At 68.1% G+C, this 53073-nt stretch carries 61 protein-coding genes, 3 tRNA genes, 1 other RNA gene and 1 pseudogene (1 of these 66 only partly in view); 32 read left to right on the top strand and 34 right to left on the bottom strand.

The features are described 5' to 3' along the window. The 6 genes from KBY65_RS09515 to KBY65_RS09490 form a co-directional block, all read right to left on the bottom strand. Positions 1-38 carry the start of a hypothetical protein gene (locus tag KBY65_RS09515; RefSeq protein WP_255001435.1) on the bottom strand. Its footprint begins 205 nt before the window's first position, so 38 of the gene's 243 nt are visible here — the first part of the coding sequence; the start codon lies at positions 36-38; its stop codon lies beyond the left edge, outside the window. Positions 39-87: 49 nt separating this feature from the next. Continuing rightward, positions 88-1149 carry an adenosylcobinamide-phosphate synthase CbiB gene (cbiB, locus tag KBY65_RS09510; RefSeq protein ID WP_255001434.1) on the bottom strand — a complete coding sequence of 354 codons (1062 nt, stop codon included), beginning with the start codon at positions 1147-1149 and terminating at the stop codon, positions 88-90. A gap of 20 nt (positions 1150-1169) precedes the next feature. Then, positions 1170-2165, bottom strand: a complete 996-nt coding sequence (ilvC, locus tag KBY65_RS09505) for a ketol-acid reductoisomerase (RefSeq protein WP_255001433.1) — start codon at positions 2163-2165, stop codon at positions 1170-1172. Positions 2166-2215: 50 nt separating this feature from the next. Further along, entirely contained in the window at positions 2216-2818 is a 603-nt protein-coding gene (locus tag KBY65_RS09500) for an ATP-dependent Clp protease proteolytic subunit (protein ID WP_255001431.1), read from the bottom strand. A 72-nt stretch (positions 2819-2890) separates the two neighbouring features. Next, positions 2891-3574 (bottom strand): ATP-dependent Clp protease proteolytic subunit, encoded by a 684-nt coding sequence (locus KBY65_RS09495; RefSeq protein ID WP_094559672.1) that lies wholly within the window; start codon positions 3572-3574, stop codon positions 2891-2893. Between the two features lie 30 nt (positions 3575-3604). After that, complete coding sequence (locus KBY65_RS09490) at positions 3605-4798, bottom strand: PIN/TRAM domain-containing protein (protein ID WP_094559673.1); 1194 nt, start codon at positions 4796-4798, stop codon at positions 3605-3607. A gap of 90 nt (positions 4799-4888) precedes the next feature. Between KBY65_RS09490 and KBY65_RS09485 the strand changes: the two are divergent. Further along, positions 4889-6103, top strand: a pseudogene (locus KBY65_RS09485) (coproporphyrinogen-III oxidase family protein); the annotation flags it as partial. On the opposite strand, the gene panB reads toward KBY65_RS09485, so the two are convergent. Then, positions 6045-6884 carry a 3-methyl-2-oxobutanoate hydroxymethyltransferase gene (gene panB, locus KBY65_RS09480; protein WP_315860069.1) on the bottom strand — a complete coding sequence of 280 codons (840 nt, stop codon included), beginning with the start codon at positions 6882-6884 and terminating at the stop codon, positions 6045-6047. The pseudogene KBY65_RS09485 and the gene panB overlap by 59 nt on opposite strands. A 45-nt stretch (positions 6885-6929) precedes the next feature. On the opposite strand from panB, the gene ffs reads away from it, so the two are divergent. Then, an RNA gene (gene ffs, locus KBY65_RS09475) (signal recognition particle sRNA small type) lies at positions 6930-7026 on the top strand. 71 nt (positions 7027-7097) lie between these two features. Here ffs and ftsZ read toward each other — a convergent pair. The 5 genes from ftsZ to miaB form a co-directional block, all read right to left on the bottom strand. After that, complete coding sequence (gene ftsZ / locus KBY65_RS09470; protein WP_369802014.1) at positions 7098-8258, bottom strand: cell division protein FtsZ; 1161 nt, start codon at positions 8256-8258, stop codon at positions 7098-7100. 123 nt (positions 8259-8381) lie between these two features. Continuing rightward, the gene (locus KBY65_RS09465) at positions 8382-9194 is read right to left on the bottom strand and encodes a cell division protein FtsQ/DivIB (RefSeq protein ID WP_094559816.1); all 813 of its coding nucleotides are present in this window, start codon (positions 9192-9194) and stop codon (positions 8382-8384) included. 34 nt (positions 9195-9228) lie between these two features. Beyond that, positions 9229-9639, bottom strand: coding sequence for a hypothetical protein (locus tag KBY65_RS09460; protein ID WP_094559674.1), 411 nt, complete (start codon positions 9637-9639; stop codon positions 9229-9231). Further along, entirely contained in the window at positions 9636-10763 is a 1128-nt protein-coding gene (locus KBY65_RS09455; RefSeq protein WP_254987568.1) for a D-alanine--D-alanine ligase family protein, read from the bottom strand. The genes KBY65_RS09460 and KBY65_RS09455 overlap by 4 nt, the downstream gene beginning before the upstream one ends. 32 nt (positions 10764-10795) lie before the next feature. Next, complete coding sequence (gene miaB, locus KBY65_RS09450; protein ID WP_233128479.1) at positions 10796-12178, bottom strand: tRNA (N6-isopentenyl adenosine(37)-C2)-methylthiotransferase MiaB; 1383 nt, start codon at positions 12176-12178, stop codon at positions 10796-10798. A 160-nt stretch (positions 12179-12338) separates the two neighbouring features. Here miaB and KBY65_RS09445 point away from each other — a divergent pair, with 160 nt between their 5' ends. Both KBY65_RS09445 and KBY65_RS09440 read left to right on the top strand, forming a co-directional pair. After that, the gene (locus tag KBY65_RS09445) at positions 12339-13427 is read left to right on the top strand and encodes a dipeptide epimerase (protein WP_255001429.1); all 1089 of its coding nucleotides are present in this window, start codon (positions 12339-12341) and stop codon (positions 13425-13427) included. After that, positions 13421-14572, top strand: a complete 1152-nt coding sequence (locus KBY65_RS09440; protein ID WP_255001428.1) for a DUF1611 domain-containing protein — start codon at positions 13421-13423, stop codon at positions 14570-14572. Before KBY65_RS09445 ends, KBY65_RS09440 begins: the two co-directional genes overlap by 7 nt. Here the strand turns inward: KBY65_RS09440 and KBY65_RS09435 are convergent. Beyond that, positions 14554-14626, bottom strand: a tRNA-His gene (locus tag KBY65_RS09435). The genes KBY65_RS09440 and KBY65_RS09435 overlap by 19 nt on opposite strands. 62 nt (positions 14627-14688) lie before the next feature. On the opposite strand from KBY65_RS09435, the gene KBY65_RS09430 reads away from it, so the two are divergent. From KBY65_RS09430 to KBY65_RS09420, 3 genes are read left to right on the top strand one after another with little or no spacing between them, the layout of a single operon-like run. Further along, positions 14689-15144 carry a DUF4359 domain-containing protein gene (locus KBY65_RS09430; protein WP_094559678.1) on the top strand — a complete coding sequence of 152 codons (456 nt, stop codon included), beginning with the start codon at positions 14689-14691 and terminating at the stop codon, positions 15142-15144. Beyond that, a complete protein-coding gene (locus tag KBY65_RS09425) occupies positions 15144-16436 on the top strand; it encodes an amidohydrolase family protein (protein ID WP_255001427.1) in 1293 nt (430 codons plus the stop codon). The genes KBY65_RS09430 and KBY65_RS09425 overlap by 1 nt, the downstream gene beginning before the upstream one ends. Further along, positions 16427-17803, top strand: a complete 1377-nt coding sequence (locus KBY65_RS09420; RefSeq protein ID WP_255001423.1) for an FAD-binding oxidoreductase — start codon at positions 16427-16429, stop codon at positions 17801-17803. The genes KBY65_RS09425 and KBY65_RS09420 overlap by 10 nt, the downstream gene beginning before the upstream one ends. Here KBY65_RS09420 and KBY65_RS09415 read toward each other — a convergent pair. From KBY65_RS09415 to murA, 5 genes are all read right to left on the bottom strand, one after another. Then, positions 17787-18236 carry a pentapeptide repeat-containing protein gene (locus KBY65_RS09415; RefSeq protein ID WP_255001468.1) on the bottom strand — a complete coding sequence of 150 codons (450 nt, stop codon included), beginning with the start codon at positions 18234-18236 and terminating at the stop codon, positions 17787-17789. The genes KBY65_RS09420 and KBY65_RS09415 overlap by 17 nt on opposite strands. A 122-nt stretch (positions 18237-18358) precedes the next feature. Then, positions 18359-19645: a bifunctional folylpolyglutamate synthase/dihydrofolate synthase gene (locus KBY65_RS09410; protein ID WP_255001422.1), complete on the bottom strand. Its 1287-nt coding sequence runs from the start codon at positions 19643-19645 to the stop codon at positions 18359-18361. Then, the gene (locus KBY65_RS09405; protein ID WP_255001420.1) at positions 19635-20882 is read right to left on the bottom strand and encodes an aspartate aminotransferase family protein; all 1248 of its coding nucleotides are present in this window, start codon (positions 20880-20882) and stop codon (positions 19635-19637) included. The genes KBY65_RS09410 and KBY65_RS09405 overlap by 11 nt, the downstream gene beginning before the upstream one ends. Further along, positions 20858-20939 (bottom strand) — tRNA-Leu (locus KBY65_RS09400). Before KBY65_RS09400 ends, KBY65_RS09405 begins: the two co-directional genes overlap by 25 nt. A gap of 12 nt (positions 20940-20951) precedes the next feature. After that, positions 20952-22289, bottom strand: coding sequence for a UDP-N-acetylglucosamine 1-carboxyvinyltransferase (murA, locus tag KBY65_RS09395; protein WP_254987554.1), 1338 nt, complete (start codon positions 22287-22289; stop codon positions 20952-20954). A gap of 141 nt (positions 22290-22430) precedes the next feature. Between murA and KBY65_RS09390 the strand changes: the two genes are divergently transcribed. From KBY65_RS09390 to KBY65_RS09360, 7 genes are all read left to right on the top strand, one after another. After that, positions 22431-22514, top strand: a tRNA-Leu gene (locus tag KBY65_RS09390). A gap of 7 nt (positions 22515-22521) precedes the next feature. Beyond that, the gene (locus KBY65_RS09385; protein WP_094559683.1) at positions 22522-22770 is read left to right on the top strand and encodes a hypothetical protein; all 249 of its coding nucleotides are present in this window, start codon (positions 22522-22524) and stop codon (positions 22768-22770) included. A gap of 1 nt (position 22771) precedes the next feature. Continuing rightward, positions 22772-23605, top strand: a complete 834-nt coding sequence (locus tag KBY65_RS09380) for a TrmH family RNA methyltransferase (RefSeq protein WP_255001419.1) — start codon at positions 22772-22774, stop codon at positions 23603-23605. 38 nt (positions 23606-23643) lie between these two features. Then, complete coding sequence (gene lpdA / locus KBY65_RS09375) at positions 23644-25134, top strand: dihydrolipoyl dehydrogenase (RefSeq protein ID WP_255001418.1); 1491 nt, start codon at positions 23644-23646, stop codon at positions 25132-25134. A gap of 1 nt (position 25135) precedes the next feature. Continuing rightward, a complete protein-coding gene (gene trpC / locus KBY65_RS09370) occupies positions 25136-26020 on the top strand; it encodes an indole-3-glycerol phosphate synthase TrpC (protein WP_255001417.1) in 885 nt (294 codons plus the stop codon). Positions 26021-26024: 4 nt separating this feature from the next. Beyond that, positions 26025-26429: a HEPN domain-containing protein gene (locus tag KBY65_RS09365; RefSeq protein ID WP_255001416.1), complete on the top strand. Its 405-nt coding sequence runs from the start codon at positions 26025-26027 to the stop codon at positions 26427-26429. A 10-nt stretch (positions 26430-26439) separates the two neighbouring features. Next, on the top strand, positions 26440-26778 hold the full coding sequence (locus tag KBY65_RS09360; protein ID WP_255001415.1) for a nucleotidyltransferase domain-containing protein: 339 nt from the start codon (positions 26440-26442) through the stop codon (positions 26776-26778). A 63-nt stretch (positions 26779-26841) separates the two neighbouring features. On the opposite strand, the gene rpsD is transcribed toward KBY65_RS09360, so the two are convergent. Further along, entirely contained in the window at positions 26842-27450 is a 609-nt protein-coding gene (gene rpsD / locus KBY65_RS09355; protein WP_094559687.1) for a 30S ribosomal protein S4, read from the bottom strand. Between the two features lie 187 nt (positions 27451-27637). Here rpsD and yidD point away from each other — a divergent pair, with 187 nt between their 5' ends. The 4 genes from yidD to aqpZ all read left to right on the top strand — a co-directional run bounded on the left by yidD (position 27638) and on the right by aqpZ (position 30575). Then, entirely contained in the window at positions 27638-27862 is a 225-nt protein-coding gene (gene yidD / locus KBY65_RS09350) for a membrane protein insertion efficiency factor YidD (RefSeq protein ID WP_369802016.1), read from the top strand. Next, entirely contained in the window at positions 27862-28134 is a 273-nt protein-coding gene (locus tag KBY65_RS09345; protein ID WP_254994739.1) for a glutaredoxin family protein, read from the top strand. Before yidD ends, KBY65_RS09345 begins: the two co-directional genes overlap by 1 nt. Before the next feature lie 27 nt (positions 28135-28161). Continuing rightward, positions 28162-29667 carry a UDP-N-acetylmuramoyl-L-alanyl-D-glutamate--2,6-diaminopimelate ligase gene (locus KBY65_RS09340; RefSeq protein WP_255001414.1) on the top strand — a complete coding sequence of 502 codons (1506 nt, stop codon included), beginning with the start codon at positions 28162-28164 and terminating at the stop codon, positions 29665-29667. Between the two features lie 167 nt (positions 29668-29834). Continuing rightward, entirely contained in the window at positions 29835-30575 is a 741-nt protein-coding gene (gene aqpZ, locus KBY65_RS09335; RefSeq protein ID WP_094559690.1) for an aquaporin Z, read from the top strand. A 98-nt stretch (positions 30576-30673) separates the two neighbouring features. Here aqpZ and KBY65_RS09330 read toward each other — a convergent pair whose 3' ends face one another. The 11 genes from KBY65_RS09330 to sppA form a co-directional block, all read right to left on the bottom strand. Further along, positions 30674-31816: an aminotransferase class V-fold PLP-dependent enzyme gene (locus KBY65_RS09330; RefSeq protein ID WP_255001466.1), complete on the bottom strand. Its 1143-nt coding sequence runs from the start codon at positions 31814-31816 to the stop codon at positions 30674-30676. A gap of 60 nt (positions 31817-31876) precedes the next feature. After that, on the bottom strand, positions 31877-32056 hold the full coding sequence (locus KBY65_RS09325; protein WP_094559691.1) for a hypothetical protein: 180 nt from the start codon (positions 32054-32056) through the stop codon (positions 31877-31879). A 90-nt stretch (positions 32057-32146) separates the two neighbouring features. Next, a complete protein-coding gene (locus KBY65_RS09320; RefSeq protein WP_094559692.1) occupies positions 32147-33646 on the bottom strand; it encodes an AAA family ATPase in 1500 nt (499 codons plus the stop codon). Positions 33647-33656: 10 nt separating this feature from the next. After that, positions 33657-34163 carry a YceD family protein gene (locus KBY65_RS09315; protein WP_255001413.1) on the bottom strand — a complete coding sequence of 169 codons (507 nt, stop codon included), beginning with the start codon at positions 34161-34163 and terminating at the stop codon, positions 33657-33659. Between the two features lie 20 nt (positions 34164-34183). Next, the gene (yidC, locus tag KBY65_RS09310) at positions 34184-35311 is read right to left on the bottom strand and encodes a membrane protein insertase YidC (protein WP_094559693.1); all 1128 of its coding nucleotides are present in this window, start codon (positions 35309-35311) and stop codon (positions 34184-34186) included. Positions 35312-35367: 56 nt separating this feature from the next. Next, the gene (locus KBY65_RS09305; protein WP_094559694.1) at positions 35368-35775 is read right to left on the bottom strand and encodes a PH domain-containing protein; all 408 of its coding nucleotides are present in this window, start codon (positions 35773-35775) and stop codon (positions 35368-35370) included. After that, positions 35772-36155 carry a ribonuclease P protein component gene (rnpA, locus tag KBY65_RS09300; RefSeq protein ID WP_094559695.1) on the bottom strand — a complete coding sequence of 128 codons (384 nt, stop codon included), beginning with the start codon at positions 36153-36155 and terminating at the stop codon, positions 35772-35774. Before rnpA ends, KBY65_RS09305 begins: the two co-directional genes overlap by 4 nt. Positions 36156-36160: 5 nt before the next feature. Further along, positions 36161-36298, bottom strand: a complete 138-nt coding sequence (rpmH, locus tag KBY65_RS09295; protein ID WP_015108935.1) for a 50S ribosomal protein L34 — start codon at positions 36296-36298, stop codon at positions 36161-36163. 89 nt (positions 36299-36387) lie between these two features. Continuing rightward, positions 36388-36966, bottom strand: coding sequence for a DUF2808 domain-containing protein (locus KBY65_RS09290; protein WP_409996018.1), 579 nt, complete (start codon positions 36964-36966; stop codon positions 36388-36390). An 85-nt stretch (positions 36967-37051) separates the two neighbouring features. After that, the gene (aroH, locus tag KBY65_RS09285; protein ID WP_255001412.1) at positions 37052-37429 is read right to left on the bottom strand and encodes a chorismate mutase; all 378 of its coding nucleotides are present in this window, start codon (positions 37427-37429) and stop codon (positions 37052-37054) included. After that, a complete protein-coding gene (gene sppA, locus KBY65_RS09280; protein ID WP_094559697.1) occupies positions 37426-38238 on the bottom strand; it encodes a signal peptide peptidase SppA in 813 nt (270 codons plus the stop codon). Before sppA ends, aroH begins: the two co-directional genes overlap by 4 nt. Before the next feature lie 59 nt (positions 38239-38297). Between sppA and KBY65_RS09275 the strand changes: the two genes are divergently transcribed. The 4 genes from KBY65_RS09275 to KBY65_RS09260 all read left to right on the top strand — a co-directional run bounded on the left by KBY65_RS09275 (position 38298) and on the right by KBY65_RS09260 (position 41094). After that, positions 38298-39233, top strand: a complete 936-nt coding sequence (locus tag KBY65_RS09275; protein WP_094559698.1) for a DMT family transporter — start codon at positions 38298-38300, stop codon at positions 39231-39233. Then, complete coding sequence (locus KBY65_RS09270; RefSeq protein WP_255001411.1) at positions 39233-40309, top strand: glycosyltransferase; 1077 nt, start codon at positions 39233-39235, stop codon at positions 40307-40309. Before KBY65_RS09275 ends, KBY65_RS09270 begins: the two co-directional genes overlap by 1 nt. A 110-nt stretch (positions 40310-40419) precedes the next feature. Next, entirely contained in the window at positions 40420-40686 is a 267-nt protein-coding gene (locus KBY65_RS09265; protein ID WP_255001410.1) for a type II toxin-antitoxin system Phd/YefM family antitoxin, read from the top strand. A gap of 9 nt (positions 40687-40695) precedes the next feature. Then, positions 40696-41094 carry a type II toxin-antitoxin system VapC family toxin gene (locus KBY65_RS09260; RefSeq protein ID WP_255001409.1) on the top strand — a complete coding sequence of 133 codons (399 nt, stop codon included), beginning with the start codon at positions 40696-40698 and terminating at the stop codon, positions 41092-41094. Positions 41095-41175: 81 nt separating this feature from the next. On the opposite strand, the gene KBY65_RS09255 is transcribed toward KBY65_RS09260, so the two are convergent. After that, complete coding sequence (locus tag KBY65_RS09255) at positions 41176-41355, bottom strand: hypothetical protein (RefSeq protein WP_255001408.1); 180 nt, start codon at positions 41353-41355, stop codon at positions 41176-41178. A 27-nt stretch (positions 41356-41382) separates the two neighbouring features. On the opposite strand from KBY65_RS09255, the gene KBY65_RS09250 reads away from it, so the two are divergent. Together KBY65_RS09250 and KBY65_RS09245 are read left to right on the top strand one after the other, a co-directional pair. After that, on the top strand, positions 41383-41694 hold the full coding sequence (locus KBY65_RS09250; protein ID WP_255001406.1) for a nucleotidyltransferase family protein: 312 nt from the start codon (positions 41383-41385) through the stop codon (positions 41692-41694). Continuing rightward, positions 41684-41923 (top strand): DUF86 domain-containing protein, encoded by a 240-nt coding sequence (locus KBY65_RS09245; protein ID WP_255001405.1) that lies wholly within the window; start codon positions 41684-41686, stop codon positions 41921-41923. The genes KBY65_RS09250 and KBY65_RS09245 overlap by 11 nt, the downstream gene beginning before the upstream one ends. Before the next feature lie 309 nt (positions 41924-42232). Here the strand turns inward: KBY65_RS09245 and KBY65_RS09240 are convergent, their stop codons facing one another. Further along, complete coding sequence (locus KBY65_RS09240; RefSeq protein ID WP_255001404.1) at positions 42233-42508, bottom strand: hypothetical protein; 276 nt, start codon at positions 42506-42508, stop codon at positions 42233-42235. Here KBY65_RS09240 and KBY65_RS09235 point away from each other — a divergent pair. Beyond that, a complete protein-coding gene (locus tag KBY65_RS09235) occupies positions 42507-42629 on the top strand; it encodes a hypothetical protein (RefSeq protein ID WP_255001403.1) in 123 nt (40 codons plus the stop codon). The genes KBY65_RS09240 and KBY65_RS09235 overlap by 2 nt on opposite strands. 159 nt (positions 42630-42788) lie before the next feature. Here KBY65_RS09235 and KBY65_RS09230 read toward each other — a convergent pair whose 3' ends face one another. Beyond that, the gene (locus KBY65_RS09230; RefSeq protein WP_255001401.1) at positions 42789-42977 is read right to left on the bottom strand and encodes a hypothetical protein; all 189 of its coding nucleotides are present in this window, start codon (positions 42975-42977) and stop codon (positions 42789-42791) included. Positions 42978-42981: 4 nt separating this feature from the next. On the opposite strand from KBY65_RS09230, the gene KBY65_RS09225 reads away from it, so the two are divergent. The 7 genes from KBY65_RS09225 (at position 42982) to KBY65_RS09195 (ending at position 50860) form a co-directional block, all read left to right on the top strand. Then, positions 42982-43191 carry a hypothetical protein gene (locus tag KBY65_RS09225; protein WP_255001400.1) on the top strand — a complete coding sequence of 70 codons (210 nt, stop codon included), beginning with the start codon at positions 42982-42984 and terminating at the stop codon, positions 43189-43191. Positions 43192-43304: 113 nt separating this feature from the next. Next, the gene (locus tag KBY65_RS13945) at positions 43305-43781 is read left to right on the top strand and encodes a helix-turn-helix domain-containing protein (RefSeq protein ID WP_255001399.1); all 477 of its coding nucleotides are present in this window, start codon (positions 43305-43307) and stop codon (positions 43779-43781) included. A 56-nt stretch (positions 43782-43837) separates the two neighbouring features. Beyond that, on the top strand, positions 43838-45619 hold the full coding sequence (locus KBY65_RS09215) for an ArnT family glycosyltransferase (protein WP_255001398.1): 1782 nt from the start codon (positions 43838-43840) through the stop codon (positions 45617-45619). Between the two features lie 59 nt (positions 45620-45678). After that, positions 45679-46302 carry a hypothetical protein gene (locus KBY65_RS09210; protein WP_255001397.1) on the top strand — a complete coding sequence of 208 codons (624 nt, stop codon included), beginning with the start codon at positions 45679-45681 and terminating at the stop codon, positions 46300-46302. A gap of 84 nt (positions 46303-46386) precedes the next feature. Beyond that, positions 46387-49389 (top strand): peptidase domain-containing ABC transporter, encoded by a 3003-nt coding sequence (locus KBY65_RS09205; RefSeq protein ID WP_255001396.1) that lies wholly within the window; start codon positions 46387-46389, stop codon positions 49387-49389. Beyond that, the gene (locus KBY65_RS09200; protein WP_255001395.1) at positions 49386-50540 is read left to right on the top strand and encodes an HlyD family efflux transporter periplasmic adaptor subunit; all 1155 of its coding nucleotides are present in this window, start codon (positions 49386-49388) and stop codon (positions 50538-50540) included. Before KBY65_RS09205 ends, KBY65_RS09200 begins: the two co-directional genes overlap by 4 nt. 32 nt (positions 50541-50572) lie before the next feature. Then, a complete protein-coding gene (locus tag KBY65_RS09195; protein ID WP_255001394.1) occupies positions 50573-50860 on the top strand; it encodes a hypothetical protein in 288 nt (95 codons plus the stop codon). 3 nt (positions 50861-50863) lie between these two features. Here KBY65_RS09195 and KBY65_RS09190 read toward each other — a convergent pair. After that, on the bottom strand, positions 50864-53073 hold a 2210-nt coding region (locus tag KBY65_RS09190), incomplete at its 5' end, for a hypothetical protein (protein WP_255001393.1).

The raw sequence follows: 53073 nt of genomic DNA, 5'->3' as shown, positions 1-53073 counted from the left end.
TCTCGCAGAGCGTCTTCGAGCAGGTCGCGAATTGGCATGGGCCCAGGAACGTTCCCGCAGCTTCGGTAGCTCCTGGTGTTGGGGCAATCAGCTGAGAGTTTTCGTGATGAACGACACCGTGGCCGCCAGGGTTCCGGCGGTGGCGAGCCACAGCGTTCCCAACCGACGGTTCAGCGCCAGGATGCGCTGCACCGCAGCTGCATCGGCTGGTGGCAGGCCCTTGGCCAGCAGAGGTTTGCTGCGGATCTGGCCGCCGTAGCGGTTGCTGCCGCCCAGCTGCACCCCCGCCACGTGGGCATAGGCCGCCTGGGAGACACCGGCATTGGGGGAGGGGTCGGCGGCCCCCTCCCGTAGGGCTGCTGTCAGCAGCGCCCCGCAGCGGCCAGGGTGCCCCGCCGCCACCGGCAGGCTCAGGGCCACCAACCGGCAGGGCAGCCACACCAGCAGGTCGTCGAGCCGGGCGCCGGCGGTGCCCAGCCAGCGCAAGCGGCCGCGGCGGTAGCCCAGCATCGAATCCAGGGTGCTGGCCGCCTTGAAGGCCCAGGCCAGGGCCAGCGGACCCGGCAGGGCGGGGTTCAGGCTCCACAGCGCTGCTCCCACCAGCATCCAGAACAGCGGCGCAAACAGACCATCCACCGCATTTTCGCTGGCGGTTTCAGCGGCGGCCCGCAGGATCTCGGCCCGATCCAGCCCGTTGGTGTCGCGACCCACGATCCACGCCAGCGCCTGTCGGGTGGCCATCAAGCTCTCGGGGCCCCTCGTGTTCAACGCTTCGGGATTCTGTACAGCCCGTACGGAATCCGGTGGGAGCATGTTCAGCACCTGTTGCACCGCCTGCTCCAGGCTGCGCCCGGCCAGGGCGCTGGCCAGGGCGATCGTTAAGGCGGCGAGGCTGAGGCCAGAGGCCACCGGGCCGCGCGTCGCCAGCTGCCGCACCAGTTGCTCGAGTCCCCAGCCCGCCAGGCCGCTGCCGCCCACCAGCAGCAGCGTGATCAGAGCGCCGGCGAGGCGCAGCTTCCTGGGGGCATCACCCGCCCAGGCCTCAGCCAGCCGGCGCAGGGCCGTGATCCACAAGCCCATCACCACCACTGGGTGGAGGCACCAACGCGGGTCCCCCACCAGGCGATCGAGGCCGCAGGCGGCCAGCACCAGCAGCCAGGGCCAGGGGCTCAGGCCGCCTTCAGCCAGCTGAACATCGAGCGCAGGCCCTTGCCCACCTGCTCGATCGGGTGCTGGGCATCGCGCTCACGGATTTTGGCCATCTCCGGCTTGCCGGCATCGCACTCGGCCACGAAGTTGCGGGCGAAGGTGCCGTCCTGGATGTCGGCCAGGATGCGCTTCATCTCGGCCTTGGTGTCGGCGGTGATCAGGCGCGGGCCGCTCACGTAATCGCCGTACTCGGCGGTGTTGGAGATCGAATCGCGCATGGCGGTGAGGCCGCCCTTCACCATCAGGTCCACGATCAGCTTCACTTCGTGCAGGCACTCGAAGTAGGCCAGCTCGGGCTGATAGCCGGCTTCCACCAGGGTTTCGAAGCCAGCCTTCACCAGCTCAGACAGACCGCCACACAGCACGGCCTGCTCCCCGAACAGGTCGGTTTCGGTTTCTTCCTTGAAGTTGGTTTCGAGGATGCCGGCGCGGGTGCCGCCGATGCCCTTGGCATAGGCCATGGCCAGCTCACGGGCCTTGCCGCTGGCGTCCTGATGGATGGCGAACAGCGCCGGCACACCCATGCCGTTCTGGTATTCCCAGCGCACGGTGTGGCCAGGGCCCTTGGGGGCGATCATCACCACGTCCACATCGGCTGGGGGCTTGATCAGCTCGAAGCGGATGTTGAAGCCGTGGGCGAAGCTGAGCACCTTGCCGGCGCTCAGGTGTGGCGCGATTTCCTTGTCGTAAACAGCCTTCTGGAACTCATCGGGCAGCAACACCATGATCCAGTCGGCCTTGGCGCAAGCATCGGCCACGCTCAGCACTTCGAGGCCGTCGGCCTTGGCTTTGTCAGCCGAGCGGCTGCCTTCGTAGAGGCCCACCACCACGTTGACGCCGCTGTCCTTCAGGTTGAGGGCGTGGGCGTGGCCCTGGCTGCCATAGCCAATGACGGCCACCGTCTTGCCGTTCAGCAGCGCAAGGTCGGCGTCGGTGTCGTAGTAGAGCTTGGCCATCGAGGCTTCGGGTCTGGGCAGGGCAAGGCCCGAGCTTACGCAAGCGCCTTTCAGGCCTCGCTGGGGTGGGCGATCACCCGGTCGATCAGGCCGTAGTCCTTGGCTTCGGCGGCGCTGAGGAAGTAGTCGCGGTCCGCGTCCTTCTCGATCTTCTCGAAGCTCTGACCGGTCATGTCGGCCATGCTGTGGTTAAGCATGTCCTTGAGGCGCAGGATCTCCTTCGCCTCGATCTCGATGTCGCTGGCCTGGCGCTGGCTGGTGCCGCCCAGGGGCTGGTGGATCATGATCCGGCTGTGGGGCAGGGCCAACCGCTTGCCCTTGGTGCCGGCGCCCAGCAGAAAGGCGCCCATCGAGGCGGCCAGGCCCACGCAGATCGTCACCACGTCACTCTTGACGTACTGCATCGTGTCGTAGATCGCCAGGCCGGCGGTCACCGAGCCCCCCGGGGAGTTGATGTAGAGGTAGATCGGCTTGGAGTTGTCCTCCGAGTCCAGGTAGAGCATCTGGGCCACCAGGGCATTGGCAACGGCGTCGTTCACCTCCGAGCCCAGAAACAGGATTCGCTCCACTCCCAGACGGGTGTAGATGTCAACCCAGCGCTCGTACTGGCTGCCGGGGAGGCGGTAGGGAACGCTGGGGGTGCCGATGGGCATGGGTTTGGTTGGGGTGGTCGGTGAATCGCGGGTTTGGAGTGCCTGGAGTGTGGCGGGCTGCCAGACGGGGGTTCAGCCCAGGCCGGCGGCCGTGGGTGGCGCGGTGGGCAGGTCTTTCTGGCTGGTGAGCACCCGGTCGATCAGGCCATACTCCATGGCCTCTTCGGCGGTGAAGTAGGTCATCCGGTCGGAATCGCGCGACAGCTGCTCCACCGACTTGCCGGTGTTGGCCGACAGCATCCCCAGCAGGGTGCGCTTGTTGTGCAACACCTCCTGGGCCCGGATCTGGATATCGGTGGCCTGGCCGCGGGCGCCGCTGCGGGGCTGGTGCAGCACGATCGAGGCGTGGGGCAGGGCGGCCCGGTGCCCCTTGGTGCCGGCGCTGAGGATCATCGCGGCGGTGCCCATCGCCTGGCCGATGCAGATGGTGTGCACCGGCGGCTTCACATAGCGGAGGGTGTCTGCGATGGCGAAGGCTTCGGTTTCAAAGCCAACGGCGTCGCCGGTGTACCAGCTGGTGCCGGTGGAGTTGATGTAGAAGAAGATCGGCTTCTCGGGGTTGTCAAACTCCAGATAGAGCAGCTGGGCAATGATCAGCTCGGTCACGTCGATGCCCATCTGGCGTTTGGCATCGTCGTCGCTGAATAGGGGCAAGCCCAAGTACACGATCCGTTCTTTCAGCAGCAGGCTCGGCAGATCGGGCGGCGGGGTGCGCATGACCGCGGAATCGCCGTAGTAGGGGGCTGACACCGACATGCGCGGTTAATGGAAACACGTTTGTGGAGCCTAGCGGGGGCCATCGGTCTCCGGATTCGTCTGGGCCGAATTGGTCTTGCTGCGCTCGGCGTTGCGCTCGGAATTGCGCTCAGAGCGGGGTTTGCGCTTCGGGGCCGGATCGGGGCTGGAGGCCGGCGCCAAAGGTTCACTGCGGGCAAACACGATGCGTCCGGTGGGGTTTTGCAGGGCACCGGTGATCACCACCGGCAGCCGTTCGCCGATGCGGCCCCGGGCCCCTTCTACCACCACCATCGTGCCGTCGTCGAGGTAGCCCACGCCCTGGTCGGCCTCCTTGCCATCGCGGGCGATCTTGAGCAGCAACTCGTCGCCGGGCTGCACCTCTGGCCGCAGGGCGATCACCAGCTCGCTGAGGTTGAGCACCCGCAGCGCCTTCACCTCCGCCACCTTGGCCAGGTTGTAGTCGGCGGTGAGCAAGGTGCCGCCGGTATCGGCGGTGAGCAGCAGCAGCTTGTCGTCGACGCCGTTGCCCTCGTAGCGGGTGCTGTTCACCACCAGCCGCCGGCCGTATTGCTCGCGCAGCTCGCTGAGCAGCTTGAGACCGCGGCGCCCGCGGCCACGCTTCTCGGCGTTGCCTGAATCCGCCAGGGCCTGCAGCTCATCGATTACGCTCTGAGCCACGATCACCTGGCCCTCCAGCAGCCCCGAGGCAAGCAGACCGCGGATGCGGCCGTCGATGATCACGCTGGTGTCGAGGATCTTGGCGCTGGCGGGCTGCAGCACCCCATCGGCCACCAGCATGGCTTCGGTGTTGGTGGGGTTGAACAGACGCAGCAGGGTGCGGCCATGCACCTCGGCGAGGTTGTAGCCCGACACCCCGAAAAACACATTGCTGAGCACTGCCGCCAGCGGTTTGACGAACACCACCTCCCAGGGAAGCGGCAGCAGCAGGATCGGGGCCAGCAGCAGGTTGGCCACCAGCAGGCCCAGGATCAGGCCGACGGCGCGGCTGATCAGCAGGTCGGTGGGCATGGTGCGCACCTGGGCCATCAGCTTGCGGCGCAGCTGACCGAAGAAAAAGCCCGCCAGCAGCCCGAAAAAGGCTCCGAACCCGCCCAGCACCGTGCGCAGCCCCTCGGGGTTGTCCACCTGCAGCAGAAGGGGCGCTGGCAGCAGGTCGACCCCCAGCCAGCCAGCGGCGGCCCCGGAGATCACAAACAGGATCAGGATGAGGGAGTCCACCATTCCCGTCTTGCGTGGCTGCCCATCCGTTCAAGGTTGCAGCATGCCTGATTTCCGCGCCATTGGCCTGAAGGGGTTCCCGCACTTGTTGTTGTGACTGCCCAAATCTCTGGCCCGCTTTGGCCGCCCCGCAGTGCCTACCTGCACATCCCCTTCTGCCACCGCCGCTGCTTCTACTGCGATTTCCCGGTGGTGCCCCTGGGTGACCGGGCCGGCGGCGAGCCGGGGGCGCCGGGTTCGGCGTCCATCGAGGCCTATCTCCAGTTGCTGCACCAGGAGATTGGCCTGGCTCCGCCGGGGCCGCCCCTGAGCACGGTGTATTTCGGTGGCGGCACCCCCTCGCTGCTCACCCCGGCCCAGGTGGGGGGCTTGATGGGGGCGTTGCGGCGGCGTTTTGGCCTGGCTCCCGCCGCCGAGATCACCCTGGAGCTCGATCCGGCCAGCTTCGATCAGGCGCGGCTTGCGGGCTACCTGCAGGCCGGGGTGAATCGGGTGAGCCTGGGCGGCCAGAGCTTCGACGACGCCGTGCTGGCGAGTCTGGGGCGCCGCCACAGCGGCGCCGACCTGCGGCAGGCTGCGGCTTGGTTGGCCGAGGCCCAGCGCTGCGGCGCCCTGGCGAGCTGGAGCCTGGATCTGATCCAGGGGCTGCCGGGTCAGGCGTCTTCCGCAGCGGCCCTGGCGGCCTGGCGCCAGCAGCTGGGTGAGGCGATCGCCCTGGCGCCGCCCCATCTCTCGGCCTACGACCTCACCCTGGAGCCCGGCACCGTGTTTGCGCGGCGCCACGAGCGCGGTCAGCTGGAGCTGCCCGATGCCGATCTGGGCGCCGACCTGATGGAGCTCACATGGACCGAGCTCAGCGCCGCCGGCTATGGCCACTACGAAATCTCCAACTACGCCCTGCCCGGCCACGCCTCCCGCCACAACCGCGTCTACTGGAGCGGTGCCGGTTGGTGGGGCTTCGGCATGGGGGCGACCTCGGCGCCCTGGGGCGAGCGGCTGGCTCGGCCCCGCACCCGCGAGGGCTATGCCGCCTGGCTGGCCCAGCCGCAGCCGCAGAGCGGGGCGGGTATGCCCATTGATGAGCGGCTGCTGGTGGGTTTGCGCCGCCGGGAGGGGGTGCATCTGCCCCAGCTGCTGGGCGAAGCCGGCTGTGCCCAGCTGCGTGAGCGGCTCGAGCCGTGGTGGCGCCAGGGGCTGCTGCGGATTGAGGGCCCCCGCTGGCGGCTCAGTGATCCGGCCGGCCTGGCCCTCAGCAATGGGGTGCTGCGGGAGTTGCTGGCCTGGTGGCAGGAGCAGTTGGAGGCTCCTGGGCTGGATGGCGCTGGGCGGCAATCCAGCGCCGCAGCGCTTCCACCCCCAGGGTCCGGCCCTGCAGCAGCGGTGGGCTGAAGGGTGGTTGCTGGCTGGTGAGCCCCAGCAGATCGGCCGTGACACGCACCTGGCCGTCGCAGCCCTCGCCGGCGCCGATGCCGATCACCGGCAGATCCAGCGTCTGCTGCAGGGATGCCCCCAGATCGGCCGGCACGTGCTCCAGCACCAGGGCGAAGCAGCCGGCCTCCTGCAGGGCGAGGGCCTGGCGCCGCAGCCGCTCCTGGCTGGGCGCATCGTTGCCCTGGCGGCGGTAGCCCAGGCGGTGCACCGACTGGGGCGTCAGGCCGATGTGGCCCATCACCGGGATGCCGCTGCGCACCAGCCTGTCGATCACGGCCAGGGTTTCCGGTTCGGCGCCTTCGAGCTTCACGGCGGCAGCGGGGGTTTCCTTCAGCACCCGCCCGGCGGCGGCCACGGCCTCATCGGCGCTGCATTGGTAGCTGAGGAAGGGGAGATCGCAGATCAACAGCGGCTCCTGCCCGGGGGAACAGCTGCTGGCCAGGCCGCGCGCCGTGGCCCGGGTGTGGTGCAGCATCTCCTCGAGGGTCACCGGCAGGGTGGTGGCGTGGCCCAGCACCGTCATCGCCAGGGAGTCACCCACCAACACCGCATCGGCGCCGGCCTCGGCCACCAGCGCTCCGGAGAGGGCATCCCAGGCGGTGAGCACCGTGATCGGCAGCCCGGCCTGCTTGCGACTCGCCAGATTTGCGGGGCGCAGGGGCACGGACGTCGGTGCGGAGGATGCCATTGCTAGCATCCAATCGACTCGGACCCATGCGGCTCCGACGCCCAAATCTGGTCAGGACCGGAAGGGAGCAGCCACACGGGATGCTCAGGGCAGGCGTGGACTCCGGGTCACCACTTTCAGGGGGTCGCCACCTTCAGGTCAGACCCCAGGGCGTTTTCAGGACCAAATTGCCAGGGTCAGGGCTTATGAATTGGCCTGACCCTGGCGATTGAGCAGGAACGGCGGAATCTTGGCGCCACGCTCTTCCTGATTGCCTCTGAACAGGTTGGTGCCAGCAAAGCCCACCGTGGTGCGCTCGCGGCGGTATGGAGCGCCGCTTTCGAAGCCGGTGGCGATCACGGTCACGTGGATCTCACCCTCGAGGCGCTCGTCCACGACGGCCCCCACAATGATGTTGGCATCGGGATCCACCACCTCGTAGATCACCTCCGAGGCGGTGGTCATGTCCTCGAGGGTCATGTCTTTGCCACCGCTGATGTTGATCACGCAACCCTTGGCGCCGTCGATCCGGGCCGACTCCAGCAGGGGGCTGCTCATCGCCGCCTGGGCCGCCTCGCTGGCCCGGGAGCGACCGGAGCCCACGCCGATGCCCAGCAGGGCGGTGCCGGCATCGGCCATCACCGAGCGCACGTCAGCGAAGTCGACATTCACCAGGCCAGGCTTGGTGATGATGTCGCTGATGCCCTTGACGCCCATGCGCAGCACGTCGTCGGCGGCGCGGAAGGCCTCATTGAGGGGAGCCCCGGCAATGGCATCCCGCAGGCGGTCGTTGGGGATGACGATCAGGGTGTCAACGCTTTCGGCCAGGCGGGCAATGCCCTCCTCGGCCTGACGCAGCCGCTTGCGACCTTCGAACCCGAAGGGCTTGGTGACGATGCCCACGGTGAGGGCACCCACCTCTTTGGCCACCTCCGCCAGGATCGGCGCAGCGCCGGTGCCGGTGCCGCCGCCCATGCCCGCCGCGATGAACACCAGATCTGCGCCCTGCAGCGATTCCTGCAGTTCAGCCCGGGATTCTTCAGCCGCCTTCTGGCCGATCACGGGGTTGCCGCCGGCCCCCAGGCCGCGGGTGAGTTTCTGGCCCAGTTGGATGCGCTTCTGGGAGGCCGACTGCAGCAGGGCCTGGGCATCGGTGTTGAGCACCCGATAACCCACACCCTGGAGATCGGAGGCGATCATCCGGTTGACCGCGTTGCTACCACCACCACCAACCCCGATCACTTCGATGCGTGCCGACTGGCTGGGCACAATTCCGCCTGCGGTCGAACTGCCAAGCAACCCCTCGCTCCCGGGCTGGACACCGTTGGATTGGGGGGACCCGAATTGGGGGGAGCTGTGGGTCATAGCGGCATTGGGGGCGGCGGCAGTGCTGTACATCTGCCGCTGCATTATGTCGGCCTTTGGCACCTTGGATTCAGGGAGTCTCCCACCTTTGCGGGTTTCCTGGCATGGCCGTTGCCGGAATGCTCATCCGGGGGGTTTGGCTGGCTGGGCGGGCAAGGGCAGCCCCAGTTCCGGCTGTTCCGGATCGCTGAGGTCGATCGATTGAAGCCGCCGGCCCTTGATTCGCGCTGGCAATTCCTGTTGCAGGTGGCCGAGCACCTCGAGACGCCGCCCCAGTTGGGCGTCGGCTGGCCCCAGCCGCACCTGGCCGAGGCTGGTGCTCTCCAGCCAGAGGCTGCCGCCGGGCTCAAAGCGGATCTGGTGCAGGTCGGCTCCGAGCCGGTCGCGTTGCTCCAGCACCTGGGCCAGGGCGGGGCGGTAGCGCGGCTGCCAGCCCACCACCGTCAGGCCTGCGCTGGCCTTGGCGGCAACGCCCTGCCCCTGGCGGTTGCTCATCCAGTGGCCGAATCGGTCAACAAAGCCCTGCTCGAGGCCCGTGCTGGTGCGCCGCTGGGCCCGGGCCACCGCCTGGCGATCAACCAGTTCGATCCGCAGCCGCGGCGGCGCCATCAGCCGGCTCACCTGCACCTGCTCCACCGGCAGGGCGCCGGCGATGGCCTCGGCGATGCGTTTGGGCTGCAGGGCCAGCAGCGGCTGGGGAAAGCTGAGTTGGGCTGCCTGCACCACCTGGTCTGGCCCCACCTGCGCGCTGCCCACCACCTCCACCTGGCTGGGGCCGGTCAACACCCAACCCTGACGCAGCAGGCCGTAGCCCAGGCCGCCCGCCAGGCTGAGCAGCACCACCAGCCGCCAGAGGTTGCGCAGCCGCTCGCGCTGCCGTTGCTGGCGCAGTTGGCGGCGGCGTTCCGACCCGGGCGGCGCAGGGTTGCCCTTCACCACCGCAGGCTCACCCGTCGACCTGGAGCGGGGCTCACAGTTCGCAGCGGGAGCGGGACATCAGCTCGGCGATCCAGCGCCGGGCCCGCTCCGCATCGGCGAAGGGCAGATCCTTCTGCTCGCTTCCGCCCACCAGCCGCAGCCGGCAGGCCCCCTGGCTTTCCTCGGTCAGCGGCGCCTCGCCGGAGCCCAGCGACAGCAGTTCGACCAGCTCGAGCTGCTTGATCACGAAGGAGCCCTCCTCCTTCAGTTGACCAGCCTCGAAGGTGCACCAGGTGAGCACCCCATCCACCAGCCGGGCGGCGCCACAGCTGTCGAGCTTGGCCAGCTCGGAGCCTTCGGCCCACTCGCGGAACAGCCGCTGCCGCCGCCGCTCCAGCCAGCCCAGGGCGGTGAGCAGTACAAACACCAGTAGCAGTGGAAGCCACAGCAGTCCGTGCGTCATGCCAAGGGGCCTCCCAGAGGTGTTGCCTGGTGCCATTCTCGGGCCCCTTCCAGCAACTCGCCCACCAATTGCGGCAAGGGCACACCGCTGGCGGCCCAGAGCATCGGGTACATGCTCTGGCTGGTGAAGCCGGGCAAGGTGTTGATTTCGTTGAGCCACAGCGTGCCACTGGGCTCGCCGGGGTTGGCTTCATTGGCGCTGGTTTCGCCGTAGAAGAAATCGACGCGCGACAGACCCATCGCCCCCACCGCCTCACAGGCCTGAATGGCCATGGCCCGGGCGCGCGCGGCGATCCGCTCGGGCACCACGGCGGGGATCACGGTGTGGCTTTTGCCCTCGCTGTATTTGGTGTCGTAGTCGTACCAGTCGGCGTCGAAGCAGATTTCGCCCAGCACCGAGGCCTGCAGGGGCTGGTGGCCACCGCCGCGCACGGCGCACTCCAGCTCCCGGGCCGTGACGCCCTGCTCCACCACCAGGCGCGGATCGAGGGCGGCGGCCGTGCGCAGCCCGGCCAGCAGGCTGGCCCGGTCGGTGGCCTTGCTGATGCCCACTGAGGAGCCCAGGTTGGCGGGTTTCACAAAGCAGGGATAGCCGAGATCAGCTTCGAGCTTCGCAACCAGGCCGTCGGGATCCTGGGCAAGCTGGCTGGCACTGACGCAGGCATAGGGCACCTGGGGCAGCCCGGCGGCGGCAAAGGCGGCTTTCATCGCTTGCTTGTCCATGCCCACGGCCGAGCCGAGAACCCCTGAGCCCACGTAGGGCACCTGCATCAACGTGAACAGGCCCTGGATCGTGCCGTCTTCGCCATTGGGGCCATGCAGCACCGGCAGCCACACCGCCACCTCCAGGGCGCCGGCGGGAAAACCGCGGAATCCAGGCTCAGGCAGGGGTTGGGGCAGCTGGTCGGGGGGTGCGGGCACGCCCTGGGCCAGCACGGCCTCGGCCACATCAGGGCCCCACCAGCGGCCTTCGGGATCGATGTAGAAGCAGCGCAGGGCATAGCGCGCGGCGTTGTCGGGATGGCGCACGGCGGCGGCCACGGTGGCCGCTGAGCGGATCGAAACGGCGTGTTCGCCGGAAGCCCCCCCAAAGATCAGGCCAACGGCAAGGGGGGTGGGTGTCATGCCGTCTGCAGGGTGAGCCAGGGGCCCAAAACTCAGGCCAGTTTGCCGCTGAGGGAGAAGGCCCGCACGTCTTCGATTTGCACCGTCACCAGCTCGCCGGGGGCGATGGTGCGGCCATCGGAGCGCTGGGCCGGGAAGAAGGTGAGGCGGTTGGTGCGGGTGCGGCCCATCATCTGCTCGGGATTCTTGGGGTTGGTGCCCTCCACCAGGATCTGCTCGCGGCGGCCGGCGTAGCGGGCGCTGCGTTCCCGGGCGGTGCGCTCCACCAGGGCATTGAGCTCCTGCAGCCGCTCCACCTTCACCGCCTCGCTGAGCTGGTTGGGCCAGACGGCGGCGGGGGTGTTGGGCCGCGGCGAGTAGGCGGCAGTGTTCACCGCATCGAAGCCGATCTCCTCGATCAGATCGAGGGTGCGGCGGTATTGGGCGTCGGTTTCGCCCGGGAAGGCCACGATCACATCGGCGCTGATCGCGGCATCGGGCATGCGCTCGCGGATGCGCTCGACAATGCGGCGGTAGCGGTCCACCGTGTAGCCGCGGGCCATGGCCTTGAGCACGTCGTCATCGCCGCTCTGGAAGGGCACGTGGAAGTGCTCGCACAGCTTGGGCAGGTCGGCGCAGGCGTCGATCAGCCGCTCGGTGAAATAGCGCGGATGGCTGGTGGCGAAGCGGATCCGCTCGATGCCCGCCACGTCGTGCACGTGGTGGAGCAAGTCGGTGAGGGTGTGGGCGCGCCGGCCTTCGGCGGTGATGCCGGGCAGGTCGCGGCCGTAGGCATCGATGTTCTGGCCCAGCAGGGTGATCTCCTTGAACCCCCGTGCGGCCAGCCCCTCCATCTCCAGCTTGATCGCCTCAGGCAGACGCGATTGCTCCTGGCCCCGCACCGACGGCACCACGCAATAGGTGCAGCGCTCGTTGCAGCCGTAGATCACGTTCACCCAACCGCAGATCGTGCTGTCGCGGCGGGCGGTGGTGATGTCTTCGAGGATGTGGTGCTCGCCTGTGGCCACCACCTGTTGGCCCTGCTCCACCTGGGCCAGCAGCACATCGAGGCGGTTGGCGTGCTGGGGCCCCATCACCAGATCCAGCTCGGGCACGCGCCGCAGCAGCGATTCGCCCTCCTGCTGGGCCACGCAGCCGGCCACCACCAGGGTGAGGTGGGGGTTGGTGCGCTTGCGCTGGGCCTGGCGACCCAGATAGCTGTACACCTTCTGTTCGGCGTTGTCGCGGATCGTGCAGGTGTTGTAGAGAACGAGATCAGCCTCCAGCTCGGCTGGAGCCTCGCGGTAGCCCATGGATTCGAGGATCCCGGCCATGCGCTCGGAATCCGCCTTGTTCATCTGGCAGCCGAAGGTGGTGATCCAGTAGCTGCCGCGGGTGCTGAGCGTGGTGGCCGTCATCCGATCAGTTTCGGCCATCGGGTTCCGCACTTGGGTTGCTGGTGGTAGGTCGTGGGCAAGGGCTGGGGAATGGCGCTGGCTGGTGTTCCGAAATCTGTACGGGTTGTACGGATTTCAGGAGGCATGTCAGACGCGTGCCGTCCTGGTTGTGCCAGCTTGATGGCAGCGCTCCATCCCCATGCGCCTGAGCCTGCGCCGGTTTCTGCTCACCAAGGCTGTGCCCCTGGCCATCAGCCGCGGCACCACAGCGGCTGTGGAGCACCTGCTGGTGAGCCTCGAGCACGACGGGCTCACAGGCATCGGTGAGACCGGCGGCTTCGACACCGGCCATCGCCACTACGCCACCGACGCCGTTGCGGCGGAGCTCGAAGCCCTGGCCCCCCAGCTGGGAGCCCTGGCGCCGGAGCCGCTCCAGGCCCTGGGACCACTGCTGGCTGGCCTCAGCCCGCCGGCGCGCTGCGGCCTCGATCTGGCCCTGCACGACTGGTGGGGTCAACGGCTGGGGCAACCGCTGTGGCGGCTCTGGGGCCTGGATCCGGGAGCCCGTGTCGCCACCAGCGTGACCCTCGGCTTAGGCCCCCCCGAGGCTGTGCTGGCGCGGCTCGAGCGCTGGTGGCTGCAGCTTCCCGCCACCCGCATCAAGCTCAAGCTCGGCAGCCCCGAGGGGGTGGCCCACGACCTGGTGCTGCTGGAGGCCGTGGCTGCTGCCCTCGAGCAGCGGCGCCAGAGCACCGGCGTGGCCTGCGAGCTGCAGGTGGATGCCAACGGCGGTTGGGATCTGGGCACGGCCCGGGCCATGCTCGTGCCCCTCGAGCGCGCTGGGGTGGTGCTGCTGGAGCAGCCCCTGGCGCCGCTGCTGGATGCGGAGCGCGACACGGCTGGCTTCGAGGCCCTGGAGCTCGACTGTCCGATGCCCTTGGTGGCGGATGAGAGCTGTTGGGACCTGGCCGATCTGGTGCGGCTGGCCCCCTACGTGGACGGCATCAACATCAAACTGCTCAAAAGTGGAGGTCTCTCCGAGGCTTTGCTGATGGCCCAGGCGGCCCGGCGGCTGGGGCTGGGGGTGATGGTCGGCTGCTACTCCGACGCCGCCCTGCTCAATGGCGCCGCCGCCCAGCTGCTGCCCCTAGTGACCTGGCCCGATCTCGACAGCCACCTCAACCTGCTGGACGACCCCTTTTCCGGGTTGGCGCTTCGCGGCGACGTGTTGGTGCCGCCCCCCGGCCTCGGCCTGGGCATTGGCCTCCGAGGCGATCAGGCATGTTGAGCGCCAGCGCCCCGGTCGTGCTGCTGCAGCACGGCGGCCTCGACGACCTCTCCGGCAAGACCGGCCTGGCGATGCTGCGCTACCGCTCCGGACCGATCGTGGCGGTGATCGATCCGGCCTTCGCTGGCGCCTCGCTGGAGGCGATCACGGGCATCGACCGGGCCGTGCCGGTGGTGGCCGACATGGCGGCGGCCCTGGCCTACGGGCCCGAGGTGGCGGTGGTGGGGCTGGCCCCCTCCGGTGGCCGCTTGCCCGCCGCCATGCGCGCCGATCTGCTGGCGGGGCTCCAGGCCGGGCTGCACCTGGCCAGTGGCCTGCACAGCCGGTTGGGGGATGATCCGGCCCTGGCGGCGGCCTGCACCCGCCCCGGCCAGTGGATCTGGGACCTGCGCCAGGAGCCCGAGGCGCTGGAGGTGGCCACGGCGCGGGCGGCGGCTCTTCCTTGCCGGCGGCTGCTGGCGGTGGGATCCGACATGGCCGTGGGCAAGATGAGCGCCTGCCTGGAGCTGCAGGCCGAGGCTCGGCACCGGGGCCTCGATGCCCGCTTTGTGGGCACCGGCCAGGCGGGGATCCTGATCGCCGGATGCGGAGTGGCCCTCGATGCGGTGCGGGTGGATTACGCCGCCGGGGCCGTGGAGGCGGCGGTGCTTCAGGTGGCCGCCGGGGCCGGGCCCGAGGCCCTGGTGCTGGTGGAGGGGCAGGGGTCGCTCTGCCACCCGGGCTCCACCGCCACCCTGCCGCTGCTGCGCGGCAGCCAGCCCACCGACCTGCTGTTGGTGCACCGCGCCGGCCAGCGCTTCGTGCGCAGCCGGCCTGGGGCGGCGCCGGTGGCGATTCCACCGCTGTCGGAGCTGATCGCGGCGCTGGAGGCCCTGGCGGCCTTGGGCCGGCCCGATGGCCTGCGGCCCCGGGTGCGGGCCGTGGCGCTCAACACCGCCCGGCTCAGCAGCGCAGAAGCCGATGCCGCTCTCGTGGCCACGGCCGCCGAGACGGGTTTGCCCTGCGCCGATCCGGTGAGGCAGGGGGCGGGTCTGCTGCTGCAGGCCCTCTTGCCGCAGGGCGCGTTGCAGCAGGGCGGCACAAAAAAGCCGCCTCCACCAGAAGCGGAGACGGCTAGGGCATCAAGGGCGAGCGAGGGGACTTGAACCCCCGAATGGCGGCGCCACAAGCCGCTGCCTTAACCACTTGGCGACGCCCGCCGTGATTGCCAACAATGTACCAAGCCACCGACAGGGATTGGTGCCAACGTGGGAGCCCTTGAATGACGTCCCGTTTGCCCGGCCGTTCAGATCACTTCGCCTGTCCCCCCTGGGCATTCGGCCTGATCCTGGCGGCCCTGGCCGGGGCCGGGCTGGCCATCACCAATCCCTCCGCCGCCGATTTCCAGGCCTATGCCGCCGAGCGGTTGGTCGATGAAATCAGCGAGGAGGTTTGCACTGATGGCGGTCTACCGCTGCTGATGCGGCTAGCGATTCAGAACTGTGAGGAGCTGGTGCTGGCCCAGCGGACGCCCTTGGCGGCGCTGGTGGCAGGCCATACCCGCCGCCACAATCTCGGGGTGTTGAGCCTGTATCGCAGTGACATCGGTGGCCACAAGTTGTTGGGTTGGCGGGTGCCGCGCTTTCGCTCCACCGTGGTTGGGGTGGCGGGACAGTTTGTGCTGATCGGTGCCGCGATCGACAAGGCTGTCGCCGACCCCTCCCAGGACGCTCCGTGATGCATCCTCTGGCGCTGCGCCTACCCCGCGGGCTGCTGGATCCGCGTCTGGCCAGGGGTTTTGAGGCCGATGCCGACGGGCTGGTGGCGCTGCAGATCCGGGTGGCCGGAGCACTGGTCACGGCGATCGAGCCATTGTGGAGTATGGATCCGGCCGCGCTGGCCGCCCTGCCTTTGGCGCTCACGCCCCTGGTGGAGCCCCACGCCCATCTCGACAAGGCTTTCACGGCCGATGCTTTCCCCAACCGGGAGGGCACCATGGCTGCGGCCCTGGCGGCCAACCAACGCGAGTACGGCGTGCGCACCGGCGAGCAGGTGGCGGCGCGGGCCGAGCTGGCCCTCGATCGGGCCTGGCGCAACGGGGTGCGGGCTATCCGCAGCCACATCGACAGCGTTGGGCCGGCGGCTCGCGCCAGCTGGGACGCCCTGCTGGAGGCCCGCGAGCGCTGGCGGGGGCGGCTGGAGCTGCAGCTGGTGGCCCTGGCACCGCTGGCCCACTGGCTCAGTCCGGAAGGGGAAGCCCTCGCCCGCGCGGTGGCCGATGGCCAGGGGCTGCTGGGGGGGGTGATCGGGCCGCCCTACGGGCAGGGACCGGCCCGCCGCGCCGCCGACCGGGAGGCCCTGCTGGCCCTGCTCGATCTGGCCGAGCGCTTGGGTTGCGGCGTCGATCTGCACGTGGATGAATCCGATCGCGACCCGGGAGTGGGCGTCGATCTGGTGGCCCGGGTGGCTTTGGCGCAGCGCCGTGCCGTGGCGATCACCTGCAGCCACGCCAGCAGCATGGGCCTGCTGCCGCCGCGGGCCTGCGACCAGCTAGCCGAGCGCCTGGCCGCGGCGGAGATCGCCGTGGTTGCCCTGCCCACCACCAATTTCTGGCTGCTGGGCCGCAGGCCCGGCCGCACCCCCTGGCGCCGACCGCTGGCGCCGATCCGCAGCCTGCAGCGGGCAGGGGTGCGGCTGGCCCTCGGCGGCGACAACGTGCAGGATCCCTGGTATCCGGGCGGCGATTTCGATCCAGTTGAGCTGCTGCGCTGGGCGGCGCCGCTCTGCCAGTTGATGCCGTGGCAGCGCCTCGGCCTGGCCCCCTTCAGCACCGCCGCCGCCGCCGTGCTGGGGCTGGCCTGGGATGGGGTGCTGCGCGTTGGCGGGCCTGCCGATCTGGTGCTGCTCGGTGCGGGCTCGTGGGGCGAGCTGCTGGCCCGGCCGCCCCAGCGGCGGGTGCTGCGCGCCGGCCAGTGGCTGCCGCTGCCTGGGCAGGAGCAGCCCTCTCCCATGCTGCTTCCATGGAGTTGAACCCCTGCTCCCGGGTCGCCGCCCTGGCGGCAGAGCTGCAGCGGCTCGATCCGGCGTTGGCGCTGCTGGGCCCGGAGGCACCGGCCGAGCTGGAGCGCCTCTCCCGCGACTACTTCGACTACTCGCCGGTGCTGGTGCCGCAGCTGCAGGGCTGCCGCGCCCAGCTGGTGGCTTTCGCCGTCACGGTGGAGCAGGTGCGGCTGGTGGCCGGTGCCTGTGCCCGCCACGGCGTGCCCCTGACGGTGCGGGGGGCCGGCACCGGCAACTACGGCCAGTGCGTGCCGCTGCAGGGCGGGTTGGTGCTGGATCTCACCGGCCTCCAGCGCCTGCGGCAACTGGACGAGGCCACCGGGGTGATCGAGGTGGAGGCGGGCGCCCTGATGGGCGCGATTGAGCAGCAGCTGGCGCCCCGGGGCCGGGCCCTGCGGCTGGTGCCCAGCACGGTGCGCAGCGCCACCATCGGCGGCTTCATTGCCGGGGGCTCCGGCGGCATCGGCTCCCTGCGCTGGGGCTTCCTGCGGGATGCCGGCAACCTGCTGGGCCTGGAGGTGGTGACCCTGGAGCCCGAGCCGCGGCTGCTCCAGCTCGATGCCGCCGCCAGCGCCCCGCTCAACCACGCCTACGGCACCAACGGCATCCTCACGGCCCTGCGCCTGCCCACCACCGAAGCCGTGGCCTGGCAGCAGCTCGTGGTGGGGTTTGCGCAGTGGGATCGGGCCCTGGCGGCGGCCCAGGCCCTGCCCGCTACGGCGCTGCAGCTCAACGCCATCACGCTGCTGGAGGCGCCGTTGGCTCAGCCGCTGCCCTGGCCGGCGGGCTGTCCGGCGCCAGATGGGGAGGAGCATCGCCTGCTGCTGCTGGCTGCCCCCGATGCCCTGGCGGTGCTGCCCGATTGGTTGGCGGCCCGCGGTGGTGCGCTGCGCTGGCAGGCCCCCCAGGGCCAGAGCCGGGGCCTGCCGCTGCGGGAGCTCAGCTGGAACCACACCACCCTGCACTGGCGCACCCAGCACAAGGGCTGGACCTACCTGCAGATGCTGCTACCCCAGCCGGAGGGCCCCTGTTTGGAGCGCCTGCGGGGCCAGTGGGGTGACGATCTGCTCTGGCACCTGGAAGCGGTGAAGCAGCAGGGGGCGGCCCGGCTGGCGGCCTTGCCGCTGGTGCGCTGGCGGGGGGAGGAGGCTCTGCAGCGGCTGATGGCCGACTGCCGCGACGCAGGGGCGGTGCTGTTCAACCCCCATGTGCTCACCGTCGAGGACGGCGGCCTGGGCGTGATCGATGCCGACCAGGTGGCGGCCAAGGCCGCCTACGACCCATTGGGGTTGCTCAACCCGGGCAAGCTGCGCGGCTGGCTCAGCAGCCCAGGCTGAGGCGGGTGTCGACGCCGGTGATCGGGTTGGTGCCTTCGGCGTCGCGGCAGAGGGAGCGTTGGTCGACGCGATCGATCAGGGCGTCGCTGAAGTCGGCATCGGTGACGGTGGCGCCCCGGAAGCTGCTGCCCGAGGCGATGGCGCCGCTCAGCACGGCCCCGGTGAGGTCGGCGCCGGACAGATCAACCTTGTCCATCAGGGTGCCGCTGAGGTCGGCCCCGGCGAAATTGGCCTCCGGGAAGGCGGCCTGGGTGAGGATCGCGCCGTGCAGGTTGGCGCCACTGAAGTTGGCGTGCCGTCCCGTGGCCCCGGCGAAGGAGGTGTTGGCCAGATTCTGGCCGCTGAAATTCTGCTCGTTCTGGTTTGTGAGCGTGTAGTCCACCCCTGAAAACTCGGCGGCGGCCGGCTCCGGCAGGGCCAGGGCCAGGGCCAGGGCGAGGCCCACTACGAGGCCAAGTGCGAGGGCTTTGTGAAACAGGATGTGAAACAGGCGCCCCAACGGGTCGAGCAACAGGCGCTGCAGTGGGTGGGCCAAGGCGAAGGGAGCCGGGAGCTTCACTCTGGACCGTTCTGCGCCGGAGGGTCACTCCCCAGCAGATGGCCTACCAAATAGAGGGAGCCCGCCACGATCAGCCGCGGGGCTGCTGCGGCTGTCGCTGCGGCTGTTAGGGCGCTGGTGAGATCCGGCGCCGTCTCCAGCTGATCCACCAGCACCGCTCCTCGGTCGGTGTGGGCGGCGAGGGCGCTGCTGAGGCTGGTGGCGCTCCAGCTGGCGTGGCCCGGCACCGGCACAATCCAGGCGCGGTCGTGGGGGGCCAGCAGCGCTTCGAGGATGGCCGGCCCCTGCTTGTTGGCCAGCATGCCCAGCACCCAGTGGCGGGGGCCGGGGGCTAGGCCGTGGCGCTCGGGATGGGCGTCGAGTTCGCTGCGCAGGGCGAGGGCGGCGGGCAGGTTGTGGGCCCCATCGAGCAGCAGGGGCTGGCTGCGCCAGATCAGCTGTTGCAGCCGGCCGGGCCAGCGGGCGGCGGCGAAGCCCTGCCGGATGGCGGCCTCGCTGACCGGCCAGCCCTGCTCCGCCAGGGCCCGCAGCATCCCCAACGCCACGGCCCCGTTGCTCGCCTGCACGGCCCCCGGCAGCCCCAGGGGCCAGCGCTCCAGATCGAGTGGCTCCAGCCAGCGCAGCTCGGCCCCCACCGCCGCCGCCCGGGCGTTCAACACCGCGGCCACCTCGGGGCTCTGGGGGGCGCTGACGGCCACGGCGCCCGGCTGGAGCACGCCCGCTTTTTCGGCGGCAATGTGGGCTGGATCCGGCCCTAAGAACTCGGCGTGGTCGAGCCCCACCGAGGCAAAGCCGATTACGGGCCGGTGGGGATGGCAGGTGGTGGCATCGAGCCGGCCCCCGAGTCCCACCTCCAGCACCACCAGCTCACAGTTCACTTCCGCAAAGGCCAGAAAGGCCGCGGCGGTGACCAGCTCAAACGGCGTGAGCTGGTGGCGTTGGGCGACCGGCGTGGCGGTTTCCAGGTGCCGGCGCAGATCCGGCGCGGCGATCGGGGCGTCGCCCAGGCGGATGCGCTCGGTCCAGCTCACCAGGTGGGGCGAGGTGTAGAGGCCAGCGCGGATGCCAGCGGCCAGCAGCGCCTGGTGCACCAGGGTGCAGATCGAGCCCTTGCCGTTGGTGCCGGCAACCTGCACGGCGGCGAAGCGGCGCTCGGGATGGCCCAGCTCGGCCAGGGCGGCCTGCAGGCGATCGAGCCCCAGGTCGACGCCGCGGCGGCTGAAGGGCTCGATCAGGTCGGCGAAGGGGTCGGGCTCAGCGGCCAAGGCTGTTTCAGCAACCAAGGCTGGTGAGGGCCCGCTCGAGGCGATCCACCGCCAGGCGCAGGTGGCGGGGCTGGATCACCAGCGGCGGCACGAAGCGCACCACTTGGGGTCCGGCGGGGACCAGCAGCAGGCCCTGCTCCATCGCGGCCTTGACGATTTCGGGGGCGCTCGGGGCCTCGGCACGCAGCACCAGGCCCTGCAGCAGCCCCCAGCCGCGCACCCCCTCCAGCAGGGTGGGGTGGCGGCTCACCAGCTCGGCCAGCAGCTCCTGCAGCAGTTCTCCCATCCGCTGCACGTGGCTGACCAGCTTGCGGCGCTCGAGTTCAGCCAGCACCGTGAGGCCGGCCCGGCAGGCGAAGGGGTTGCCGCCGAAGGTGCTGGCGTGCTCGCCGGGGCGGAAGTGATCTGCCTTCGCCTTCACCGCCAGGGCGCCGATCGGGATGCCGCCGCCCAGTCCCTTGGCCAGGGTGATCGCATCGGGCTCCACGCCCAGCTGCTCGTAGCCCCAGAGCTGGCCGCTGCGGCCGACGCCGATCTGCACCTCGTCGAAGATCAGCAGGATGTTGTGGGCGTCGCAGAGCTCCCGCACCCGCTGGAAGAAGGCGCGGTTGCCCGGGTGCACACCGCCCTCGCCCTGGATCGGCTCCAGCAGCACGGCCGCCACCCGCGGACCCTGCGCCTCGCTGCTGGCCAGCAGGGTTTCAAAGGCGGCGGTGTCGTTGTAGGGGAAGTAGCGGAAGCCCTGCACCATCGGCTCAAAGCCCTGGTGGTATTTGGGCTGGCCGGTGGCGGTGACGGCCGCCAGGGTGCGGCCGTGGAAACTGGCCTGGGCGGTGAGGATCAGGGGGCTGTGCTCGCCGCCGGGAATGCCGCCCGCGGTGTTGATGCCGCGGACCGTGTTGCCGTGCTTGCGCGCCAATTTGATGGCGGCCTCATTGGCTTCAGCTCCGGAGTTGCAGAAGAACACCCGATCCAGACAGCTGCTGGCGGTGATCGCCGCCGCCAGCTCCTCCTGCTCAGGAATGCGATACAGGTTGGAGACGTGCTGGAGCTTGCCCAGCTGCCGGCTCAGGGCCCGCTTCATCCGGCCGTCGCTGTGGCCGAGGGTGCAGACCGCGATGCCGGCCACGCAGTCGAGGTAGCGCTTGCCGCTGCTGTCCCACACCCACACACCCCGGCCCCGGGTGAGGCTGATCGGGAAGCGGGCATAGGTGTCCATGACCGGCGAGATGGGAGCGGTGGGACTCGAACCCACATGCCCGAAGGCGCTCGATTTTGAGTCGAGTCCGTCTACCAATTCCGGCACGCTCCCGCAGTGGAGAGCTTACGCGGCAATGCTGGTGCTGTTTGGTGCACCGCTAACACGCTGGATGCAGGCGCCGGCCGCATTGAGTTTAGCTTCGAGGTTGGCGTAGCCGCGGTCGAGGAACTCCAGCCCCCGCACCGTGGTGATGCCTTCGGCGGCCAGGCCCGCCAGCACCATGGCGGCGGAGGCCCGCAGATCGGTGCCCTGCACCGGCGCACCGCTGAGCCGGGCCACTCCTTCAACGAAGGCGGTGTTGCCCTGCATGCGAATGGCGGCCCCCATGCGCTGCAGCTCCGCCACGTGCTGCAGGCGGTTTTCGAAGATGTTCTCGGTGATCACGCTGGTGCCCTGGGCCGTGGCCAGCAGGCTCATGAATGGCGCCTGCAGGTCGGTGGGAAAGCCGGGGAAGGGTTGGGTGCGCAGGTCAACAGCATTGATGTGATCGGCTTTGAGGGTGAGGCCGATGCCGTCGTGCTCCAGGGTGCAGCCCGCCTCCTCCAGCTTGGTGAGCACCGCGCCGAGGTGGTCGGGGATGATGGGGGCGATCCGCAGGTGGGAGCGGGTGATGGCGGCGGCCAGCAGGAAGGTGCCGGCTTCGATGCGATCGGGGATCACGGCGTAGTCGGCGCCGTGGAGACGCTCGACGCCCACGATCGTGATGGTGGGCGTGCCAGCGCCGCGCACCTTGGCGCCCATGGCGATCAGCAGCCCGGCCAGATCCACCACCTCCGGCTCCAGGGCGGCGTTGTCGATCACCGTCTCGCCATCGGCGAGCACGGCGGCCATCATCAACGTCTCGGTCGCGCCGACGCTGGGGCAGTCCATGTGGATGCGGCCGCCGGTGAGGCGATGCCCACGACCTGGCACGACGGCGGTGACGACCCCGTGCTCAATCGTCACCTGAGCACCGAGGGCCTTCAGCCCCTTGACATGCTCCACCACGGGCCGGGTGCCGATCTGGCAGCCACCGGGCAGGGGCACCTTGGCCATGCCCATCCGGGCCAGCAGCGGCCCGATGCAGAAGAAGCTGGCCCGCAGGCTGTTCACCAGCTCGTAGGGCGCCGTGGAGTTGTTGATGGCGTCGCCATTGAGCTCGAGGCAGTCGCTCTGGCGCAACACCTGGCCCCCGAGGCTGCCGAGCATCTCGGCCATGGCGGAGATGTCAGTGAGGGGCGGCACATTGCGCAGCCGGATCGTGTCGCGGCTGAGCAGGCAGGCCGCCATCAGCACCAGGGCTGAGTTCTTGGCGCCACTCACCTGCAGCTCCCCAGACAGCTTGCGGCCACCAGAGATTTCCAGCTGGGGGCTGAAAACCACCTGAGACTGAAAGTTGGACTGGACAGCGATCAAACCCATGGAGCGACTGCCCAGCTCTTGCCGACGCATCTTGACAACAAATGATGAGACCGTCTAGACAGCCGCCGACCAAACTGGCTTGAACGGCCGGGGAGGACCCTCGATGGCGTATGTTTTCCCAGTCGCTGCGGCGGCGGCCACGCGGATGTGGCGGAATTGGTAGACGCGCTAGTTTCAGGTACTAGTGGCAGCAATGTCGTGGGAGTTCAAGTCTCCCCATCCGCACTTTTTTATGATTGTCCTCAAGATCACCAATGCCTCTGAGGTGATGGCCTCGAAGCTCGGCAAGTTTCTTGAGAGTCTCACTCCCGATGCTCTCGATCAGTCGACCATCGAGGACATTGTTTTGAAAAAGCTGGTTGAAAACCTCCAGGCCGAAGGTCTCAAAGGCGAGGTGGCTTCGGTGCGAGGTCTCGAGATGGAGGAGAAGGAGCTGGTGATGCACGATGGCCTGCGCGTCCGGCGCCACCACACCTTCTGACGTGGTTCCCAGCCCTGGGCTGTGCCTCGCTGAGACGATCACCAGCCGCCGCAATCCACTGGTCAAGCGGCTGCGGTTGCTCCACGACGCCCGCGGTCGGCGTCAGGAGGGGTTGTTGCTGCTGGAGGGCACCCACCTGCTTCAGGAGGTGCTGCGGTTGCAGCTCCAGCCGCGCGATCTGCTGGCCACGGCTGCCTGGCTCGCCGACCACGGCGCCCAGGTGGCGGCCCTGCCGCCCGGCTGCATCTGCCGCGAGGTGAGCCAGGAGGTGCTGGAGGCGGTGGCCACCACCCAGCATCCCGATGGCGTTGTGTTGACCGTGGCTCCGCCCGCTCCCGCGCCGGCGGCTGCCGCTCCAGCTCCCTTCGTGCTGGCCCTCGATGGCTTGCAGGATCCGGGCAACCTCGGCACGTTGATGCGCACCGCCCTGGCGGCTGGGGTGGAGAGCTTGTGGATGGCCGATGGGGCCGACCCTTTCCAGCCCAAGGTGCTGCGTGCCTCGGCCGGTGCAGCCCTGGCCCTGCCGCTGTGGCGCGAGAGCCGGGCGGATCTGGCGGGGCGGCTGGCGGCGGCCGCGGCGGCGGGATCCCAGGTGGTGGTGGCCGTTCGGCCGGGGGCCGGGCCGGTGGCGCCGCTGCCCTACTGGCAGCTCGACTGGACTCGCCCCACGGTGTTGTTGCTCGGCAGCGAGGGGGGCGGCGTGTCGCCCCAGCTGGAAGCCCTGGCCAACCAGCGGGTCACGATCCCCCACAGCGCGGTGGTGGAGTCGCTGAATGTGGCGGTGGCGGCGGCCCCCCTGCTGCTCGAGCGCCTGCGGCAGCGCGTCGGAGCCTGACGGGGGAGAATGCTTGCCAACAACTGCACGGCTGCCCGGTGAGCGACGCCCCCCTCCACGGATCGCGTTTTGATGGCTCGAGCTTCGATTACGACGTGATTGTTGTCGGCGCCGGTTACGGCGGCTTTGACGCGGCCAAGCACGCCGCGGAGCACGGGCTGAAGGTGGCGATCGTGGAATCGCGCGATATGGGCGGCACCTGCGTGAACCGCGGCTGCGTGCCCTCCAAGGCCCTGCTGGCCGCCAGCGGCCGGGTGCGGGAGCTGGCCGACGCCGAGCACCTGGCCGGCTTCGGCATCCACGCCGCCCCGGTGCGCTTTGAGCGCCAGAAGATCGCTGACCATGCCAACCAGCTGGTGGCCACGATCCGCACCAACCTCACCAAAACTCTCGAGCGCGCCGGCGCCACGATCCTGCGGGGCAGCGGCCGGCTGGCGGGCCACCAGCAGGTGACCGTGCGTGAGAGTGGCAGCGGCGTGGAGCGCACCTACAGCGCCCGCGACGTGATCCTCGCCACCGGCTCGGAGCCCTTCGTGCCCCGCGGCATTGAAACCGACGGCCGCACCGTGTTCACCAGCGACGAGGCCGTGAGCCTGGAGTGGCTGCCCCGTTGGCTGGCGATCATCGGCAGCGGCTACATCGGCCTGGAATTTGCCGATGTGTACACGGCCCTGGGCTGTGAAGTGACGATGATCGAGGCCCTGGATCGGGTGATGCCCACCTTCGATCCCGACATCGCCAAATTGGCCGCCCGCAAGCTGATCGATGGCCGCGACATCGATGCCCGCGCTGGCCTGCTGGCCCGTAAGGTGACGCCGGGCTGCCCGGTGAAAATCGAGCTGGCCGACATGGCCACCAAGGAGCTGGTGGAAACCCTGGAGGTGGATGCGGTGCTGGTGGCCACCGGCCGGGTGCCGAGCAGCGCCGCGCTCAACCTGGCGGCGGTGGGGGTGGACACCGAGCGCGGCTTCATCCCGGTGGACGATCACATGCGGGTGCTGGCGGGCGGCGAGCCCGTGCCGCACCTGTGGGCCGTGGGTGATGTGACCGGCAAGATGATGCTGGCCCACACCGCTGCGGCCCAGGGCACCGTGGCGATCGACAACATCCTGGGTCACCCCCGCCCGATCGACTACCGCTCGATTCCGGCGGCCACCTTCACCCATCCGGAGATCAGCTCGGTGGGCCTAAGCGAGGCCGATGCCAAAGCGCTGGCGGCCAAGGACGGCTTTGAGCTGGGGGTGGTGCGCAGCTACTTCAAGGCCAATTCCAAGGCCCTGGCCGAGCTGGAGAGCGATGGCCTGATGAAGCTGCTGTTCAACAAGAGCACCGGTGAGGTGCTCGGCGCCCACATCTACGGCCTGCATGCGGCGGATCTGATCCAGGAGATCGCCAACGCCGTGGCGCGCCGCCAGAGCGTCACCCAGCTCGCCAATGAAGTGCACACCCACCCCACCCTCAGTGAGGTGGTGGAAGTGGCCTACAAGCAGGCCGCTGCTGCACTGACTCCCGTCGCGGTGGGTGGCTGAGATGGAGTTCCGTCGCCGGCCCCCGAATCCCAAGGTGAAGGTGGCCTTCCTCGAATACGCCATCCGCCATGAGGAGGGCGAACCGCGCCACATTCTTGAGAAGATCGTTTGGGAGAAAGACCGGGAGGTGGCCTCCGCCCGCGAGCGGGTGCCCCTGGAGAAGCTCAAGCAGCAGGTGGCCGAGCTGCCGGCGCCCCGCGATTTTCTGGCGGCCCTGCGGGCCAGCTGCCGCAAGCCGGCGGTGATCGCCGAGGTGAAGAAGGCCAGCCCCAGCAAGGGGGTGATCCGCGAGGATTTTGATCCGGAGGCCATCGCCAGGGGCTATGCCGCCGGTGGTGCCAGCTGCCTGTCGGTGCTCACCGATAAACAGTTTTTTCAGGGGGGCTTTGAGGTGCTGGTGCAGGTGCGCCAGGTGGTGGAGTTGCCCCTGCTCTGCAAGGACTTCATCCTCAGCCCCTATCAGCTGTATCAGGCCCGGGCCGCCGGCGCCGATGCCGCCCTGCTGATCGCGGCGATCCTCACCGATGTGGACATGGCCTACCTGCTCAAGGTGGCCAAGGCCCTGGGTCTGACGGTGCTGGTGGAGGTGCACGATGCCGAGGAGCTGGAGCGGGTGCTAGCCCTCGATGGGGTGCAGCTGATTGGCATCAACAACCGCGATCTGGCCACCTTCCACACCGATCTGGCCGCCACCGAGCGGCTCACCGCCACCTACGGCGAGCAGATCCGTGCCAAGGGCTGCCTGCTGGTGAGCGAGTCGGGGCTGGTCACGCGTGACGACCTCGATCGGGTGCAGGGCGCCGGCGCCGATGCGGTGCTGGTGGGCGAATCCCTGATGCGCCAGGCCGATGTGACGGCTGCTCTTGAGGCACTGATTGGGGGGTAGGACTGTGGCTAATCGCGCTGCTGACTGGCTGAGCCAGGCGAACCAGGACCTGGCCATGGCGCTGGTGAGTGCCGGTCATGGGCACCATGAGTGGGCCTGTTTTGCCACCCATCAGGCTGTTGAGAAAGCCCTGAAGGGTCTGCATCTCTCGCATGGTCAGCAGGCCTGGGGCCATGGCCTGGGCCGGTTGTTCCGGGATCTTCCGGATGCCCTCCAGGAGCGGATGGAAGCGGGTCTACCCGAGTTGGTGGAGCGGCTGCGCATTCTCGATGCGCTCTACATCCCCACGCGCTATCCCGATAGTCTTCCCGATGGGGCCCCGAGTGATCACTTCGGCCACCTGCAAAGTCGCGATGCCCTCAGCCATGCCCGTGCGCTCGTTGACGCAATCGCTGCTCAGATGGCCTGAGCCCCGGGTTGTGCTCGAGGCAGTGGAGCGTTGGGCAGCTCAGCAGGCCTGCAGCAATCCGACCCTGCAGAAGGTGGGCGTGTACGGCAGCTATGGGCGGGGTGATGCCGGCGTGGGCAGCGACCTGGATCTGCTGCTGGTGGATCAAGCGGCTACGGGCCCGCAGACGCTGCGCTACCGCCAGTGGCCCTTTGAGCAGTTGCCCCTGAGCTGCGATGCCCTGGTGCTCACCACTGCGGAGCTGGAGCAGTTGCTGGCCTCTTCTGCTGGCGAAGATTCAGCGAAGGCCGCCATGGCCTCGGCTCTGCAGCGGGATTGCCGCTGGGTCTGGACCCGCAGCACCCCATGAAAAAGCCCGGCTTTTGGGGCCGGGCTGAATCGGTTGATGGACGTGGCGCGATGGCCGGCGCGATCAGACCTTGCGGGAGTAAAACTCCACCACCAGCAGTTCGTTGATCTCGAGGGCGACCCACTCGCGTTCGCACTTGCTGATCACCTTGGCCACCTGCTTGTTCTTGTCGAGCTCGAGGTGGGGCGGGATGTTGGCCAAACCTGGGAATTCCAGGTTGCCTTCAGCCAATTTCTTGCTCTGCTTGCGCTCGCGGATGGCGACGACGTCGCCGGCCTTGCACTGGAAGCTGGGGATGTCCACAACGCGGCCGTTCACGGTCACGTGGCCATGGTTTACCAGCTGGCGGGCGCCGGGCACGGTGGGGCCGAAACCCAGGCGGAAGCAAATGTTGTCGAGGCGGTTCTCGAGCAGTTTCAGCAGGTTGGTTCCGGTGGAACCCTCCTGGGCGCGCGCTTTCTTCACGTAGCGCACGAGCTGTCGCTCGGAGATGCCGTAGTTGAAGCGAAGCTTCTGCTTCTCTTCGAGGCGGATGGCGTATTCGGAGCGCTTGCGACGGGCTTGGCCGTGCTGACCGGGGGGATAAGACCGCTTGGCGGACTTACGGGTGAGACCGGGAAGGTCTCCCAAGCGCCGCGTAATCCTCAGGCGAGGGCCGCGGTAGCGAGACATGAAACGAGTTCGAAGGACGGAGGGAGCCGGGATGGCCCCATGGCGCTGCGGCATCGAGCATGCTGGGAGAGTTCCGCAGGCCTGAGCTTTGCCGCGCCAACGGTCGATCTTATCGGTTGGGCCGCACCAGCTCGGCTTGCAGCCCGAGCCGGGTCTCGCCTCGGTTGGTGCCGGCGCGGCTGGGCCGTTGGAGCGATGGCTGGCGATGCTGTTGCTGGCTCTGATCGGCGTGTATCGCCAGTGGATCTCGCCGCTGCTGGGCCCCCGCTGCCGCTTCATCCCCAGCTGCAGCGCCTATGGCCTCGAGGCCATCAGCCGCCATGGCCCCTGGCGGGGCAGCTGGCTTACCCTGCGCCGGTTGCTGCGCTGCCACCCCTTCACCCCCTGCGGCTGCGATCCCGTTCCCGACTGATGCCCGCTCTGGTGTTGATGACCCGTCAGGGCTGCTGCCTGTGTGAGGGCCTGGCCGAGAAGTTGCGGGCCCTCGAGCCGCCCCTGGCGATCGAGCTGATCGATGTCGATGGCGATCCCGCTTTGCAGGCCCGCTTTGGCCTGGAGGTGCCGCTGTTGCTGCTGCGCTCGCCCGACGGGGAGCAGGTGCTGCCGCGGGTGCCACCACGGCTGGCCGGCACCAGCCTGCGGGTTTGGTTGCAGAAGCACGGCTTTTCGGATCAGGACGCTTAGAAAGGCGCCATTCGCTGATCCGGTGCCATGACCCAGCTGCTCCATCCGGTCCTGCGGGAGGTGGGTTTGGAGCTGCCAGCGGGGGTGCCCAATCGGGAGGTGAGCGGCATCAGTTGTGATTCCCGCCGCGTGGGCCGGGGCACCTTGTTTGTGGGGCTGCCGGGCACCCAGGTGGATGGGGGCTGTTTTTGGCCCCAGGCGCTGCAGGCGGGGGCGGCGGCGGCTGTGATCAGCGCAGCGGCGGCGGCGGCCCAGCCCCCGGGGCCCGACGACGCGGTGCTGATCGCCCCGGAGCCGTTGGCGCGCTGGGCTGGCTTGCTGGCGGCGGCGTTCTGGGCTCAACCGAGTCGGCGCCTGGCCTTGATCGGAGTCACCGGCACCAACGGCAAAACCACCACCACCCACCTGATCGAGCATCTGGCCGCCCATGCCGGCCGGCCGGCGGCCCTGTTCGGCACCCTGGTGAACCGCTGGCCCGGTCAGAGCGTGACCGCCCAGCACACCACCGCCTTTGCCGATCTGCTACAGGCCCAGCTGGCCCAGGCGGTGGAGGCCGGTGCCCAGATCGGGGCGATGGAGGTGAGTTCCCATGCCCTCGACCAGCAGCGGGTGGCGGGCTGCCGCTTCGCCGGGGCGGTGTTCACCAACCTCACCCAGGACCACCTCGATTACCACCCCTCGATGCAGGCCTACTTCGAGGCCAAGGCGCAGCTGTTTGCCGAGCCGCTGCTGGCGGGCGGGGCGGTGGTGAATGGCGATGATCCCTGGGGCGTCCAGCTGGCCCAGCGCCTTCGCGGCCGGCTGGGTGAGCGTTGCTGGCGCAGTTCCCTGCAAGACAGCGGCGCCGAGCTCACGATTCGGGATCTGGAGCTGGGGGCCGATGGCGTGCGCGGGCTGCTGGTGAGCCCGGCCGGGGAAGGGGCCTTTCACTCGCCCCTGGTGGGCCGCTTCAACCTGATGAACCTGTTGCAGGCCGTGGGGGTGTTACTCCAGCAGCAGCTGCCGCTGGAGTTGCTGCTCCAGGGCCTGGCCAGCTTCCGCGGCGTGCCCGGTCGCATGGAGCGGGTGGTGGTGGGTGATGGTGATGGCTCCCCGGCGGTGCTGGTGGATTACGCCCACACCCCCGACGGCCTGGACAATGCCCTGGCGGCCTGCCGCCCCTTCACCCGCGGCCGGTTGATCTGCGTGTTTGGCTGCGGCGGCGACCGCGACCGCAGCAAGCGCCCCCAGATGGGCGCGATCGCGGCGCGGCTGGCTGATCAGGTGGTGGTTACCTCCGACAACCCCCGCACCGAAGACCCCGCGCAGATCCTGGCCGATGTGGTGGCCGGCATTCCTGCCGGCAGCCCCCACGACGTGGAAGGGGATCGGGCCACCGCGATCGCGGCCGCCATTGCTGGCGCCACAGCGGGAGACCTGGTGCTCATCGCCGGCAAGGGCCACGAGGACTACCAGATCCTCGGCACCACCAAGGTGCACTTTGACGACCGGGAGGAGGCCGAAAAGGCCCTGAGGGCGCGGCGACATGGTTAGATCCGCTCGATCCGCCGCAGGCTGCAGCGCTTATTGCACACTTCTGCGTAGATCGGACATCCTGTGTTGAACAGTGCGTCGAAACCGTTGCGAATCCTGGCTTGTCTGGCAGATGGAGATAACTTTCGAGGGCTGTTTATTGAGACTCTGTGGCGTCTTCAGTCCCCATGGGTAAAAAGCTTCTCGCGGAAGCTTTTGGTACGTTTTGGCTGGTGCTTGGTGGTTGCGGCAGTGCCGCAATTGCGGCCAACTTCCCCTATCTCACCGGTGCCGACATCGCCCCCGGCAACCCCTTTGGCCTGGGCTTTCTGGGTGTGTCACTGGCCTTCGGTCTCACGGTGGTGACCATGGCCTACGCGATCGGCCATATCTCCGGATGCCATTTGAATCCCGCGGTGAGCTTCGGCCTCTGGGCCAGTGGCCGCATGAAGGGCGCCGAGCTGCTGCCTTACATCGTGGCCCAGGTGATCGGCGGTGTCTTGGCTGGCGGTTTCATCAAGTTGGTGGTGGCCGGTGGCCCTGCCTTTGATCTGGTGATGGCGGGCAGCAACCCGCTGGCCACCAACGGCTGGGGCGCCCACTCCCCAGGTGGCTACGGCTTCTGGGCTGCTCTGATTGTGGAGCTGGTGCTCACCTTCTTCTTCCTGCTGGTGATCATTGGGGCCACTGATCGTCTGGCACCTGTCGGCTTCGCGGGTGCCGCCATCGGCCTCACTCTGGCCCTGATCCACATGATCAGCATCCCTGTCACCAATACCTCAGTGAACCCCGCCCGCAGCACCGGAGTGGCCCTGTGGGTTGGCGGTGAGGCGGTTGGTCAGCTGTGGCTGTTCTGGTTGGCCCCGATTGTGGGCGCGCTTCTGGCCGGCTGGGTCTACCGCAACGTCTTCAGCGAGGAGGTTTCCTAAGCCGCGGGCTCCACTTTGATGGGTGGAGCATCAAGGCAAGATCAGAAGGGGCGTAAGCCCCTTTTTTTGTGCGCTTGTCTGGCGCGGGGCTTGATCGGCTACACCAGGGCCAAGGCGGCCAGCAAATGATCGATCTCGGCTGCGGTGGTGGTGATGTGGGTGCACGCCCGCAGGCAAGGTGGAGCGTCGAGGCTGCGAATCCACAGCCCCTGCTCACCCAGGTGCTGCACGGTGCGGCCAGCACCACCCCCTCGGCGCAGCCGGAAGCTCACCAGGCCGGCTGGCGGGGGCTCCTGCAGCAGGGTTTCCACCTCTGGCAGCTGCTGCAATCCTCGCCAGAGCAGGCCAGCCAGCTCGCGAATCCGCTCAAGGCGTTGCCCCTCCGTGCCTTCGGCTTCCAGCAGTTGAAGGGACTGATCCAACCCTGCAAACAGGGGGATGCAGGAGGTGGCCACCTCAAAGCGGCGGGCATCGGCGTGGAAGCCGCTGGAGCCATCGCCTTCGTGGCTGAGGCTGCGCCAGCCGATCAGGGTGGGCTGGCTCTGCGCCAGTAGCCGCGCCGAGAGTGCCGTGACGCCGAGACCCTCGGGGCCGCAACACCACTTGTGGCCGGTGCAGGCGTAGATGTCGGCGGCGGCCGCCGCTTCCGCCACCGGGATCGCCCCCAGGCTCTGCGCAGCGTCAACGAGCAGCCAGGGCTGGTTGGTGTGGCGGTTGAGCTGGGCGGCGACTGCCGCAATCGGCATCCGCTGGCCGGTGTTCCAGAGCAGGTGCGACAGCACCACCAGCCGGGTGCGGGGCGTGAGGGCCGCCGCCAGGCGTTCCTGCACCGAGGTGGCCGCCTGCTCGGGGCTGCCGGTGAGATCGCTCACCGTCAACGACTCGATCGTCAGCTGGTGCCGCCGGGCCAGCTCCCGGCAGGCGGCCACCACCCCGGGATGCTCGCAGTCACTGATCAGCAGGCTCTCTCCCGCCTGCCAGGGCAGGCCCCAGAGCGGCAGCACGCACCCGGAGGTGACGTTTTCGGTGAAGGCCAGCCGCTGGGCCGGTACCCTTAGCCACTGGGCGAGCCGCTGGCGCAAGCCGGCAGTGGTGGCTTCGATCGCAGGCCACACGGCCGTGGTGAAGGGGCCCAACTCCTGAATCGTCTGCCAACTGGCGGTGATCGCCTGCAGCGATGGGGTTGGCAGGGGGCCCTGGCCGCCGTAATTGAAGTAGGTCTTGTTGGCCAGGGCAGGCATGAGCGCCCGCAAGGCCAGGCCGATCGGTTGGGCCGTCAATCCGGTTGGGTCATCAATGGATCAGAGCACCTGGCCCACCATCACAGCCGCCACGGCCGAAAACAGGGTGATGCCGAGGGCGGTGAGGGGGTTCTGGCCCTGGGCTACCGCCAGGCTGGTGATCAGGCCAGCACCGATGCAGGCCACGGCCAGCTGGCTGGTGAGTTCGCCGCGATCGCGGGGGGCGGGATTGGGCAGCACGGCAGGGATCTCGGCTGTTGGCGACCGTAGGCCGATCGTTTCGGCTCGACCCGGTTGGGCCCACGCCTTGTTACCTGGCGTCGGAGTTCGTTACGGGCCGCAATCTGCAGCGGCTTGAGCCAGGCTCGCCGGCCGGGCACGGCCGCTGCTGGCCCAGATCTGCAGGGCCTCGAGTTGCTCCCGCGCGGTGCGCGAGAGGGGCACCACCTGGCTGGCGGCAGCGATCAGGTCGGCTTCGCCAAACTCCCGCTGCTGCGCGAAGGCCAGGTGCATGGCCTCGATCACCGTCTGCTCCAGTTCGGCGCCCGAGAAGCCCACAGTGCGGTCCACCAGCACATCCAAGGGAATGGCGTGGGCGGGCCGGCGCCGGCGCAACTGCAGATCCAGGATGGCGCGGCGCTCGGCGGGGCTGGGCAGATCCAGCAGAAAGATCTCGTCAAAGCGGCCCTTGCGCAGCAGCTCGGCCGGCAGTTTGTCGACGCCGTTGGCGGTGGCCACCACGAACACGGCGCTGGTTTTCTCCGCCATCCAGGTGAGCACTGTGCCCAGCACCCGTTGGCTGGTGCCGCCGTCGCTGCGCGAATCGCCGCCAAAGCCCTTGTCGATCTCATCGATCCAGAGCACGCAGGGGGCCATCGCCTCAGCGCGCTGGATCATGTCGCGGGTGCGGGCCTCCGACGCCCCCACCAGGCCGGCGAACAGGCGGCCCACATCGAGGCGCAACAGCGGCATGCTCCAGCTGTGGGCGATCGCCTTGGCCGTGAGCGATTTGCCCGTGCCCTGGGGCCCCACCAGCAGCACGCCTCGGGGTAACGGCAGGCCGTAGCGCATCGCCTCCTCGCTGAAGGCCATGTGACGCTGCTCCAACCAGTGCTTGAGGGCATCAAGGCCGCCGATGTCGGCAGGGGTGGCCTCGCTGGGGCAGTACTCCAGCAGTTCGCTCTTGGCGATCGCCTGACGCTTTTCCTCCAGCACCTCCGCCAGATCCTCCTCCCCGAGCTGGCCACGGCGCGCCAGGGCCCGGGCGGCCAGCTGCCGCACCCGCTGTTCGCTGAGGCCATGGCAGGCGGCGGTGAGTTGGGCCGCCACAACCGGATCGAGGGGCAGGCCACTGGCGCGGGCGATCGTGCTCAGCAGTTGGCGGATCTCCTCGGCATCCGGCAAGGGCAGATCCAGCAGGGTGATGCTGTCTTCCAGCTCCCGCGGCACCGCCCAGTCGGGGGCCGTGATCACCAGGGTGCGGGGGGCCTGGCGCAGGCTGGAGGCGAGGTTGCGCAGCCGGCGGCAGACGCCAGCGTCGTCGCAGTAGCGATGGAAATCGCGTAGCACCAGCAGGGCGCCCTGCTCTGGAGGCAGGGGATCGAGGCAGGCCAGCGCCGCCATCGGGTTGCGGGCCCCTTCCCCGCTGCGGTTGGGGGCGCCGCTGAGGCCGTCGATGAAGTCCCAGCGCAGCAGGGTGCGGCCCCCCAGCCTCTGGGCGGCCTGCTCCAGCAGGCTGTCGACCCGTTCCTCTTCAAGGCTGCGGATCCACAGGATCGGCGTGCGGGCGCGGATCAGCAGATCGAGTTGGTCGGCCCAGCTTTCGTTCACGGCGGCAGGCCTAGGAGCGCAGGCCCTGCAGGGCCTGCCAGCGGGGATCGATGCCGGAGCTGTCGCTGGTCCAGGTGGCCGGCCCGGGGCAGTCGCTGCCGCAGTGGTTGACGATCGGCAGCTGCAGGTTGAGCTGCTCAAAGATCCAGTGCTCTGGATCGAAGCTGCCACGGGGATCGAGCTGCTCCATCAGGCCGCCGTCATCGCCCTCGCCCTCCAAGGCCACCGGATCGCTGGTGGCAGGTTCGCCGATCCAGAGCAGCTCCTTACCGGAGGCCCGCAGCGGCCGGTTGAAGTGCTGCAGGCAGCGGTCGCAGCAGAGGGTCACGATCGTGTCCACTTCGCCTTCCACCTCCAGCACGGTGCCGCGATGGGTGGCGTGCAGCTGGCCGCGCACCGGGGTGAGGCTGTCCAGGCCGGCAATCGGCTGGTTGATCAACCAGTGGCGTCCGGCGTCGAGGTGCTTGAGCTCCTGCAGGGGAACGGGATGCAGGGGCAGGTCGGGCACGCTGGACACGGCAATCGGGGTGCTGCGGGTTACTTCTTGCCCTTCGGTTCGAAGGGCAGGCGGCCGCCACTGGCACTGACGGTGACCGTCTGTTGGGCCATCTGTTGATCAAGGATGGCCTGCAGGTTGTCGGGCAGGGCCTCACGGCTGAGCAGGAAGGTCTGCAAGGCCTGGAAGATGTTGGCCACCACCATGTAGAGCAGCACCCCGGCCGGCAGGGGGAAGAACAGGAACATGCCGGTGATCATCACCGGGGTGATCTTGTTGGCCGTGGACTGCTGGGGGTTGGCCGGCATGCCCATGCCCGAGAGGATCTGGGAGGCGAACAGGCTGGCGCCGAAGCCCGCCACCAGGATGGCGATGTCCCAGTTGACCGCGCCGTCGGTGTAGAAGCCCACCTGGCCCAGGGCCTTGATGAACAGGAAGCCGCTGCGGGCCGCCAGGCCGGGGATCTTGGCCTCCACAGTGGCGTCGCCGGTGGTCAGGGCGGTGATGGTGCCATCGGCGGCCACGCTCACCACGCCCTCACCCTTGGTGACGCTCCAGGTGGGGGTGAAGGCATCGCCGTTGTCGACGTCGCCCAACACCGCAGCGAAGCTCTCACCGTCTTTGGTGTGCAGCTTCACCTGGGCCGCATCACCCACGCCGAGCTTGGTGCCGCCCTCAAGGCTGGCGATCACCGGCACATGGCTGGTTTCGGTGATGAAGATGGAATGGCTGGCGCTGTTGAACGGCTTGGGTTCCACCGCCGCGATCTGCTCGGCCGGCAGCACCTTGAGGTTGAGGGTGTAAGGCACATCGGCAAACGGTGAGCCCCGCAGGGTGGCGAACAGGGCGAACAGGATCGGCATCTGCACCAGCAGGGGCAGGCAGCCCGCCAGGGGGCTGCCGAACTCCTTCATCAACTGCCCCAGTTCCTCCTGCTGCTTCTGGGGGTTGTTGGCGTATTTGGCCTTGATCTCGGCTTGCCGCTTCTGCATGGCGGGCTGGGCAATCCGCATCCGACGGGCGTTGCGGATTGAACCGGCGCTCAAGGGAAACAGCGCCAGGCGGATCACCACCGTGAGCGCAATGATCGCCAGCCCGTAGCTGGGCACCAATCCATAGAAGAAATCGAGGATCGGGAGCAGCAGGTTGTCGGAGATGTAGCCGATCACGGCAGAGGGGCTCTGGGGGTAGGGGGAGGGAGCGTGGGCTCAGTGTGACTGATGGTCTAGGCGGCCATGCCCTTGGGTGTGGAGGCCTTGGCCTGGCGGCGCTCCTCGATGTAGGTCTCCAGCTCGCGGAACCGCGGCACCGCCCGCATCTCCAGCTTGGAGCCGTCGGTGAGCACCAGCACCATGTCGCCCCAGAGGCCGAAGCCCCGCGGCACGCTGCGCACCTCGCGGATCTGGCTGTACACCACCTGGGTGCGGTCGCGGCCCAGCCAGCCGCCATTCACTTCGATGCGGCGGCTGGTGATCCGGAAACGCAGCCACAGGGCCCGCACAATCGCGCCCACGGCGAAGGGGATGCCGATCAGCGTGAGCCCCAGGAGCAGGTTGAACACCAGATCTCCCTTGGCGGGCCCGCCCTCGTAGAACACGGTTTCCTGGATGGTGGCGCCGGTGCCCGTGCTCATGGCGTCAGACCTGCTTGCTGGAGGAGTTGGCTGCATTCTCCCAGCAGGGCCTCTGGGGTGAGATCGGCGCTGCCGGGTTTGAGGCTCAGCAGCAGCCACAGGCAGCGTTCGGAGACAGCGGGTGGCTGGGCCAGCAGGTGGGCGTGGAGCAGACGGCGCAGGCGGTTGCGGCGCACAGCCCGCTTGTGCACCTTGCTGCTGACCACCACACCACAACGCCAGGGACTGGGCGGGCAGGTTTGCTGCTCGACGGGAAGCAACTGGGGCTGGGCCTCCAGAATCCGGAGCAGCACAAAAGGGCCGTGGAAGCGACGGCCCTTTTGATACATCCGGTCAAACACCCTTTGCCCCTTCAACCGGTGGCACTGGGGCAGGGCCAAGGGCCTTAAACGGCGAGGCGGGCCCGGCCGCGGCGACGGCGGGTGCGGATCACGCGACGGCCGGTGTGGGTGCGCATGCGCACGCGGAAGCCAGACACACGCTTGCGCTTACGGCTCGTTCCTTCCAGGGTGCGCTTGGTCATGACTGGCTGCTCGCTGCGCTCGTCGCGTCGGTAGTGGGCGTTGGGGCCAACCTATCAGGCGGGGTTGGCGGACTAAGCGGGAGGCAGGCTCAGTTGTTGGGCGGATCGATCTGGATCAGCCAGCTGCCCAGGTAGCCGGCCATCGGCACGTCGCCAGGGGCCTGGGCCAGGGCATTCAACTGATACATGCCGATGTTGAACGGGTTGAAGATGTTCATGTACACCCCGATCGTGCCGGTGTCGGGCACGGGGGTGTCGGGGAAGATCTCGATAGCCCTGCCGTTCTCGGCGATCTCAATGGTGGCCGGGATCGTTTCCTGGCACCTGGTGCGCGACATCATGCCGCCTTCACTCATCTTGCAAAGCTTGACCCGCTTGGGATCGATTTTGGCGTCGAAGTAGCTGGGGATGGTGATGCTCAGCTTGAGGATGGCGGTTTTGCGATCCTTCGGTTTGAGGATCAGGTAGTACTCCGAGCGCTTGAGGCGCTGGGTATCGGTCATGAAGTAGTAGAGCTTGCGGTAATCCTTGGTGTTGTCCCAGCGGAACTCCATCAAGCTCGGTGTGCCCTGGGCCAGCACTCCTGCGGGCTGGGTGCTGAGGGCGACGGCGCCGGCTCCGGCCAGGGCGGCAAGGCTCAGCAGGGGGCGCAGGGAAGGGAAACCCATCAGGGCGATACCGATCAAGACCACAATTCTCGTCAGCTGGCAGCGACCCAGGTGGCCGTGGTGGCCGGACCCACAGGTGGCGGGGTCAGCGTTGGACCCGGTCGGGGCGCAGGCGGGCGGCCTCCCGCAGGTAGGGGTGCACGGGCGTCCGCTCCGGGTGCAGCCAGGTATGGGCCAGCAGCCGGATGCAGCGGGGCAGATCGCCCGCCACCCCCATCTGCTGGCAATCGAGCAGGGCCACCTGCTCCCAGCCGGCCTGGCGTCGGGCGATGGCGGCCGGGAAGCAGGCATCGAGGTCGCGGGTCACCGAAAAGGTGACCGACACCACCTGCGCTCCTGCCAGGCCGTTGCGTGCCACCAGCGCATCCACCAGTTCGGCCACCGCCACCTCGATCGCCTCGGCGGAGTTGGCGTCGGCAGTGGTGGCCCCGCGCAGGGCCCGTAGGACAAACCCCTGACTCATGGCCGGTAGAGCCACAGGGGTTGGCCGCTCCAGGCCAGCTCCAGGCTGAGGGCCGCCAGCAGGCCCCGCAGCTGGCTGCGCCCGGGAATCAGGCCGCCAAAGCGCTTCGGCGGGCTGCCGAAGGTGATCGGGCGGGTTTTCTCCGGGTCGAGCTCCGCCAGCTCAGCTGCCAGCCGCCGTGCTGCCTCCTCGTCGCCAAGCACATCCACCAGGCCCAGCTCCTTGCCCTGGACACCACTGAACACACGGCCATCGGCAAAGCCGCGCACCGCCTCCTGGCTGAGCCCCCGTCCGGTGGCCACCGCATCCACAAACTGGTCGTAGCTGGAATCAATCAGGCTTTGCAGCAGCTCCCGTTCGCCGTCGGTGAGGGCGCGATCGGGGGAGAGGATGTCTTTGTAGAGGCCGCTCTTGACGGTTTCGAAGCTCACCCCCACCCGCTCCAGCAGCTTGGAGAGGTTGTTGCCCCGCAGGATCACGCCGATGGAGCCGGTGATCGTGCCGGGGTTGGCCACGATTTGTTCGGCGGCCACGCCGATGTACACCCCGCCCGAGGCGGAGATGTTGCCGAAGCTGGCCACCACCCGGCAGCCCTTCTCCCGCAGGCGCAACAGGGCGCTGTGGATCTCCTGGCTGTCGCCCACGGTGCCACCGGGGCTGTCGATGCGCAGCAGCAGGGCGGGACATTCCCGCTGCTCCACCTGGCGCAGGGCCTTGAGCACCCGCTGGCGGGTGGGGCCGGCAATCGGGCCTTCGATGGCGATGCGCGCCAGGGTGCGACGGGTCTTACGGCGCCAGGGCCAGGGCATTTCGGCGGTGTGAAGTGGTTGGATCTTAAAAAGAAAGCCTTCACCGGCCCGGAAGCACCATGCCCCAGGCCCTGCGTTGGCCCCTGATGCTGCTGCCCTTTGCGCTCTGGGGCACGGCCATGGCAGCGATGCGGCCCCTGCTGGAGGGCGGCACTCCCCTGCAGGTGGCCAGCTTGCGCCTGCTGCCCGCCGGTGCCCTGGTGCTGCTGGCCGCGGTGCTGCTGGGGCGGCCCCTGCGCATTGCCGCCGCCGACTGGCCCTGGCTGCTCGCCTTCGCCCTGGTGGACGGCAGCTTGTTTCAGGCCTTGTTGGCTCAGGGGCTCGGTCAGACCGGAGCGGGTTTGGGGTCGGTGCTGATCGATTCCCAGCCCCTGCTGGTGGCTCTGCTGGCCCGCAGCCTGTTTGGCGAGGCGATCAACCCGGTGGGCTGGGTGGGCCTGCTGGTGGGCCTGCTGGGGATTTGTTGCCTTGGCCTGCCAGCGCCGGTGCTGCGCCACTGGTGGCTGGATGGCCCAGCCGCCCTGGGGGAGCGGGCCTGGAGCCATGGGGAGTTGTGGATGCTGGCGGCGGCGGCGGCCATGGCCCTCGGCACGGTGCTGAGCCGCTATGCCAGCCGCGAGAGTGATCCGGTGGCGATCACCGGTTGGCATTTGCTGCTGGGCGGCCTGCCGCTGCTAGGCGGGGTTGCCCTGCAGGGGCCGCTGCTGCCGGCCTGGAGCCCGACTGACTGGGCTCTGATGGCCTACGCCACCGTGTTGGGCAGTGCTTTGGCCTACGGGTTGTTTTTCTGGTTTGCCAGCAGCGGCGATCTCACCGGCTTCACGGCCCTCACCTTCTTAACGCCGGTGTTTGCCCTGCTCTGTGGCGTGCTGCTGCTGGATGAGCAGTTGCGGCCGCTGCAGTGGCTGGGGGCGGTGCTGGCCCTGGCCTCGGTGCTGTTGATCAACCGGCGCCAGCAGCTCTGGCAGGGCACGCCCCTTTTGGAGCAGTCCTGATGCGGCTCCTGGTGGTGAGCACCCCGGTGGGGGCCCTGGGCAGTGGCCGTGGTGGCGGCGTGGAGCTCACCCTGGCCAGCCTGGTGGCAGGGCTGCTGGAGCTGGGCCACCGGCTCACGGTGCTGGCGGCGGAGGGCTCGGTGTTGCCCCCTGCCTGTGCCGCCGCCGCGCTGTGGACCTGCAGCGGCAGCTCCCAGCCCAGTGCCCAGCATCAAGAACGGGCCGCGCCGATCACGATGCCGGCCGACGGCCTGCTGCCCCGCTTCTGGCGCCGGGTTCTGGCCGAGGCGCCGGCGGCGGGATTCGATGCGGTGCTCAACCTGGCCTACGACTGGTTGCCCTTCTGGCTGACGCCGCTGGCGGAGCTGCCGATCTTTCACCTGGTGAGCATGGGCTCGGTGAACGACGCGATGGATGCGGTGATCGCCGAGATCGCCGCCTGGGATCAGCGCCGCCTGGCCTTCCACACCGCTGCACAGGCCGCCGATTTCGCCCTGCCTGCCCCGCCGGTGCTGGTGGGCAATGGTTTCGATCTCAGTGCCTATGGGTTTTGCGCCGAGCCCGAGCCGCTGCTGGGCTGGGCTGGGCGCGTGGCGCCGGAGAAGGGCTTGGAGGATGCGGCGGCGGCGGCGGCGCAGCTGGGCTTGCCCCTGGCGGTGTGGGGCCTGGTGGAAGATGAGGCCTATGCGGCGGCGGTGGAGGCGTCGGTGCCGGCCGGCACGCTGCAATGGCGGGGCTTCCTGCCCACCGTGCAGTTGCAGCAGCAGCTGGGCCGCTGCCGGGCCCTGCTCAACACCCCCAAGTGGAACGAGGCCTACGGCAACGTGGTGGTGGAGGCGATGGCCTGCGGGGTGCCGGTGGTGGCCTACCGCCGTGGCGGGCCCGGGGAGCTGGTGCAGCCGGGGATGAATGGGTTGTTGGTGGAGCCCGACAACGTGGTGGCCTTGGCGGCGGCGGCGGCTGAGGTGGGCGCGATCGATCGGCGCGCCTGCCGGCAGTGGGTGGAGGCCCATGCCTCGCGGGCGGTGCTGGCTGAGCGGGTGGAGGCGTGGTTGATGGCGGGTTTGCGTTTGTGAAACGGTTTGTTCAACGCACGCTGGGGCCGAAATGTTGATGCCTCCTTGCCCTGGCCGTGCAAGCCTGAAACGCCGGTCTGGATGCTTGGTCGACTAAGTTGGTTGACTGAGTGAAGTTGATCACAGCCATGCGGCAGGTGAACATGCACGAGGCCAAAACGCACCTCTCGCGGCTGGTGGATGAGGCAGCAGCAGGGGAGCCGTTTGTGATCTGCAAGGCCGGCCGTCCAATGGTCCGCGTCACCCCCCTCAGCGAAGCGGGCGCTGCTGCGGCACCGCTGCGGCGCCTGGGCTTGCTAGCCGGTCAGTGCCAGGTGCCCGACGACTTTGATCAGCTGGGTGCTGCCGAGATCGCCGATCTGTTTGAAGGGGCCTGAGGCCAGCAGATGCGCTTGCTGCTCGACACGCATCTGTTGGTGTGGGCGATGGGCTCGCCCGAACGGCTGCCAGCGGCCCTCTCGGCGATGCTGCAGGATCCTGCCAACACGCCGGTGTTCAGTGTGGCCAGCCTGTGGGAGCTGGTGATCAAACAGGCGCTCGGGCGGCCCGATTTCCACGTGGAGCCTGCCGTGCTGCGCCGAGCCCTGCTTGATGGCGGCTGGCAGGAACTGCCGATCCAGGCCCATCACACCCTGGTGATGGCCGCACTGCCGCCCCTGCATCGCGATCCCTTTGATCGGCTGTTGCTGTCTCAGGCCAGCGCCGATGGCCTGCTGTTGATTACGGCCGATCAGCAACTGGTGGCCTATCCGGGGCCGGTGCGGCTGATGGGCGCGATGGGCTGAATCAGTTTCCCCACCTTGGGGCAATTATCTCGTGCTTGACCGTCGGTCAGTCCAAGAGATCGCTGATCCCAGTTTGATGTCTCAGGGGCAGAAGCCGAGAATTTGAGCCACGATCTCCTGCACCTGTTGGAGCTGTTCAGACGGCACCACCCCCATGGGATGGGGCCTGGGGTTGTGATCGATCCAGATCACCTCGCCGCGCTCGGGAATCCAGGTGCCACGCAAGCGCAGGGGGGTGCCAGCAAAGGCAGCTGATTCCACCCATACTGAGCAGATCGGTCTGGCGCCATGAGCTTCGCCCTCGCCCAGCCACAACTCGATGCCATCGCAGACGCCTGCCGGCGACACCAGGTGCTGCGCATGCACCTGTTCGGCTCGGCACTTCGCGACGACTTCGACCCCATTCGTAGCGACCTGGATCTGCTCGTAGAGTTCCAGTCGATCGAGCCGAGCGCCCTTGTGCAGGCTTATTTCGGTCTGGAGCACCAACTGGCCTCGATCACAGGCAAGCCGGTGGATCTGGTGATGGCCGATGCCGTGCGCAACCACTACGTGCGTCGCGACATCGAGGCTTCTAAACAGCTGATCTATGAAGCGTGATCCACGGGCATTTCTCAGCGATGTGATCGAGGCCGGTCATGCCATCCAGCAGGCCGTCGCTTGTATCAACCTCAACGACTACTGCAATAGCAGGCTCATTCGCTCTTCGGTCGAACGGGAGTTCACCCTCAACGATCAACTGGTCTGGGGCGTCATCCAGGACAACCTGCCTGCACTTCTGAAGCAGTGCACCAAGCTCCTCAGTGTTCTCGATGGAGGCGATGCCTGAGCCAAGCTGTTTCTTCAGGACATGCTGCACGTTTGCAGGAAGCAATCTCAAACTCCTCGGAGAAGCCGCCAAGCAGATCCCCGAAGATGCACGTAGTCGATCGATTTTACGTCAGGCGATCGGCAGCCAACCTCGCCGAGAGGTGGCTGCTCGCGGCCTGAATTAGAGGGGCTTCCCTCTAAGCCAACAAATTCAACAAGTTGATCAGGCAAATTGGGCCGATTGGTGCCCTCCGGGAGAAACAATCCGGAGTCACCCTCACCATCTGCAGCCCTCAGGCGAATTCGCCATATTCCAGAAGGAAGCCGATCAGTCCTCGGAGTTGTCGGGTGTGTTCTGGGGTGGGGTCGAGCTGGTGCTGGAGTTGCACAAGAGTGCATCGAGCTTGGAGTCGAGCTCGTCGAGCTGCCTCATTCTCTGCTCGTACGCGATCCTGCGCTTCTCGAACTCGATCTCTCTCAGCTCGTAGTCGACGACGGGTCGCCAATTGAGCATCGCCAACCAGCGGCGGAACCAGGGCAGCGAGGAGTAATACTCCGACTTGCTGATTGAGCTCGACGGTTCTGCCGAAGGGGATGTGGACATGGCTGTAGGACGAGAAGAGGGTGATCAGCGCCAGCAGGCCGCCGAGGACGAGTGCGATCCAGCCCTGGATATCGAAGAAGTAAACCCTACCCACGCCGAGCTCTCGCTGCTCAATTTATAGTACATCAGTACTGAAGCATGGCGCCACGTCAGGTTTGGCTTGCCCCGTGCGCGCCATCGTTGCCCTGTCGCCAGCGGCGCCCGGCGTGCCGCCCCGCGCGATCTGCGCGTGCGGGTGCTGGGCTGAGATGGGACCTATGAGGGCACAACCGACCACTGCTCACCCGTACAGCACCTCGCCGTGGTCGATAGCTTCTCGAATGATCGGATCTCCTCCCCGATGGGGCACGGCTATTTCGTCGGGACGACGCACCAGGAGGTCGAGGGGGGCCTGGTTGGAGGCCTGTGTGGTGCCGGACAGCTTGCAGGTGAGCCGGTTGTCGCCTGAGGCGCCGAGAAGCTCTCGCATTCATTTGCTTGGCAAGACATACGGAGGCCGGCTCTCTGTACTGCAGCTGGAGCTGGCTGGTTTGCTGCGTCTGCGGCTCCAGGCCGAGACCTCGTCGTTGTTGGTGCTGTTCCACAGCAGCGGCGTGCTGGAAGGCAGCTGCGGCGGGCGGCCAGTTCAGCCCAGATCAGGGGGCCTGGTGGGCTGCCTCTTTCCCATGAGCGGCTGGACCTGACCTGTTTCACCCCCTCCACCAAGCTTTTCTGGCTCTGCCTGCCCCATCCCCTGCTGCAGCTGACCGGCGAGCTCTATGGCAAGCCGCCGCTCACGCCCCAGCTGGTGGACTAGGTGCTCCAGGGGTTTGAGCTGGCCCTGATGCCGATTCTTGAGGCGTTTGTGCGCTCTGCCACCAGCAGTGCAGCGCCCGAGCATCACCAGCAGGCCTTGGAGCAGCTTGAGGTGGCCGTGCTGTCCACCCTCGTGCGGCTGATTCCCGATGCCGAGCTGACCGCCCAGCGCCCCGCCAGTACTCCCGCCAAAGCTCAGGTGGTTGGCGATCTGTGTGAGCGCGCCGAGCAGGTGATGCGTCAGCGCCTTCAGCGCCCTCTGGATCTGGCAACCCTGGCCCAGGCTTGCGAATGCTCCAAGCGCACCCTGCAGCTGGCCTTCCGCAACAAGCACAACTGCACGCCGATGCAGCATCTGCGCCAGCTGCGTCTGGCCGCGATGCAAGAGCAGCTCAAGCTCGGCGCCAGCGTCAAGGAGGCCTGCCGCACCGCCGGCCTGCCCCCCCACCACCGGGCGCACCGCCCTTCAGTACTTTGAGCACTTCGGCGAAACGCCCTCTGCCACAGCGCGCAACGTCAACTAAACGGCGCTGGGTGTTGCTGCTCACCCTGGCGATCGGCCTGGTGCTGTTTGTGTGGCAGCTGGGCAGCACCGGCCTGGTGGATGAAACGCCGCCCCTGTTTGCCGCTTCTGCCCGGGCGATGGCCGACACCGGCGATTGGCTGATCCCCCGCGTCAACGGTCTGCCCCGCTACGACAAGCCGCCGCTGGTGTACTGGCTGATGGGGGCCCTCTACGCCCTGCCCGGCCAGGAGGCATGGAACCCGCTGGGCACCTGGGCGGCGCGGCTGCCCTCGGCCCTCGCCAGCATGGCGCTGATGCTCGGCCTGGCTCACACCCTGCTGCGCTGGCCCCAGCGCTCCGCAGGCCAAGCGGCCACAGCCCTGGCGGCGGCCCTGGCCTACGGCCTCTCGCCGCTGGCCTTGGTTTGGGGCCGGATCGCGGTGAGCGATGCCCTGCTGGCGGGCTGCCTGGGCTTCAGCCTGCTGCTCAGCTGGCGCTGCTACGCCGCTGGCGAGAGCACAGGAGGGCGCCATTGGGGGCAGCCCTGGCTTGTGCTCGGGCTGGCGGTGCTGGCCAAGGGGCCGGTGGCGGTGGTGCTGCTGGGGCTCACGCTCCTTTTGTTTGGCTGGTTGCAGGCGGATCTGGCCGGGCTCTGGCGGCGGCTGCGGCCCCTGCCGGGGCTGGCGCTCACGGCCCTGGTGGCGTTGCCTTGGTATGGCGCGGCGCTGCTGCAGGAGGGGGAGCCCTTCTGGCGCAGCTTTTTCGGCTACCACAACCTGCAGCGCTTCACCGCGGTGGTGAACAACCACCTGGCGCCTTGGTGGTTTTTTGGCCCGGTGCTGGTGATCGCCAGCCTGCCGCTCACCCCCGTGCTGCTGCTGGGGCTGGCCCAGGGCATCGGCCGCCTGCGCTGGCGCTGGCTGCCGGCTGAGCCCCTGCCGCCCGAGCAATCCCTGCAGCGCTTCGCCGCCTGCTGGCTGCTGGCGGTGCTGCTGTTTTTCAGCGCTGCGGCCACCAAGTTGCCCAGCTACTGGCTGCCGGCCACCCCGGCGGCGGGCCTGCTGGTGGCGCTGGCCGCCCAGCGGGGCGGTCGCTGGGCCTGGGGGTTGAGCCTTGTGCTCACGGCAGTGGTGGCGGGGGGATTGGCGGCCGGGCCGCTGTGGCTGCCGCTGATTGATGCGCCCGAGATGCCCTCCCTGGTGGCTGAGCTGCTGGCTGCCCCCTGGGTGCCGTTGGGGGCTGCGTTTTGGGCCCTGGCGCTGCTGCTGGGGGCCTGGGCCGGCTGGCGCCGGGGCGCTCTGGTGGGTCTGCTGGCGTTGCAATTGCCGCTGGTGGCGTTTGTGCCGGTGGTGCTGTTGCCGCTGGTGGGGCTGGGCGATCGGCTGCGGGCCCAGCCGGTTCGCGAGCTGGCGGCAGCGGCCACGGCGGCCCGTGCGGCCAGCAGGCCCGCCGAACCGGTGGCGATGGTGGGCATGCTCAAGCCCTCGTTGCACTACTACAGCCGCCGGGTGGTGATCTACGAGGGGGCCGAGCCTCAAAATTTGGTCAACCTGGCCGATCGCCTGCGGCGAGAGAGCCGCCCGGGCCAGCCCGCCAGCCGGCCAGACCAGCAGCCCAGCCTGCTGGTGGTGATCGATGCCGCCACCGCGGAGCAGCCCCACTGGCAAGGCCTCAATCCCCAGCTGCTGGAGCGCCGCGGCATCTACGGCCTGTGGCGTTTGGATCGCCGCAAGCTGGAGCAGCGGGCCGAGCAGTTGCGGCGCCAGGGTGTGCCGGCTGATTGGAGCGACCCCCGGCCCGAGCGCTACTGAGCAGCAGGGCGCTGCTGCTTGAGTGGTGCTCGCTCTGATGGCCCAAGCAGGCACGCGCCATGGCAGAGGCTCAGCACTACAGCTCCGAGCAATTGGCCCGCTGGGGACTGCTGGAGCAGGCGCTGCGGGAGGACTGCCGTGATGGCTTGATCGCCGAGATCCCTCCGCCTTGCGAAGCCGTGCTGGCGGTGCTGCGCGAGCAGGCTCTTCAGGCCGGACAGCCTCTCAGTGATGCGCTGCTAGCGCGCCAGTGGTGCTGGCAGCAGTGGTGCCGGCAGACGTTTAGGTCTTCCCTCTCGAGCCATTACTTGCAGCGCAAGCACCAGCTCGATCAGGTGGTGTTTTGGCAGTTGCGGGTGGAGGAGGAGGAGCTGGCCAGCGAGCTCTACCTGCGCCTCAAGGAAGGGGAAACCAGTTTTACGGCCTTGGCCAGCCTGAGCCATGTGCAGGTGCAACGGCACGGCCCACTGCGCTTCGAGCAGCTGCCAGGGCCACTGGCAGCGCGCCTGCGCCAGAGCAGTGCTGGGGTGGTGCAGGCGCCGTGGTGCTGGGGCGAGGCCTGGCTGGTGGTGAAACTGGAGCAACTGTTCAACGCCAGCCTGGATGAGGGGCTGCAACGCCATCTTCTGGCGGAAATGGGCGAGGCCCAGCTGCAGCAGGCGCTCAACCGCGGGTCTGGGTGATTTGACGAACCGCGCCAAACTTGGTGCAATGCGTCAGTATCTGCGATAAGGGCAGCATCAATGCAGCTCGCCGCAGCAATCCGAGTGCTGGCGAGTTGGGCGCCGTTTGATCAACTGCCAAGACGCCTGCAGGCGCACCTGGCAGAACAGCTCCAGCCCCTACAACTCAGGCCTGGCCAGAAGCTCTACGACTTCGGCAGCCTCCCTCCAGGGGTGGCGTTGGTGGCCCAGGGGCAGCTGAGACTGCTGGCGCAAGATGCTCATGGCGGGCCCTTCACCGTTGAGCGGCTCGGCCCAGGGCGGACCATTGGCGCGGTGGGGTTGTTGCGCGGCTCCAGCCAGATGGCGCTCGCAGCTGCGGAACCCTCCCAGGTGTGGTTGCTGCCGGCGGCGGCCTTCCTGGCGGCCGTGCAGCAGGAACCCGAGCTCCAGAGCAGCTTTGCTTCTCCCAGCTTGGAAGAGCTCTACGGGGTGCTCGCCCTCAGTCCGGAGCCGCGGCTGCCGGCACCGCAGAAGCTGTTGCTTTGGGCGGCCCATCAATTGACTGAGCAGCCCCAGGCCCAGCAGGTGCTCCTGTTGCCTCCTGGCCGCCATTTGAATCCGGCCGGCACCGGCCGCTGGCTGCTCAGTAGCGCCAATGTCGACGGGATCGCGCCTGGGCAGGCCCTGGCCCCCGAGCAAACCGTCACGGTGCTGGGCAAGCTGCCGGCCCGGTTGATCAGTCGGCCCAGTCCGTGGCCGCCCGGTGACCTGCCGGCAGCGCTGGTGGTGGGGCGCAACGGCGACGGCCCCGGCGAGAGCCCCAGCGAAGCGCTGGAGCCCGAATGGATTGAGCAGCCCGGCGCGATCGTGCCGCTGCAGCAGCAGGGCGAGGCGCTGGAGGATTGGTATGGCCGCCTCAATCGCGACGGCTCCTATCCCCATCTGCGCGGTTCTGGCGACTTGGAGGAGCCGTTGGCTTGCCTGCGCATGCTGGCGCGCCACTTCGACCTGCCCTTCCGCCGCGATTTGCTGCGGCGGGTGCTGGCCGACCAGCTGCAACGCCAGCAGGCTGAGGGCCCGGGAGCAGGCCAGGGGCTGGGGCCATTGCAATTGGCGGCCCTGTGCGACTTGATGGGCCTGCGGGCCTCGCCGCTGCAGCTGCGGCCCGACCAGCTGCCGAGGTTGGAGGTGCCGGCCCTCTGCTGGCGCAATGGCCACCCCAGCCTGATCTGGACAATCAACGAACGCGGCGCTCTGGTGAGCGATCCCCGCGGTGAGCAGCGGCAGCTCGGCCTCGGCGAGCTGGGCAGCCCCACGCCCGAGGGGCTGTTGATGTTGCTGAGCGTGTGTCGCAGCAATGCCAGCCCCCGCAGCCGCTTCGGCCTGCGCTGGTTTCTGCCGGCTCTGCAGCAGCACCGGGGGATCTTGGCCCAGGTGCTGGTGGCCAGTTTTTTTGTGCAGCTGTTTGCGCTGCTCAATCCCCTGCTGATTCAGCAGATCATCGATGCGGTGATCACCCAGGGCAACCTCAGCAGCCTCAATGTGCTCGGCACGCTGCTGGTGGGCTTGGCGGTGGCCCAGGCCGTGTTGGGGTCGCTGCGCACCTATCTCTTTTCCGACACCACCAATCGCATCGACATAAGCCTGGGGGCGTCGATCATCGATCACTTGCTGCGGCTGCCGCTGGGCTACTTCGCCCGCCGGCCGGTGGGGGAGGTGAGTAGCCGCATCAATGAGCTGGAAAAGGTGAGGCGCTTCCTCACTGGTACGGCGCTCACGGTGGTGCTCGATGCGCTGTTTTCGCTGATCTACATCGCCGTGATGCTGCTGTATTCGGTGCAGCTCACCCTCTGGGCCCTGGCGGTGGTGCCACTGTTTCTAGCCCTTACCGCCGTGTCAGCACCGGTGATCCGCCAGCAGCTGCGCGACCAGGCCGAAGCCAACGCCCGGGTGCAGAGCCACCTGGTGGAAACCCTGGGCGGTATGGAAACGGTGAAGGGCCAGGGGATGGAGCTGCACAGCCGCTGGCGTTGGCAGCAGCTCTACGGCGGCCAGATCCAGGCTGGCTTCCGCAACACGGTGACCAGCACCGCCGCCGGCTCGGCCAGCAAATTCCTTGAGCAGCTCTCGGGGCTGCTGGTGCTGTGGGTGGGCGCCACGCTGGTGCTTAAGGGCGAGCTCACCCTGGGCCAGCTGATCGCCTTTCGCATCCTGGCCGGTTACGTGACCAACCCGATGCTGCGATTGGCCACCCTCTGGCAGAGCTTCCAGGAAACAAGCCTGTCGCTGGAGCGTCTGGCCGACATCGTCGACCACCCCGAGGAGATCGAGATCGCCGGCGAACAGCTGCCGCCGCTGCCGCCCGTACAAGGGCACCTCAGCTACGAGGGGGTGAACTTCCGCTTCGGCAGCCAGGGGCCACTGCAACTCTCCAATGTGAATCTCGAGATCCCCGCAGGCAGCTTCGTGGGGATTGTGGGCAGCAGTGGCAGCGGCAAGAGCACCTTGCTGAAGCTGCTCACCCGCCTCTACGACCCCGGCGAGGGCGTGATCCGGCTGGATGGCTACGACATCGCCAAGGTTGACCTCTACTCGCTGCGCTCCCAGATCGGCGTGGTGCCGCAGGACAGCCTGCTGTTCGACGGCTCGGTGATGGCTAACCTGGCGCTCACCCGCCCGGATGCGGGCTTTGAGGAGATCTGCCAGGCGGCCCAGGTGGCCTGCGCCCACGACTTCATCCAGGCCCTGCCCGCCGGCTACAGCAGCTCAGTGGGGGAGCGGGGCGCGGCGTTGAGCGGGGGCCAGCGCCAGCGGATTGCCATTGCCCGCATGGTGCTCAAGCGGCCGCGGCTGCTGATGCTCGATGAGGCCACCAGCGCCCTCGATGTGGACACCGAGCAGCAGCTCACCCGCAACCTGATGGCGGCCTACAAGGGCAGCACGGTGCTGTTCATCAACCATCGGCTCGGGGCGCTGCGCCATGCCGACCGGATCCTGGTGATGCACCAGGGCCAGCTGGTGGAGCAGGGCAGCCACGCCGAGCTGATTGCCCTGGGCGGCCGCTACGCCACCTTGTTTCACCAGCAGGAGGCGGCGCTGGCATGAGCAAGCTGGTGCGCCGGCCTCTCTCCAGCCTGGCTGCCCGGCCCCTGGATCCCCAGGAGGTGCGGCTGCGTCCCTCGCCGCGCTGGAGCCAGGCCCTGGTGTGGACGATCATCGGCACGGCGGTGGCGGGCTTCGGCTACGCAGTGATGGCGGAGATCGACGAGGTGGTGGTGGCGCCGGGGGTGCTGCAACCGCTGGGGGCCGAGCGGCCGATCAAGGCACCGCTGGGGGGCGTGGTGGCTGAGATCCTGGTGAAGGAGGGCGAAGTGGTGCGCGCCGGCCAGCCGCTGTTGCGCTTGGCGTCGGAGGTGTCGGACAAGCGCGGCGCCACGGTGCAGGAGCAAACCGGCATCGAACGCCAACGTTTCCTGGAGCAGGGGCGGGCGATGCAGGCGCGCGAAGACAGCCTGCAGGCGCGGATCTCGGCGTTTCGCCAGGCGATGGCGGTGGAGCAGCAGATCCTCAGCCAGATTGAGCCGCTGGCGAGCGAGGGGGGCGTGCAGCAGGTGCAGGTGCTGCAGCAGCGCAATCGGGTGGCCCAACTGCGCTCGGAGATCGCCCAGGCTGAGGCCAACCTGCGCGAGGTGCAGGCTGAAGGCGTGCGGCTGCGGCAGGAATCGCGGAGCACCCTCTCGGATCTGGATCGACAGCGGGTGGAGGTGCGCGAAACCCAGAAGCAGGAGCTGCTCACCGCACCGGTGGCGGGTGTGGTGTTTGATCTGGTGCCCTCGAGCAGGGGCTATGCGGTAACCCCGGGCGAAACGCTGCTGAAGGTGGTGCCGCAGGAGCAGCTGGAGGCCAAGGTGTTCTTCACGGATCGGGAAGTGGGCTTCGTGAAGAGCGGCCAGAGCAGCCAGGTGCGGGTTGACACGTTTCCCTTCACCCAGTTCGGCTCCATTCCCGGCACGGTCAAGTCGGTGTCGCGCTTTTCCTTGCCTGCCGATCAGCAGAATCCCCAGCGCCGCTTCCCCGGCTATGTGGCGCTGGAGCGCAACTACCTGCTCAAGGGCAACGACCGCTATCCGGTGGGCACGGGCCAGGGGGTGAGTGTGAATGTGGTGTTGCGCCAGAAGCGGGTGATCAGCCTGCTCACCGATGCGGTGGATCGGGCGCTGGATTCGCTGCGCCGGATCCGCTCCACCCCCGCCTAAGCGGATTACCGTTCAACGTTGCTTCTCCACCGATGAGTCAAACGCCTAACTCTGCTGCTCCCAAAGTGCAGGAGTTTCTGCAGTGGTTTGCCGCGCTCGAGAGCGATGAGCAAGACGTGCTGATGACACTGATCTATCGAGAAAAGAAGGTGCGCGATGTGGTGAGAAGCCTTGGCGCGATGGGATTGGAGCAGCGGCGTGAGGTGTTTGAGCGGTTGGGGCTGCCGGCCGATCTGGTGTCGCGCATTCCCGCTCCCGACCCCGCCACCCTCACCGAAGCAGAGGTGGAGTGGGTGGATTGGAAGGCGCCAGGCAGCTGATCGCTACAGCACGGCGTAGAGCGGCTGCAGGTTGGAGAGGGCGATGCTGAGCTCCAACACGCCAGCCACGTTGGCTCGCTCATGGGCCATATATTCCGCCCAGTGGCTCTGGAGGTTGGCCAGATGGGCGGAAACGCTGCGGCAGCCCTCGCTGCTTAGGAGGTTGGTTTGGCTGGGGCGATTCAGCCAGGCACGCAGGAGATCGGCATCGGCGGCATTGAGCTGATGGAGGGCTTCCTCGAACGAGGGATGCCGCAGCAATGCCGTGTCGACTGCGAGGTTGGCCAGTTGCTTGCGGTGTTCCAGGAGCTCGGGATCGAGCAGGAGCAACTCAAAGTGATCGTGATCCTGTTCATCAAGCAGCTGCAGCAACTGGTCGACTGCGGGGGTGAGATCCAGTTGGCGCCAATCACTGTCCAGGGGCGCATTGAGCAGCAGCGGCTGCTCAACGAGGATGTCGATGCCGTCGTCTTGCACCGCCGCAGCAACCAGCTTGGCGCGCTGGCCATTGCCTTCGATCACAAACACCGCCACAACGCATTGCCGTAGGCCTGGGGCGGCAAGCCAGCGGAAGCCGGTGAGCAGAGGCAGGCCCAGCCACCAGCGCTGCAGCTGTTTCCAGCCCCGACCAGATGGCGGCTGGGTGCAGAACAGGCCTGCGGCACCGAGGGCGAGGGCATCCAGCAGGCTGGGCCCCAGGTTGTTGAGCAGCAGATCCGGGTCACGGCGGTCATCAGCTCCTCGCCCCGAGCCCGCAGCTGGCTTGGCTTCGAAGCTCTCCGCCTGGTCTGCCGCACCCTGCACTAGGGAGAGGTTGCGCTCTTGGGCCCAACGCATCAAGGAATCGCGGGCTTGCTGGGCCATGCGATCACTCCAGGGCGTGCGGCCGGAGCCGCCGCGACCGCTGCCATCGCCGAGGTCTGGAGTTGTGGTTTGTGGCGTTGCCGTCTCAGAATCAGCGCTGGGGGTAGGCGCGGGCGTTGCACTTTCTGGTCTGGTGGGAGGCAACACGATGGCTGTGGTCAGTTCGGCAGATGGAACGGGGCCGATTTTGACCGGCAGACCGGGATCATTGATGCGATGGGGGGTGGGGTCGTTGTCGCCGAAGGCGTTATCGGTGAGGGTGAGCTCAATGCCGATGATCTGGCCGTTTTCAATTACAAAGCGCGCGCCATCACCACCCACTACCCGCTGGGTGAAGTCGTACCAACCGGGTTTGGTGATGGGCCGGCCATCGAGATCCACGAGGCTGAGCCCCATGGCGGCATAGCCAATCAGGGCGTCGTTGGAAACGTACTTGTAGTAGGCATTGAAGTCGTCTTTTGCCATCTGTGCGCGTGAGATGTCGATATAAAGGCGCACTTGAATGCCATCCCGCGATCGATCCGCGTCAACTAGCTCGGTTGTTCCGCCTCCAGGAGACACGGAGAATTGGATCGGATCCCAAGGCGCCTGCACGATTTCAGGGCCATCGGGCTTGTAGCGGCTGGCAGCATCGAGATCAATCTCATTTTCAGCAAGAACCCGGATGTTTTCCAGTTGATAGGCCGGGGATGTGCGCATGCCTTCGCTGCCATCCATGGCGCTGATCGAAATAATTGGCAGAATCTCTTCTAACGAGCCGGCTAGGCCTTCTTTGAAGTAATCAGCGAGGATCCAGGCCAGGGTTGCCACTTCCGGTTGACGGGCGTCTGGAATGCCATCGCCGTTGAGGTCGCCTGGGGTGCCCCCGCTGATTTGTGCCACCAGGTTGGCGAGGCGTTCTTCTGAATCGGCAGAAAGGCCGTCTTGGGCGTCAAAACCCTGGATGGTGATTGTGACGTCCTGGGCAGCCACGCCGCCCTGGCCATCGATCACGAGCACGGTGAAGACAGCTATAATAGTCTCGTTACCGAAGAAGCGGATCGCGGGTTCGCTGATGCTGTAGCTCCAGTCAACAGCGCCGTTGTTGGTGTTGGCGCCGTTTGCTTGAAGTGAGAATCCAGAGGCAATGTCTGCCAGCTGCACTGGTGTGAGCGTGATGATGGCTGATGTGCCATCGGCCTGTAGGCCGGTGATCTCTTTTGCCGTGCTGCTTGCCGTGGGACGATCGGTGAGATCGAGATCGGCAAAGGCGATCGAACCGCTGTCGCTCAGCGTTATGCCTTCGGTGATGACACCAGCCACATCGGTGGCTGTCAGGGTCGGGCCGTCATTGGCACCGGTGATCGTCA

The organism is Cyanobium sp. Alchichica 3B3-8F6 (assembly GCF_024346435.1).
Lineage (GTDB): Bacteria > Cyanobacteriota > Cyanobacteriia > PCC-6307 > Cyanobiaceae > Cyanobium_A.
The sequence above is the reverse complement of the archived record's forward strand: the minus strand, read 5'-3'. Positions and strand labels throughout refer to the sequence as shown.

Coding starts and splice junctions, on each gene's coding strand:
- ilvC (WP_255001433.1), bottom strand. CDS start 2,165: ATGGCCAAGCTCTACTACGACACCGACGCCGACCTTGCGCTGCTGAAC.
- KBY65_RS09500 (WP_255001431.1), bottom strand. CDS start 2,818: ATGCCCATCGGCACCCCCAGCGTTCCCTACCGCCTCCCCGGCAGCCAG.
- KBY65_RS09495 (WP_094559672.1), bottom strand. CDS start 3,574: ATGTCGGTGTCAGCCCCCTACTACGGCGATTCCGCGGTCATGCGCACC.
- KBY65_RS09490 (WP_094559673.1), bottom strand. CDS start 4,798: ATGGTGGACTCCCTCATCCTGATCCTGTTTGTGATCTCCGGGGCCGCC.
- ftsZ (WP_369802014.1), bottom strand. CDS start 8,258: ATGACCCACAGCTCCCCCCAATTCGGGTCCCCCCAATCCAACGGTGTC.
- KBY65_RS09460 (WP_094559674.1), bottom strand. CDS start 9,639: ATGACGCACGGACTGCTGTGGCTTCCACTGCTACTGGTGTTTGTACTG.
- KBY65_RS09455 (WP_254987568.1), bottom strand. CDS start 10,763: ATGACACCCACCCCCCTTGCCGTTGGCCTGATCTTTGGGGGGGCTTCC.
- miaB (WP_233128479.1), bottom strand. CDS start 12,178: ATGGCCGAAACTGATCGGATGACGGCCACCACGCTCAGCACCCGCGGC.
- KBY65_RS09445 (WP_255001429.1), top strand. CDS start 12,339: ATGCGCCTGAGCCTGCGCCGGTTTCTGCTCACCAAGGCTGTGCCCCTG.
- KBY65_RS09440 (WP_255001428.1), top strand. CDS start 13,421: ATGTTGAGCGCCAGCGCCCCGGTCGTGCTGCTGCAGCACGGCGGCCTC.
- KBY65_RS09430 (WP_094559678.1), top strand. CDS start 14,689: ATGACGTCCCGTTTGCCCGGCCGTTCAGATCACTTCGCCTGTCCCCCC.
- KBY65_RS09425 (WP_255001427.1), top strand. CDS start 15,144: ATGCATCCTCTGGCGCTGCGCCTACCCCGCGGGCTGCTGGATCCGCGT.
- KBY65_RS09420 (WP_255001423.1), top strand. CDS start 16,427: ATGGAGTTGAACCCCTGCTCCCGGGTCGCCGCCCTGGCGGCAGAGCTG.
- murA (WP_254987554.1), bottom strand. CDS start 22,289: ATGGGTTTGATCGCTGTCCAGTCCAACTTTCAGTCTCAGGTGGTTTTC.
- KBY65_RS09385 (WP_094559683.1), top strand. CDS start 22,522: ATGATTGTCCTCAAGATCACCAATGCCTCTGAGGTGATGGCCTCGAAG.
- trpC (WP_255001417.1), top strand. CDS start 25,136: ATGGAGTTCCGTCGCCGGCCCCCGAATCCCAAGGTGAAGGTGGCCTTC.
- rpsD (WP_094559687.1), bottom strand. CDS start 27,450: ATGTCTCGCTACCGCGGCCCTCGCCTGAGGATTACGCGGCGCTTGGGA.
- KBY65_RS09345 (WP_254994739.1), top strand. CDS start 27,862: ATGCCCGCTCTGGTGTTGATGACCCGTCAGGGCTGCTGCCTGTGTGAG.
- KBY65_RS09340 (WP_255001414.1), top strand. CDS start 28,162: ATGACCCAGCTGCTCCATCCGGTCCTGCGGGAGGTGGGTTTGGAGCTG.
- aqpZ (WP_094559690.1), top strand. CDS start 29,835: ATGGGTAAAAAGCTTCTCGCGGAAGCTTTTGGTACGTTTTGGCTGGTG.
- KBY65_RS09330 (WP_255001466.1), bottom strand. CDS start 31,816: ATGCCTGCCCTGGCCAACAAGACCTACTTCAATTACGGCGGCCAGGGC.
- KBY65_RS09305 (WP_094559694.1), bottom strand. CDS start 35,775: ATGAGCACGGGCACCGGCGCCACCATCCAGGAAACCGTGTTCTACGAG.
- rpmH (WP_015108935.1), bottom strand. CDS start 36,298: ATGACCAAGCGCACCCTGGAAGGAACGAGCCGTAAGCGCAAGCGTGTG.
- KBY65_RS09290 (WP_409996018.1), bottom strand. CDS start 36,966: ATGGGTTTCCCTTCCCTGCGCCCCCTGCTGAGCCTTGCCGCCCTGGCC.
- aroH (WP_255001412.1), bottom strand. CDS start 37,429: ATGAGTCAGGGGTTTGTCCTACGGGCCCTGCGCGGGGCCACCACTGCC.
- sppA (WP_094559697.1), bottom strand. CDS start 38,238: ATGCCCTGGCCCTGGCGCCGTAAGACCCGTCGCACCCTGGCGCGCATC.
- KBY65_RS09275 (WP_094559698.1), top strand. CDS start 38,298: ATGCCCCAGGCCCTGCGTTGGCCCCTGATGCTGCTGCCCTTTGCGCTC.
- KBY65_RS09270 (WP_255001411.1), top strand. CDS start 39,233: ATGCGGCTCCTGGTGGTGAGCACCCCGGTGGGGGCCCTGGGCAGTGGC.
- KBY65_RS09260 (WP_255001409.1), top strand. CDS start 40,696: ATGCGCTTGCTGCTCGACACGCATCTGTTGGTGTGGGCGATGGGCTCG.
- KBY65_RS09250 (WP_255001406.1), top strand. CDS start 41,383: ATGAGCTTCGCCCTCGCCCAGCCACAACTCGATGCCATCGCAGACGCC.
- KBY65_RS09245 (WP_255001405.1), top strand. CDS start 41,684: ATGAAGCGTGATCCACGGGCATTTCTCAGCGATGTGATCGAGGCCGGT.
- KBY65_RS09235 (WP_255001403.1), top strand. CDS start 42,507: ATGGCTGTAGGACGAGAAGAGGGTGATCAGCGCCAGCAGGCCGCCGAG.
- KBY65_RS09240 (WP_255001404.1), bottom strand. CDS start 42,508: ATGTCCACATCCCCTTCGGCAGAACCGTCGAGCTCAATCAGCAAGTCG.
- KBY65_RS09230 (WP_255001401.1), bottom strand. CDS start 42,977: ATGCGAGAGCTTCTCGGCGCCTCAGGCGACAACCGGCTCACCTGCAAG.
- KBY65_RS09210 (WP_255001397.1), top strand. CDS start 45,679: ATGGCAGAGGCTCAGCACTACAGCTCCGAGCAATTGGCCCGCTGGGGA.
- KBY65_RS09200 (WP_255001395.1), top strand. CDS start 49,386: ATGAGCAAGCTGGTGCGCCGGCCTCTCTCCAGCCTGGCTGCCCGGCCC.
- KBY65_RS09195 (WP_255001394.1), top strand. CDS start 50,573: ATGAGTCAAACGCCTAACTCTGCTGCTCCCAAAGTGCAGGAGTTTCTG.